The organism is Cohnella baijiui (assembly GCF_020731285.1).
Lineage (GTDB): Bacteria > Bacillota > Bacilli > Paenibacillales > Paenibacillaceae > Cohnella.
The window spans coordinates 1-57,671 of the sequence record NZ_JAJFOW010000016.1 but is presented as its reverse complement, the minus strand read 5'-3'; the positions used below and the strand labels follow the sequence as shown (position 1 = coordinate 57,671).

Annotated in this window: 51 protein-coding genes and 2 riboswitches (1 of these 53 running past the window's edge); of the genes, 40 read left to right on the top strand and 11 right to left on the bottom strand. The window is 61.9% G+C overall.

Going from position 1 to position 57,671, the window contains the following annotated elements:
- Positions 1–4,861 carry the 5' portion of a DUF5057 domain-containing protein gene (locus LKX83_RS16190; protein ID WP_227883326.1) on the bottom strand. It extends 119 nt beyond the left edge of the window, so only the first 4,861 of its 4,980 coding nucleotides appear in the window; its start codon is at positions 4,859–4,861; its stop codon lies beyond the left edge, outside the window.
- A gap of 313 nt (positions 4,862–5,174) precedes the next feature.
- Here LKX83_RS16190 and LKX83_RS16185 point away from each other — a divergent pair, with 313 nt between their 5' ends.
- From LKX83_RS16185 to LKX83_RS16150, 8 genes are all read left to right on the top strand, one after another.
- Positions 5,175–6,839 (top strand): GspE/PulE family protein, encoded by a 1,665-nt coding sequence (locus LKX83_RS16185; protein ID WP_227883325.1) that lies wholly within the window; start codon positions 5,175–5,177, stop codon positions 6,837–6,839.
- A 15-nt stretch (positions 6,840–6,854) separates the two neighbouring features.
- Complete coding sequence (locus LKX83_RS16180; RefSeq protein WP_227883324.1) at positions 6,855–7,904, top strand: type IV pilus twitching motility protein PilT; 1,050 nt, start codon at positions 6,855–6,857, stop codon at positions 7,902–7,904.
- Positions 7,904–9,112, top strand: a complete 1,209-nt coding sequence (locus tag LKX83_RS16175; RefSeq protein WP_227883323.1) for a type II secretion system F family protein — start codon at positions 7,904–7,906, stop codon at positions 9,110–9,112. The genes LKX83_RS16180 and LKX83_RS16175 overlap by 1 nt, the downstream gene beginning before the upstream one ends.
- Positions 9,113–9,296: 184 nt before the next feature.
- Entirely contained in the window at positions 9,297–9,761 is a 465-nt protein-coding gene (locus LKX83_RS16170) for a prepilin-type N-terminal cleavage/methylation domain-containing protein (protein WP_227883322.1), read from the top strand.
- Positions 9,762–9,854: 93 nt separating this feature from the next.
- Positions 9,855–10,610 carry a prepilin peptidase gene (locus LKX83_RS16165; protein WP_227883321.1) on the top strand — a complete coding sequence of 252 codons (756 nt, stop codon included), beginning with the start codon at positions 9,855–9,857 and terminating at the stop codon, positions 10,608–10,610.
- An 18-nt stretch (positions 10,611–10,628) separates the two neighbouring features.
- A complete protein-coding gene (pilM, locus tag LKX83_RS16160) occupies positions 10,629–12,152 on the top strand; it encodes a pilus assembly protein PilM (RefSeq protein WP_227883320.1) in 1,524 nt (507 codons plus the stop codon).
- Positions 12,124–12,750 carry a type 4a pilus biogenesis protein PilO gene (pilO, locus tag LKX83_RS16155; protein WP_227883319.1) on the top strand — a complete coding sequence of 209 codons (627 nt, stop codon included), beginning with the start codon at positions 12,124–12,126 and terminating at the stop codon, positions 12,748–12,750. The genes pilM and pilO overlap by 29 nt, the downstream gene beginning before the upstream one ends.
- Before the next feature lie 312 nt (positions 12,751–13,062).
- A complete protein-coding gene (locus tag LKX83_RS16150; RefSeq protein WP_227883318.1) occupies positions 13,063–13,614 on the top strand; it encodes a sensor histidine kinase in 552 nt (183 codons plus the stop codon).
- A 21-nt stretch (positions 13,615–13,635) separates the two neighbouring features.
- On the opposite strand, the gene LKX83_RS16145 is transcribed toward LKX83_RS16150, so the two are convergent.
- Entirely contained in the window at positions 13,636–14,124 is a 489-nt protein-coding gene (locus LKX83_RS16145) for a GAF domain-containing protein (RefSeq protein ID WP_227883317.1), read from the bottom strand.
- Between the two features lie 222 nt (positions 14,125–14,346).
- Here LKX83_RS16145 and LKX83_RS16140 point away from each other — a divergent pair, with 222 nt between their 5' ends.
- The 6 genes from LKX83_RS16140 (at position 14,347) to LKX83_RS16115 (ending at position 20,404) form a co-directional block, all read left to right on the top strand.
- A complete protein-coding gene (locus tag LKX83_RS16140) occupies positions 14,347–15,864 on the top strand; it encodes a DnaD domain protein (RefSeq protein ID WP_227883316.1) in 1,518 nt (505 codons plus the stop codon).
- 42 nt (positions 15,865–15,906) lie between these two features.
- The gene (locus LKX83_RS16135) at positions 15,907–16,857 is read left to right on the top strand and encodes an ATP-binding protein (protein ID WP_227883315.1); all 951 of its coding nucleotides are present in this window, start codon (positions 15,907–15,909) and stop codon (positions 16,855–16,857) included.
- 476 nt (positions 16,858–17,333) lie between these two features.
- Entirely contained in the window at positions 17,334–18,419 is a 1,086-nt protein-coding gene (locus LKX83_RS16130) for a sulfate ABC transporter substrate-binding protein (protein ID WP_227883314.1), read from the top strand.
- A gap of 27 nt (positions 18,420–18,446) precedes the next feature.
- Positions 18,447–19,283 (top strand): sulfate ABC transporter permease subunit CysT, encoded by an 837-nt coding sequence (gene cysT / locus LKX83_RS16125; RefSeq protein ID WP_227883313.1) that lies wholly within the window; start codon positions 18,447–18,449, stop codon positions 19,281–19,283.
- 13 nt (positions 19,284–19,296) lie between these two features.
- Positions 19,297–20,172: a sulfate ABC transporter permease subunit CysW gene (cysW, locus tag LKX83_RS16120; protein ID WP_227883312.1), complete on the top strand. Its 876-nt coding sequence runs from the start codon at positions 19,297–19,299 to the stop codon at positions 20,170–20,172.
- 28 nt (positions 20,173–20,200) lie between these two features.
- Positions 20,201–20,404: a YezD family protein gene (locus LKX83_RS16115; protein ID WP_227883311.1), complete on the top strand. Its 204-nt coding sequence runs from the start codon at positions 20,201–20,203 to the stop codon at positions 20,402–20,404.
- 133 nt (positions 20,405–20,537) lie between these two features.
- On the opposite strand, the gene LKX83_RS16110 is transcribed toward LKX83_RS16115, so the two are convergent.
- Positions 20,538–20,684: a YqzM family protein gene (locus tag LKX83_RS16110; RefSeq protein WP_227883310.1), complete on the bottom strand. Its 147-nt coding sequence runs from the start codon at positions 20,682–20,684 to the stop codon at positions 20,538–20,540.
- Positions 20,685–20,841: 157 nt separating this feature from the next.
- On the opposite strand from LKX83_RS16110, the gene uvrC reads away from it, so the two are divergent.
- Positions 20,842–22,995: an excinuclease ABC subunit UvrC gene (uvrC, locus tag LKX83_RS16105; protein WP_227883309.1), complete on the top strand. Its 2,154-nt coding sequence runs from the start codon at positions 20,842–20,844 to the stop codon at positions 22,993–22,995.
- Between the two features lie 396 nt (positions 22,996–23,391).
- Here uvrC and LKX83_RS16100 read toward each other — a convergent pair whose 3' ends face one another.
- Positions 23,392–25,092: a CPBP family intramembrane glutamic endopeptidase gene (locus LKX83_RS16100; RefSeq protein WP_227883308.1), complete on the bottom strand. Its 1,701-nt coding sequence runs from the start codon at positions 25,090–25,092 to the stop codon at positions 23,392–23,394.
- A gap of 260 nt (positions 25,093–25,352) precedes the next feature.
- A riboswitch (cyclic di-AMP (ydaO/yuaA leader) is annotated at positions 25,353–25,558 on the top strand.
- Positions 25,559–25,743: 185 nt separating this feature from the next.
- Between LKX83_RS16100 and LKX83_RS16095 the strand changes: the two genes are divergently transcribed.
- The 5 genes from LKX83_RS16095 to LKX83_RS16075 all read left to right on the top strand — a co-directional run bounded on the left by LKX83_RS16095 (position 25,744) and on the right by LKX83_RS16075 (position 31,364).
- Positions 25,744–27,084 carry a TrkH family potassium uptake protein gene (locus LKX83_RS16095; RefSeq protein ID WP_227883384.1) on the top strand — a complete coding sequence of 447 codons (1,341 nt, stop codon included), beginning with the start codon at positions 25,744–25,746 and terminating at the stop codon, positions 27,082–27,084.
- A 40-nt stretch (positions 27,085–27,124) separates the two neighbouring features.
- A complete protein-coding gene (locus LKX83_RS16090; protein WP_227883383.1) occupies positions 27,125–28,441 on the top strand; it encodes a TrkH family potassium uptake protein in 1,317 nt (438 codons plus the stop codon).
- A gap of 19 nt (positions 28,442–28,460) precedes the next feature.
- A complete protein-coding gene (locus LKX83_RS16085; RefSeq protein WP_227883307.1) occupies positions 28,461–29,123 on the top strand; it encodes a potassium channel family protein in 663 nt (220 codons plus the stop codon).
- 16 nt (positions 29,124–29,139) lie between these two features.
- Positions 29,140–30,393 (top strand): cation:proton antiporter, encoded by a 1,254-nt coding sequence (locus LKX83_RS16080; RefSeq protein ID WP_227883306.1) that lies wholly within the window; start codon positions 29,140–29,142, stop codon positions 30,391–30,393.
- A 68-nt stretch (positions 30,394–30,461) separates the two neighbouring features.
- Positions 30,462–31,364 (top strand): polysaccharide deacetylase family protein, encoded by a 903-nt coding sequence (locus tag LKX83_RS16075; protein ID WP_227883305.1) that lies wholly within the window; start codon positions 30,462–30,464, stop codon positions 31,362–31,364.
- Positions 31,365–31,459: 95 nt separating this feature from the next.
- Here the strand turns inward: LKX83_RS16075 and LKX83_RS16070 are convergent, their stop codons facing one another.
- Together LKX83_RS16070 and LKX83_RS16065 are read right to left on the bottom strand one after the other, a co-directional pair.
- Positions 31,460–32,095, bottom strand: a complete 636-nt coding sequence (locus LKX83_RS16070; protein ID WP_227883304.1) for a 3D domain-containing protein — start codon at positions 32,093–32,095, stop codon at positions 31,460–31,462.
- 6 nt (positions 32,096–32,101) lie between these two features.
- Positions 32,102–32,304: riboswitch (cyclic di-AMP (ydaO/yuaA leader) on the bottom strand.
- A 74-nt stretch (positions 32,305–32,378) separates the two neighbouring features.
- Positions 32,379–33,299: a LysR family transcriptional regulator gene (locus LKX83_RS16065; protein ID WP_227883303.1), complete on the bottom strand. Its 921-nt coding sequence runs from the start codon at positions 33,297–33,299 to the stop codon at positions 32,379–32,381.
- Between the two features lie 145 nt (positions 33,300–33,444).
- Here LKX83_RS16065 and LKX83_RS16060 point away from each other — a divergent pair, with 145 nt between their 5' ends.
- The 6 genes from LKX83_RS16060 (at position 33,445) to LKX83_RS16035 (ending at position 42,621) form a co-directional block, all read left to right on the top strand.
- Positions 33,445–34,116 carry a succinate dehydrogenase cytochrome b558 subunit gene (locus tag LKX83_RS16060; RefSeq protein WP_227883302.1) on the top strand — a complete coding sequence of 224 codons (672 nt, stop codon included), beginning with the start codon at positions 33,445–33,447 and terminating at the stop codon, positions 34,114–34,116.
- An 18-nt stretch (positions 34,117–34,134) separates the two neighbouring features.
- Positions 34,135–35,892 carry a succinate dehydrogenase flavoprotein subunit gene (gene sdhA / locus LKX83_RS16055; RefSeq protein WP_227883301.1) on the top strand — a complete coding sequence of 586 codons (1,758 nt, stop codon included), beginning with the start codon at positions 34,135–34,137 and terminating at the stop codon, positions 35,890–35,892.
- Positions 35,893–35,895: 3 nt separating this feature from the next.
- On the top strand, positions 35,896–36,663 hold the full coding sequence (gene sdhB, locus LKX83_RS16050; RefSeq protein WP_227883300.1) for a succinate dehydrogenase iron-sulfur subunit: 768 nt from the start codon (positions 35,896–35,898) through the stop codon (positions 36,661–36,663).
- 287 nt (positions 36,664–36,950) lie between these two features.
- Entirely contained in the window at positions 36,951–39,824 is a 2,874-nt protein-coding gene (locus tag LKX83_RS16045) for a 2-oxoglutarate dehydrogenase E1 component (RefSeq protein WP_227883299.1), read from the top strand.
- A 5-nt stretch (positions 39,825–39,829) separates the two neighbouring features.
- Positions 39,830–41,077: a 2-oxoglutarate dehydrogenase complex dihydrolipoyllysine-residue succinyltransferase gene (gene odhB / locus LKX83_RS16040; protein ID WP_227883298.1), complete on the top strand. Its 1,248-nt coding sequence runs from the start codon at positions 39,830–39,832 to the stop codon at positions 41,075–41,077.
- Positions 41,078–42,084: 1,007 nt separating this feature from the next.
- Positions 42,085–42,621 carry a hypothetical protein gene (locus LKX83_RS16035; RefSeq protein WP_227883297.1) on the top strand — a complete coding sequence of 179 codons (537 nt, stop codon included), beginning with the start codon at positions 42,085–42,087 and terminating at the stop codon, positions 42,619–42,621.
- A gap of 100 nt (positions 42,622–42,721) precedes the next feature.
- Here the strand turns inward: LKX83_RS16035 and LKX83_RS16030 are convergent, their stop codons facing one another.
- Positions 42,722–43,018 (bottom strand): hypothetical protein, encoded by a 297-nt coding sequence (locus LKX83_RS16030; protein WP_227883296.1) that lies wholly within the window; start codon positions 43,016–43,018, stop codon positions 42,722–42,724.
- Positions 42,987–43,595: a DUF3990 domain-containing protein gene (locus LKX83_RS16025; RefSeq protein ID WP_227883295.1), complete on the bottom strand. Its 609-nt coding sequence runs from the start codon at positions 43,593–43,595 to the stop codon at positions 42,987–42,989. Before LKX83_RS16025 ends, LKX83_RS16030 begins: the two co-directional genes overlap by 32 nt.
- A gap of 151 nt (positions 43,596–43,746) precedes the next feature.
- Between LKX83_RS16025 and LKX83_RS16020 the strand changes: the two genes are divergently transcribed.
- The 3 genes from LKX83_RS16020 (at position 43,747) to LKX83_RS16010 (ending at position 46,516) form a co-directional block, all read left to right on the top strand.
- Positions 43,747–44,271, top strand: coding sequence for a sigma-70 family RNA polymerase sigma factor (locus LKX83_RS16020; protein WP_227883294.1), 525 nt, complete (start codon positions 43,747–43,749; stop codon positions 44,269–44,271).
- Complete coding sequence (locus tag LKX83_RS16015) at positions 44,264–45,667, top strand: DUF4179 domain-containing protein (protein WP_227883293.1); 1,404 nt, start codon at positions 44,264–44,266, stop codon at positions 45,665–45,667. The genes LKX83_RS16020 and LKX83_RS16015 overlap by 8 nt, the downstream gene beginning before the upstream one ends.
- A 129-nt stretch (positions 45,668–45,796) precedes the next feature.
- Positions 45,797–46,516 carry a GNAT family N-acetyltransferase gene (locus LKX83_RS16010; RefSeq protein WP_227883292.1) on the top strand — a complete coding sequence of 240 codons (720 nt, stop codon included), beginning with the start codon at positions 45,797–45,799 and terminating at the stop codon, positions 46,514–46,516.
- 541 nt (positions 46,517–47,057) lie between these two features.
- On the opposite strand, the gene LKX83_RS16005 is transcribed toward LKX83_RS16010, so the two are convergent.
- The gene (locus tag LKX83_RS16005; RefSeq protein ID WP_227883291.1) at positions 47,058–47,987 is read right to left on the bottom strand and encodes a D-alanyl-D-alanine carboxypeptidase family protein; all 930 of its coding nucleotides are present in this window, start codon (positions 47,985–47,987) and stop codon (positions 47,058–47,060) included.
- 298 nt (positions 47,988–48,285) lie between these two features.
- On the opposite strand from LKX83_RS16005, the gene LKX83_RS16000 reads away from it, so the two are divergent.
- The 9 genes from LKX83_RS16000 (at position 48,286) to LKX83_RS15960 (ending at position 53,950) form a co-directional block, all read left to right on the top strand.
- Positions 48,286–48,633: an RNA polymerase sigma factor gene (locus LKX83_RS16000; protein ID WP_227883290.1), complete on the top strand. Its 348-nt coding sequence runs from the start codon at positions 48,286–48,288 to the stop codon at positions 48,631–48,633.
- Complete coding sequence (locus LKX83_RS15995; RefSeq protein ID WP_227883289.1) at positions 48,618–48,884, top strand: helix-turn-helix domain-containing protein; 267 nt, start codon at positions 48,618–48,620, stop codon at positions 48,882–48,884. Before LKX83_RS16000 ends, LKX83_RS15995 begins: the two co-directional genes overlap by 16 nt.
- Before the next feature lie 20 nt (positions 48,885–48,904).
- Entirely contained in the window at positions 48,905–49,384 is a 480-nt protein-coding gene (locus LKX83_RS15990; protein WP_227883288.1) for a hypothetical protein, read from the top strand.
- Positions 49,381–51,225 (top strand): ATP-binding cassette domain-containing protein, encoded by a 1,845-nt coding sequence (locus tag LKX83_RS34420; RefSeq protein WP_227883287.1) that lies wholly within the window; start codon positions 49,381–49,383, stop codon positions 51,223–51,225. Before LKX83_RS15990 ends, LKX83_RS34420 begins: the two co-directional genes overlap by 4 nt.
- 16 nt (positions 51,226–51,241) lie before the next feature.
- Positions 51,242–51,742 (top strand): TlpA family protein disulfide reductase, encoded by a 501-nt coding sequence (locus LKX83_RS15980; protein ID WP_227883286.1) that lies wholly within the window; start codon positions 51,242–51,244, stop codon positions 51,740–51,742.
- Positions 51,708–51,908, top strand: a complete 201-nt coding sequence (locus LKX83_RS15975; RefSeq protein ID WP_227883285.1) for a hypothetical protein — start codon at positions 51,708–51,710, stop codon at positions 51,906–51,908. The genes LKX83_RS15980 and LKX83_RS15975 overlap by 35 nt, the downstream gene beginning before the upstream one ends.
- A 133-nt stretch (positions 51,909–52,041) precedes the next feature.
- Positions 52,042–52,584, top strand: a complete 543-nt coding sequence (locus LKX83_RS15970; RefSeq protein ID WP_227883284.1) for a MauE/DoxX family redox-associated membrane protein — start codon at positions 52,042–52,044, stop codon at positions 52,582–52,584.
- The gene (locus LKX83_RS15965) at positions 52,571–53,005 is read left to right on the top strand and encodes a hypothetical protein (protein ID WP_227883283.1); all 435 of its coding nucleotides are present in this window, start codon (positions 52,571–52,573) and stop codon (positions 53,003–53,005) included. Before LKX83_RS15970 ends, LKX83_RS15965 begins: the two co-directional genes overlap by 14 nt.
- Positions 53,006–53,158: 153 nt before the next feature.
- On the top strand, positions 53,159–53,950 hold the full coding sequence (locus LKX83_RS15960) for a sensor domain-containing protein (protein ID WP_227883282.1): 792 nt from the start codon (positions 53,159–53,161) through the stop codon (positions 53,948–53,950).
- An 85-nt stretch (positions 53,951–54,035) separates the two neighbouring features.
- Here the strand turns inward: LKX83_RS15960 and LKX83_RS15955 are convergent, their stop codons facing one another.
- Positions 54,036–54,344 (bottom strand): winged helix-turn-helix transcriptional regulator, encoded by a 309-nt coding sequence (locus LKX83_RS15955; protein ID WP_227883281.1) that lies wholly within the window; start codon positions 54,342–54,344, stop codon positions 54,036–54,038.
- A 165-nt stretch (positions 54,345–54,509) separates the two neighbouring features.
- Here LKX83_RS15955 and LKX83_RS15950 point away from each other — a divergent pair, with 165 nt between their 5' ends.
- On the top strand, positions 54,510–54,908 hold the full coding sequence (locus LKX83_RS15950) for a DoxX family protein (protein ID WP_255654609.1): 399 nt from the start codon (positions 54,510–54,512) through the stop codon (positions 54,906–54,908).
- Positions 54,909–55,134: 226 nt separating this feature from the next.
- Here the strand turns inward: LKX83_RS15950 and LKX83_RS15945 are convergent, their stop codons facing one another.
- On the bottom strand, positions 55,135–55,338 hold the full coding sequence (locus LKX83_RS15945) for a hypothetical protein (protein ID WP_227883280.1): 204 nt from the start codon (positions 55,336–55,338) through the stop codon (positions 55,135–55,137).
- Between the two features lie 174 nt (positions 55,339–55,512).
- On the opposite strand from LKX83_RS15945, the gene LKX83_RS15940 reads away from it, so the two are divergent.
- Positions 55,513–56,976 carry an aminotransferase-like domain-containing protein gene (locus tag LKX83_RS15940; protein ID WP_227883279.1) on the top strand — a complete coding sequence of 488 codons (1,464 nt, stop codon included), beginning with the start codon at positions 55,513–55,515 and terminating at the stop codon, positions 56,974–56,976.
- The last annotated feature ends 695 nt before the right edge of the window (positions 56,977–57,671 follow it).

Here is a 57,671-nt window from a genome sequence, read left to right as displayed (position 1 = left end):
CCTTCGTCCCCGCGGTGACGACGCCGCGCGCGTCGACGGAAGCGATCGATTGGCCGGGCTCGTCCGACCACCGGATCATGTCCAGCACCTCCTGCCGCACTTCGGCCGGCAGCGAAGCGGGCTGCAGGGAGAGCTTTCCTTTGTCCTTGGTTCCGTTCACCAGGTCGTACGATTCGCCGAACGACAGGTCGAGGCCGGTCGGCGGCCGTTCCAGGTAGACGATCCGGACGGTGAACGTCCGGGAGGCCAGCTCCGGTCCGGCAGGCGACTGCTTGAAGGCGACCTTGACCTTGGCAATGCCCAGGGCGGAGGCTTTCAGACGGCCGGCGCTCGAGATTTCCGACGCGTTGCCAGCGATGGACCAGACAAGCCCTTGCTTGACATATGCGGGCTGCTTGGCAAGCAGGTCGTCATACAGATCGTAGACGGATTGCAGCTTCAGCGTCAACGTCTGGTCGGGACCCAGATTCAGCTCCGTGACGGTGACGGCCACCGTCTTGCGGATCGCTTCGCCGTCCGCCGGCCAATAGGTGACGGTAACCTGCTCGGTTCCCGGCTTCAGACCGTTCAGGATGCCGCACTCCTCCGACCCGGGGGATTTGCAGGCGTCGGGGTTCGCGACGGCGACGAAGTCTTTGCCGGCTTCGTCCGACAGCGTGACCCGGCTCAAGATGTCCTGGCGGCGCTCCGCCGGCTCGATCTTCAAATCGCCGATCAGGTCGTAAGTCTGCCCCTGACCGATGGTCAGCTCGGCCGGCAGCGACAGCTTCACGACGCGGAGCGCCGTTTCGGCTTCCGCATCCGTCGTCCGGGTCAACGGATTCGTATAAAGCGCTTTGACATAGCCGGTGCCGGGCGCAAGTCCGTTCGCCGTGCCGGCGGCTTCGACTTTGGCTTTCGATCCGTCGGCCGACCAGCTCACCTGGCGTCCGATGGCGTCCTTCCAGTCGCCAGGCGCAATGCCGAGCTTCTCGAGGAGCTTCGCCTGCTTGCCGACCTCTACGGTGACGGAAGGCGGCAACGTGAGGCTAACCTTCGACACCTTGACGATCAGGCTGCCCTCGATGGCCGGGCTGCCGTCTGCGGGACGGTAGACGGCGACGATCCTCTCCTCGCCGGGCCGCACGCCGAAGGCGGTGCCGTCGGCCGCGAGCGAGACCGCGTCGTTGCCGGGTTCGTCGCGCCACGTCAAGTTCGTCTTCACTTCCTGGGCCAGCCAGCCCGGCGCGACGTTCAGCAGCGCCGGCAGCGGGAGGCTCAGCCCGGCCGGGATTTCCTTTGTCTCGGGCAGACCCAGGTCGACGACGTTGACGCGGATGTCTTTGGAGAGAATGACCGGACCGACATCCTGTTCCCGGTACGTCACGGAGATCGTCTCGGTGCCTGGCGTCAGCCCCGTCACGACGCCTGTCGCGTCCACCGAGACGAAAGTCTTGTCCGGCTCGCCGCTCCACGTCAACCGGTCCAGGATGCCGGCGCCCAGGTCGGCCGGCAGCGGAGCGATGCGCTCTTTCAAGTTGTATGTTTGGCCGCGCGTGATCGTGATCGAGGTTGGCACGTCGAGATCGACGACGACGAGCCGGGTCGAGGCAGCGACCGGGTCGGTGCGCGCGTTTTTCCGGTAGCTGGCCGCGATCGTGGCCGTTCCGGCCGCGACGCCGAATGCGACGCCATTGCGCTCGCCGATCTGGGCGACGCCGGCATCGCTCGTCGTCCAGCTTGTGAAGCTCTGGATGCCGTCTCGCGCGCTTTCGGGCGTCACGCCGAGCGTCGCGGCCCACAGGTCGCGCTTCCAGGCTTCCCCTTTGCCGATCCGGATCTCCGGCGGCAGCGTCAGGCGGATCGGCTGGCGGATGGCCACGCGGTACGTCTTGGCGTACACGTTCGGCTTGGTCGTGCGGACGGTAACCGTGACGTCGGCGTAGCCTTCGTTTACGCCCGTCAGCGTCGCGTGGAAGCTGCCGGGAGCGGCGTTTAGATCCGCGTTGCGTTCCTGTCCGAGGCCGAGCGACCAGGATACCGAAGCGACCTGCTCGTTGGCCGTGACCAGCACGGCGTTCAGATCGATCGTGTCGTCCACGTTCACCGTCGAAGGACCGACGATGTTGAGGCCCGGGATAACGACCGTCACGTTCGCGACCGCCGTCAATCCGCTGCCGTCCGTCGCGGAGGCGGTAATTTGGGCGTGGCCTTCGGCGATGCCCTTGATGACGCCCGAAGCGTCGACGGTCACGATGTCCGGCCGGTTCGAAACCCAGGTCAAATTTTTGTTGGTCGCGTCGGCCGGGGCGATCGTCGGAATCAGCTTGGACGATTCGTCCTTGGCGATGACCATGTCGGTCAGGCCGAGGCTTGTCATCCGGGTGACGCCTTCGATCGCGAGCGACGGGAATTGGAGCGTCCTTGCGATATCCTTGGTCACCGTTGCTCCTTCGACGTAGAAGTCGGTAAAGCTCAGGCTGGCGTCGTTCAGCAAGTAGTTGCCGTTCGCCTTGGGCGTCGTCTTCACCGTAAAGCTGACCGGATCGGCGACGAAGAAAGCACCTTCGCGGCGATACGGAATGTCGGCAAGCTTGCCCTGGAGGCGGTAGCCGTCGGCGAGCGTGCCCGTGATCGCGGCGTCCTGGAGGATCGGCGAAACGTCGGCGCGGACGAGCTCCAGATTCGAAGGGAGCTTCTCGTTCAGCCGGAAGCTGCGGATGACCAGGTCCTTGACGTCGATGCCGTCCCGGTAAGGGATCGCTTTCGGCGTCACCGTGTAGGTCATCGCGAACGGCGTGTTTTTCTCGATCTTGCCGTCCTTGACCGGCTCGCCCGCCGTCCGGGACAGGTCGACATTGGCCGTCACCTTGACGACCTTGGTCTGCACGCTCTTGATCGCCGAGGCGCCGCTCTTGTCCGTCGCCTTGACTTCGACGATCAGGTCGCCCCCGTCGGGCAGCGGATTCTCGTACGTCTCGTTGCGGATTTCGCCCGCGAGCGTCTCGGTCGGAGCTTTGACCTGCTTGGTCTGCCAAACCGAGGCGCCCGTCGCTTTGGATTTGAAGGTGACCTCGGTCTTGAGCTTCAGGTCGATCAGATCGTAGTCGTCGGCGATGTAGCTGACCAGCACGTCGTTGTAGGACGGGATGATCTTGTTCGTCGTCGCCGTATCCGTCGGCGCGGAGAGCGTCAGGATCGGTGCATGGTTCGAGCCGATGAACGCCCGGTACATCGTGTTGACGAACAGCTTTTGCTCCCAATCGGGGAAGTTGGTGTTCGTATGCCCGGTCCCCGAGTAGGTCACGTTGCCGTAGGAGTAAGTATAGTAATGGTTCCAGCTGTCGTCGGAGTCCCGCGTTCCGCCGGTGATGTTGTACCAGGGAATGAGGTTCTCGTCCTCCAGCTTCAAGCCGAAATATTGATCGTGCGTCGTGTTGACCTTGGTCGTCAGCTTGCTGATGTCGAAGGGGAAGCGGGTGAGCAAGCCTTCGTTCACCTTTTTGGTCGTCGTCGAAGGCTCTTTGGCGTTCAGTCCCATGTTGGTCTTGGGGTCCACCTGGCCGGTGGCCTGCTGGAAATAGCCGATCCAGTTGGAGTCGCCCTGATAGACGGTGTCGTGGGTGAACATGACGCTCTGCCCGGTTTTGATGAAGGCGTTGACGGCGGCCGCCGCGGTCGCGTTGATCGGCGCCAGTCTGTTGTATTCGTCGACGAAGCCGAAGATCAGCATGTCGTATTTGCCGTTCAGCTCGCGATAGCCCGTGCTGTTGAACGCGTCGATCCCCATCGTCGTAATGGAAATCTGGTAGTCGGCGCTGGACAGATAGCTCTGGTTCATGTTGCCCGACTTTTTCAAGCTGCTGGCGTCGCCGTTGTTCGGCAGCACCTGCAGGACGCTGATCTTCGTCACCTGGTCGCGGAAGAGAAGCACCCCGGTATCGATATCGCGCAGCGTGCTGTTTTGGTCGACCAGCTCCAACTTCCAGTAGTGGACGCCCGAGTACCCTTTTGGCAGGCGGAAGGTGAGCGTGTTGCCGGTCGGGGAGGCGACGGGCTGCGTTACGACGAGCTGGTCCGCGCCGAACTTCAGCACCGCGTCGATGCCCATATACAGATTGGCAACCAGCCGGCGTTGGCTCCAATCGGCTACGTTGGCCACGTCGAACCGGTAAGTCAGCGTATCCCCGGCGACAAACCATTTGCCGGGATCGTTCGTATAGTCGGTCGGTTCGGAGGTGACGACGAGACGCGGCCGCTGGGTCGCGCGCGCCTGGAGTTTGGTCTTGTCGAGGAACTTCTGGGCGGTGGTCAATTCGTCATCCCCGACGAAAATAACGTTCTCCTTGTTCGACGTAGGCACGTTGCCGCTAGACGAGGCCACGTACGGCGAGAAGAAGGATTGCAAGATGCCGGCCTTCGTCTGGGAGAGCGGGCCGGCCGCTCCTTTTTGCGCGTACGCGATGACCGGCAGGCCGCGATCGATGTAGCCTTCCTTGATCTGCTTCGCCTTGAGCGCGGTGATGTCGTTCATCAGGTCGGTCGTATTGTGGTTCTGGTTCGTGCCGACAAGCGTCGCGTTGTATTTCCCTTTGCCGATGTAAATCGCGTCGTACTTGCCGTCCAGCTCGTCCCGCAAGGCGACGAATTGCTTCATCCGGACCGTGTCGACGCGGATGGCGGGGCTGCCGTATCCCGCCAGCTTGCCCAGATCCGAGGCTCCGCTGTCCGTCACCTCCAGCAGCCGAATCTCCGGCGCGTTCGCCGTCGCAGCCGCGGCAAGTTCGTTCGCATGCGCCGGTCCGGGCTGCGCGATTACCGCCGACAGCGCCAGCACGATGGCCATCGCCAGGCCGACGATTTTTTTACCCATTCCGATCATTCCGCTTCCTCCCTCGTCAATGACGCCGTGAATCTATCGAAAGGTTTGTGTGGGATAAAAGACCTATAAATCCTCGCCCCTATTCTATCACATTTTGATTCGCGTGCATGGAAAATTTACCGATCCGAAAGGACTATGAATCTCGTGAAATTCGGTTGTTGTCATCCTGATAGGCGAAAGTATATAATCACTTTGAGTTAAATCATGGTACAAACGGCTCATGACCAAGGTCTTAATGAGCGGATGACCCTCGTGACAGGCCGGCGTTGTTGAATGGGTACATAGAACTACTTGCTGGAATTGGCGGTGCGCGATGGCGATCGTAAAAAAGAGACTCGGAGATTTGCTCGTCGAGAGCGGCCTCATCTCGGAGGAACAGCTGCAAGAGGCGCTCCAGGAGCAGCGGAAGACAAAGCAAAAGCTGGGCGATCTGCTCATCACCCACGGCTATATCAACGAGCAGCAGCTGATCGAGGTGCTGGAGTTTCAGCTCGGCATCCCGCACGTCAGCCTGTTCAAGTATCAGATCGATCCTTCGATCATCCAGATCATCCCGGAGAATTTAGCGAGACGCTACCAAGCGATCCCGATTCAAAAGGACGGCGGCAAGCTGCTCGTCGCGATGGCCGATCCGCTCGACTACTTCGCGATCGAGGAGCTGCGGATGAGCACCGGCTTTCGCATCGAGCCGGCGATCACGAGCCGCGACGAGCTGATGCGGGCGATCGCGCGCCATTACGGGCTTCAGGACTCGATGAGCCAGCTGATGGTCGAGCTGCCGACGCAGGAAGAGATCCGGGAGACCGAGATTACGAACGAAGACTCGCCCATCGTGCGGCTGGTGAACCAGATGATCCAGCAGGCGATGCAGCTCAAAGTATCCGACATTCACGTCGATCCCGGCGAGCATCACGTCTCGATCCGCTACCGCCTGGACGGCGTGCTGCGTACGGAGCGGACGATCCCCAAGCAGATGCAAGGCTTCATTACCGCCCGGCTCAAGATCATGGCCCGGCTCAACATCGCCGAACGGCGGCTGCCGCAGGACGGGCGCATGAAGATGCAGTTCGACATGCGGACGATCGACATCCGCGTCTCGTCGCTGCCGACGATCCACGGGGAGAAGATCGTGCTCCGGCTGCTCGATCTGAGCACGGGCGTCAAATCGCTCGACCTGCTCGGCTTTCATCCCCATAACTACAAGCTGTTCCGTGAGATGATCGAGCGTCCCTACGGCATTCTTCTCATCACGGGTCCGACCGGCAGCGGCAAGACGACCTCGCTGTATTCGGCGCTGAACCACCTGAATCAGGAGCATACGAACATCATCACCGTCGAAGATCCGGTGGAGTACCAACTCGAGGGGATCAACCAGGTGCACGTCAACCCCTCGATCGGCCTGACCTTCGCGGCCGGGCTGCGCTCGATCCTCCGCCAGGATCCGAACATCGTCATGGTCGGCGAGATCCGGGACGCGGAGACGGCGGAGATCGCCATTCGCGCCTCGCTCACCGGCCACCTCGTGCTCTCCACGCTGCATACGAACGACGCGATCAGCACCGTGACCCGGCTGCGGGACATGGGCATCGAGCCGTATCTCGTCGCCTCCTCCCTGATCGGCGTGGTGGCGCAGCGTCTCGTCCGGCGGATCTGCCCGGAGTGCAAGACGGCGTACGAGCCTTCGCAGCAGGAAGTTCATCTGCTCGAAGGCAGGGGTCTCCGCGTCCGGCATCTCTACCGGGGCGCGGGCTGCGGCAACTGCAACAAAACCGGCTACCGCGGACGCGTCGCGATTCATGAGGCGCTCTCCCTGAACGACCGGCTGCGCAAGCTGATCTCGGAGGGCGTGACGGTGGAAGAGATGCGGGGGGCCGCTGTGGAGCAGGGGATGATCGGACTGCTGGACGACGGGCTGAACAAGGTCGTCGACGGAACCACGACGCTCCAGGAGGTCATCCGCGAGACGGTCGCGTATTAGCGAGGAGGCGAGAGGATGGATACACCGCATAGCCGCATGCTGTCGCTGCTGCGCGAAGCGCACGAACGCGGGGCGTCCGACCTGCATCTGTCGGCCGCCGCCCCGCCGATGCTCCGCGTGAACGGCGTCCTCGAGCCGGCCGCCGCCGAGCCGATCGCTGCCGCCGACGTCTACGCGATGGCGCTGTCGCTGATCGGCGAGGCGCAGGCGGAGCGCTTCGAGCGGGCGGGAGAGCTGGACTTTTCCTACGAGCTGGACGGCGTCTCGCGGTTCCGGATCAACGCCTACCGGCAGCGCGGCAAGGCGAGCGTCGCGATCCGCGCGATCCCGGCGGCGGTCCCGACGCTCGAGCAGCTGCGGTTGCCGCCGGTGCTCGGGACGTTTGCCGCCAAGCCGCAGGGGCTCGTGCTCGTGACAGGCCCGACCGGCAGCGGCAAGTCGTCGACGCTTGCCGCAATGATTCATCGGATCAACACGACGGAGTGCAAGCACATCGTGACGCTCGAAGACCCGATCGAATACGTGCACGGACACGGCACGTGCATCATCGACCAGCGCGAGGTCGGCAGCGATACGCAGAGCTTCGCGAGCGGGCTGCGCGCCGCGCTGCGGCAGGATCCCGACGTCATCCTGGTCGGCGAGATGCGCGACCCGGAGACGATCTCCGCCGCGGTCACCGCCGCGGAGACCGGGCATCTGGTGTTCGCGACGCTGCATACGACGGACGCCCCGCAGACGATCGATCGGATCATCGACGCGTATCCGGGCCATCAGCAAGGGCAGATCCGCGCGCAGCTCGCCGCGGTGCTCGTCGCCGTCGTTTCGCAGCGGCTGCTGCCGGGTCCGCAGGGACGCGGCCGGGCGTGCGCCACCGAGATTCTCGTCCATACGCCGGCGGTCGCCAACCTGATCCGCACGGAAAAGACGTACCAGATCAAGAGCCTCATGCAGACCGGCCGCCAATTCGGGATGCACACGCTCGAGACGTCGATCAAGGAGTTGCTCGTCGCCGGCCTCGTCGATGCCGGATCCGCGCGCGCGTATTTGGCGGAAGGAGGCGTCTGATGGCCGACTTCATCTACCAGGTCAAAAGCCCGTCCGGCCGTCAGATCCGCGGCAAGCTCTCCGCGTCCAACAAGTCGGCGGCGATGGAGGAGCTGCGCAAGCGCAACCTCGTCGTGCTGTCGCTGAACGAGCAGCGCAGCTCGATCCTGTCGACCGAAATTTACATCGGCCATCCGGTCAAGCACGAGCACTTCATTATGTACTGCCGCCAGTTCGCGACGCTCATGCGCGCCGGGGTGACGATCGTCGACGCGACGTCGATCCTGGCCGAGCAGACGGAGAGCAAGGCGCTGAAAAAAGCGCTGATCGACGTCCATTCGAGCCTGCTGCGGGGCATTCCGTTCTCGCGGGCGGCGGCGGATTTCAAGCGGATCTTCCCCGCTATCTTCGTGAACATGGTGCACGCCGGGGAGGAAACGGGCGATATCGAAGGCACGCTGGAAAGGCTGGCGAGATATTTCGAGAAGCAGCATGTCACGCGCGAGAAGATCAAGTCCGCGATGACGTATCCGCTCGCCGTCGGGATCCTTGCCATTCTGGCGGTCGTCTACCTGCTGAAGTCGGTTGTGCCGCAGTTCGTCTCGATGTTCGCCTCCATGAACGCGGAGCTGCCGCTCATCACCCGCGTCGTCATGTCGCTCAGCGAGAGCATCCAGCACGAGTGGTACGTCTGGCTGCTTGCCATTGTGGCGGCGGTTGCGGCTTACCAGATCGCCAAGCGGACCGACAAGGGCGCTTACTACATCGACTACGCCAAGCTGAAGATCCCGATCTTCGGCAAGCTCCGGCAAAAAGGCGCCATCGCCCAGATTACGCGGACGCTCTCCTCGCTATATGCGAGCGCGGTGCCGGTGCTCCAGTCGCTCGGCATCGTCGAGGAGCTGGTCGGCAACAAAATTTTCGCCGCCTGCCTGCGGAGCTCGGCCGACTCGCTTCGGCAGGGCAACCCGCTTTCCGAGCCGCTGAAGCGGGCATGGGTTTTCCCGCCGATGGTCACGCAGATGATCGCGATCGGGGAGGAGACGGGGGCGCTGGACCAGATGCTGGAGAAGATCGCCGACTTTTACGAGATGGATGTCGAGAACACCGTCGACCGCCTCAAGTCGCTGCTGGAGCCGCTCCTCATCGTGTTCCTGGCGGCGCTCGTCGGGACGATCGTCGCGGCGATCATGCTGCCGATGTTCTCGCTGTACGGGCAAATGGAGTAGCGGGGGCGGCGCTCGTGCGGTTTTGGGGGGGCTGTAACGAAAGTTTCTTTCGTTGCAGCGGCACTTTGGACCCCGCACGCAGAAAAGTTGCATAGCGTCCTTGCGGACCGCTTGGCACATAGGGCGTCCAGTCAGTCATGCCGTTCATGCGAACGAACCATTGGATCTTATAGGAGGAATAAGGATGCAAGCAGCGATTTTAAAGCGTCTGAACAAGGAAGAGAAAGGCTTCACCCTGATCGAGCTTTTGGCGGTTATCGTCATTCTGGCGGTTATCGCGGCGATCGCGATTCCACTCATCGGGAACATCATTAACAAGTCGAAAAGCGATTCGGACGTGGCTACGGCAAGGCAGATTTATGATGCATCTCGTATGTACGTAACAAGTGAATTGAACAATGTTTACCCAGAAAGCAAAAGCATTACCCTAGGAGAAATTCAGGGGAAAGGGTATTTGGACAAAGAGTTATTGCTGCCTAGTACAAAAAATAAATTAGATGGAACAAAAACGGTAATAACCTATAGCGATACAGTAGGGACATTGACATCTGTAACTTTGAAAGACTCGACGGACAAGGGAGACACTTATCTAGCTTCTGAAGTATTAAAAGGCAAAAAAGAATCCCCAACTCCAACGCCTGGCTCCTAACCACCCAGCCACAACGAACCAACCCCCAAAAAAAAGGAACCGTTCCAACAGGTTCCTTTTTTCCAATAAACGTGAAAGCGAACATCGCCCGACATGGACATCCTTCTTTCCTTCTATTTATTCGTCCTCGGCGCCGTGCTGGGCTCGTTCTTTAACGTGGTGGCACTCCGCGTCCCGCTGCGCGAGTCGATCGTCAGGCCGCCGTCCCGGTGCCCGGCATGCGGTGCCCGGCTGAAGGGCCGCGACTTGATCCCGATCGCGAGCTGGCTGGCGAGCCGGGGAACATGCCGCCATTGCGGCACGCGCGTCTCGCCGCTCTATCCGCTGGGAGAAGCCGCGACCGGCCTGCTCTTCGCATGGGCGTACGCGACCTACGGCTGGCGCCCGGAGACGCTGATCGGCTGCCTGCTCGTCAGCCTGTGCGTGATCGTGACCGTCTCGGACATCCGCTACATGCTTATCCCGAACCGCGTGCTGCTCGTCTTCGCGCCGATCCTCGCCATCGCCCGCCTGTGGGCGCCGCACGGACCGATCTGGAGCCATCTGCTCGGCGCGGTCGTAGGCGGCGGCTTGCTGCTGCTCGTCGCGCTGCTGTCCAAGGGCGGAATGGGCCTCGGCGACGTTAAGCTGTTCGCGCTGCTCGGCGGCATCATCGGCTTGCCGCAAATTCCGGTAGCGCTCGTGGCGGCTTGCCTGGCCGGGACGATTGTCGGCCTCCTGCTGCTGGCGACGGGGCGCGTAAAGCGCAAGCAGCCGATTCCGTTCGGCCCTTTTTTGGCCTTCGGCGCGCTGCTCGCTTATGGCTACGGCACCCAATGGATCGCCGCCTATGTTTCCATCTTGTCCTAATCGGGAGGTGAACGATTGATGCTCGGAAGACGCCCCAGGACGATCGGTCTCACCTTGGACCGGACAGGGATACGATTCGTCCGCTTGAAAAAGAAAAAAGGATGGGAGATCGACGCCGTCCACGCGCTGCCGCTCCTGCCGGAGCTGTTCGCCGACGATCAGCCCGCGGATCCCGAGCAGCTGCGAGAACGACTGTCGCGCTGGGTCCAGGAGGAGCGCCTGAAGGGGGCTTCCGTGACCCTGGCCATCCCCGCCTCCCAGGTCATCATCCGCCGGCTGCGCATACAGACGACGAATGCGAAGGCACTGTCCGGCCTGGTGGCGCTCGAGGTGGAGACGACGCTGCATCTCCCCTTCGAGGACCCTGTCCACGACTACGTCAAGCTCGGCGAAGACGAGGAAAGCACGCAGGTGCTTGTGTTCGCCGTCTCCCGGCTGGCGGTCCGTCAGTACGTGGACTTGATCGAAAGCGCCGGCCTTCGGGTGAACGCCGTCGAGCTGTCCGCGACAGCGCTCGCGCGTGCAATCCGCGAGCAGTCGGACGAGGCGTTCAGCGAGACGATGCTCATCAATCTGGACGACAGCGCGCTCGAGATCTACATGTTCCATGACGGATATCCCGTCTTCTCCCGCACGATTGTCCGGTACGGCCCGCAGACGGAGCAGGACGAGCCGCTGCCGGCGAGCCAATTGGCCGAAGTGACGTCCGAGATCGCCCGGATGCTGAATTTCTACCAGTTCAGCATCCACGAAGGGCAGACGCGCATCACCGAAGCGATCCTCGTCGGCGCCGACGCCGGGCGGGAGCAGCTGCTCGCGGAGCTGCGTCAGACGCAGCCGGAGATGAACATCAAGTCGGTCTCCTTCGACGCCTATGCGCCGAGGCTTGGCGACGCGGACGGAGACGCGAACCGCGTGGCGATCGGGCTGGCCTTGTGGCCGACCGCCAAGCAGCGCATCGATCTGCTGCCGAAGGTCGACCGCGAGGCCAAGCTGCTCCCCGCCTTGCTGTCCGGGGCGCTGCTGCTTTGGCTTCTGGCGCTGGCCGGCGTCGTTTACTTCTACGTCGACGGACGCTCGACCCTGGCGATGGACCGGCAGACCGTGAGCCAGCTTCAGGACCAGATCACCTTGCTGCAAAACAATCTGAGCGCCCGCTCCGCGCAGGCGGGACAGCTTAATCCCGTCGAAGCGATCGATGGCATCCGTGCGCACCGCCGGGACGCCGTGGCGGCCATGGACGAGCTGAAGGCGAAGCTGCCGCAGGGCGCGATCCTGCAGTCGGTGAGCTACAGCAGCGGCAGCCAGATGGGGATCACCGTCCGCTTCCGCGAGCTGGATCAAGCGTCGCGCTACCTGTTCGATCTGCGCCGCATGACCTTTGCCGCCGGCGCGCAGCTTCAGTCGATCGTTCAAAACGGGGCTTCGGGCTCGGACGAAACAGCGGCGGACAAGACGAAGACGGCGACGTACACGATTCGCTTCAAAGGCGCGGAAGGAGGGGAGTCCGGCGATGGGAACGATGGAGGCGCTGACCGATAAACGCAAGCTGATCTTCATCGCCGTGGTGCTGCTATTTCTGCTGCTGCTTGGCGGGTATTTGACCTTCCTGCAGCCGCTGAACGCTTCCCTCTCCGATCAGAAGGACGAGATCGACCGCCTGAACGGGCAGATTCGGATTCTGACGGACAAGGCGGCCGAGAAAAACCGCGAAGCCGGGAGCTTTTCGCAGGCGGATGTGCAAGCGGCTCTCCCGCTGTCCGACAACACCGAGCAATTGCTGCTCGATCTGCAAACCATCGGGCGCGGCGCGGACGTGGAGCTGCTCGGCTCGACCTTTTCGACGGCGGAGACGAACCAGCTCCAGACGATGTTCGGGATGAAGACGTCGCCCTATCCGAGCGTGAAGGAGCTGAAAGCTTCCGTCGTCCTCCAGGGCAAGTACGAGCAGCTCCTCGACTGGATCGACCGGCTGCAGCGGCTTCCGCGGCTCGTCTCGGTCGACGCCTTCAGCCTGGCCAAGCCGTCGAGCGAGGCCGACGCGCAGAAGCCGATCACGCTGAATTTGAATTTCACCGTCTACTACGACCCGTCCTACCGCAACTTGACGGACGGCGAACGGCTGCCCTACCAGCCTTAGAGGCTCAAGCTTCCCGTACGAACCCGAAATAAAAGACTGCTTCCGACGACGAATCGGAAAGCGGTCTTTTTTCATGCCCGGTTCCCCCCCTCTCCGGCGAACCAGACAAATAATCAAAATAAAAGCAAAGAATCTGATGATTTTTTATCGCGGCTCCGTGGACGCGAGCAGCATCGTCAAAGCGACCGCGATCGTGGTGCTGGTCTGGCTGTTCTCGCACACGCTGATCAAGCCGATCTATCATCTGAACAAAAAAATGAGAGAGGTGGAGCGGGGGCAACTCCAAGTGGACGTGGGACATCGTACAACACGATGTCCATCATCAACTGGAAGGCGCTTCAGGTGGATGCCGAGGATATCAGCGATCTGGTTACGACGCTATCGCGGTTTTATCGCACCGCCTTGAACAAGGGCAACAATCTTATCTCGGTACGGGACGAAATCGACAACGTCCAGAGCTATATCAAAATCCAGCTCATCATGCACGACGGGAGCTTCGACGTCGAGTACGACCTGGAGGAGGCCATCTACGCGTATGACATGATCAATCTGGCGCTGCAGCCGATCGTCGAGAACGCCATCGAGCACGGGATCGATTGCAAAATGGAGGGGCGCGGCCTGCTTCGCCTGGTCGGGCGAACGGTCGGGGAGAACGTGGCGTTCACTGTGGAGGACAACGGTCCCGGCCTCGATCCCGAGCTGCAGCGGACGAGTCTGACCCAGCAAACGTCGGGTTACGGGCTCAAAAACGTGCAGGAGCGCATCCGCCTGCTGTTCGGCGAAGCGTACGGGGTGTCGGTGGCGTCGGAGCCGGGGCGGGGAACGCGGATGACGATTACGTTCCCCCAGTATCGGAGATCTTGAAGCCTCGCGGATTCCGGAAGCTCAGAGCCCCATGCCCAGCGTCAGCGCGAACCGCTCGAGGAACCGCTGATCGTCCTCGTCGAAGCGCGCCTTGACCGGGCTGTCGATGTCGAGCACGCCAAGCAGCTCGCCGTCCGCCGACCGCAGCGGGACGACGATCTCGGATTGGGACGCGGCGTCGCAGGCGATATGGCCCGGGAACTGGTGCACGTCCGGCACCCGGATCGTCTCGCCCCGGGCGGCCGACGTGCCGCATACGCCCCGTCCGAGCGGGATTCGCACGCAGGCGGGCAAGCCTTGGAAAGGGCCGAGCACGAGTTCGCCGCCTTCGAGCAGGTAAAAGCCGACCCAGTTGATCTCGGTCAAATACGTCCGGAGCAGCGCCGACGCGTTGGCGAGATTGGCGATCCGGTTCGGCTCGCCGTCGATCAGGTGGCGCAGCTGCTCGAGGAGCAGCTTTTCGTTCGCGGCGCGGTCGGCGCCGTAGGACTGAGGTTGAAAGGTGGACATGGGATAGGTAAGCCTCCATTCGATCGAAGCTGTTGCGTTGATCCTAGCAAGCCGGACGCCGATCGTCAATAGTAATGCCGAGCGGGTAATGCCGAGCGGGATGGTCGGCAATATCTTTCCAGCATCCAACGGCGCGCCCCTGTCGAATTCTCATCCAGCGGGCGCGCCGTTTATGATACAATAGGAAGACTACTCTATGAAAAGAAGGTTGTCGAGTCCGCCATGCGAGTGTCGAACAAACTCGAATTCACGGAGAATCACCGCTACACCGCATGGCGCGACTTTGCGCTCAGCGGACTGGAGCGGAAGGTACTGGCCCAACTCTATCAACCGATGGTCGGCGCGTTCGCCGTCGGTTTGTATTTGCTGCTCTATCATCATTTGGGAGACGACCGGACGGGCTATGCGCCCGCCGATTCGCAGCGCAAGCTGTTCCTCGGCCTCGGGCTCGAGCTGAACGCGGCGGGCCGCCAGTCGCTCATCGAGCATGCCTCCAGGCTGGAGGCGGTCGGCCTGCTGCAGGTGTACCGCCAGCACGATCCGGCGACCGAGGAGACGTTGTACGAGTACGTGCTGCTCCGCCCGCTGTCCCCGCCCGAATTTTTCGCCAATCTGCATTTGTCGCTCCTGCTGCGGGACAAGATCGGCAAGCCCGCGCTCCTCGAGCTGCGCGAGTCGCTAGTCGCGGACCAGCCGGCGGGTCTCGCCCGGTTCCTGAACCGCGAGGAAGTGACGGTGCCTTTTTACGAGCTGTTCACGATCAACGCGGCGACGGTCGACCCCGAGCTGGAGGCGGCGCTTGCCGAGAGCGCGCCCGCCGGCGAAGCGGCCCGGCCGCCGGGGCTGCCGGAGCGCATCCGGCACAGCGACATGCTGCTGCGGTTCCCGCGCGGCTCCGCCAACCGAAGCTTCGTCGAACGGCTCGGGCACGCGCCCCAATCGATGGCCCAGATCAACTATCTGGCCTACAAATACGACATCGACATCCCGGAGATCAGCCGCCTGCTCGACGAGGACGGCATCTTCCGCGCCGATGGCACGCTTCGCTGGGACGAGCTGCAGGCCCGGGCCAATCTCATCTACCGCCAGGACCGCAAGCGCGGCGAGGAACGAGAGCGCTACCTCGCACGAAGCGAAGGGGCGTCCCGCGCGGAATCCCCTTCGGACGAGGGCGGAGCGGCCGAAGCGCCGCCGTCCGCGCTTCCGCCGCTAACGGTGCCGGAGCGCTTCGGTCTCTCGGTGACGGTCGAGCTGTACCATCAGATGCTCCGCAAAGAGCCCTATACGCGTTTTCTCGAACGGTTTTTCCCCGGCGCGGTACCCGATCCGTTCGTTCGCATCTTCGAGCGCATCGACCTGAACTACAAGCTGCCGGAACCCGTCATTAATATTCTCATCCACTATGTGCTCGGCATGAACCATTCGCAGCGTCTGACCAAAAGCTTCATCGAATCGATCGCCACCAATATGCTGGCGAAAGGGATCGATACGTTCGACAAAGCTGTGCTGTACATACGGGAGCAGGAGAAGCTGAACCAGACGCTCGAGCGCAGGCGGCGCGGCGAAGAGGAGGCGGGGCCGGCGTCGGCCAAGGGCGGGCAAGGGCGCGCCCGCGGCGGTCAACCGCGGCGCAAGCCGGCGATGCCGGTCGTCGAGGACCACGGCGCCGAGCCCGATATGTCCGAAGAAGAACTGAGCAACATGCGGGAACTGGCCCGCAAGCTCAAAAATCGCACCTAGACGTATTGAATTCGATCGACCCTAAGGAAAGGAGCGAAGCGGATGGAATCCATGGCAGAAGCGCTGCAACGCTGGAGGGGCGCCTCCGCTGCGATGCAGGACGCGGAGCGGACGGCGGAGCGCGTGTTGCGCGATCCGCTCGTGGCCAAGCTGCGGGAACGGTATCCCGGCTTGGACGACGCCGCCCTGCGGGCCAACCTGAACCGTCTCCACCAATGCTCGACCGAGTATCGCAACTGCCGCGAATGCCCGGGACTGGAGCGATGCCCGAACGATATGCAGGGGCATTTTACCCGGATCACCTGCGCGGAAGTGAACGGACGCTGGCAGGTGTACGACCATAAGACCGCCTGCGGCAAATGGACCGCGTACGAGCAGGAGCGCCAGCTGCGCAAGCGGGTGACGAGCTTTTATTTGGACGTCGACTTTTTCGAGGACGGCTACGATCCGCTCGAAATGGTCGAGCTGGATCCCGAGCGCCGCCGCGCGGTCAATCAGCTGCACCAATACGTTTACGATACGCAGACGAACGGCCTCCAGAAAAAAGGGCTGTACCTGATGGGGAGCTTCGGCACGGGCAAAACGTATATGGCGGCTTTCCTGCTGCACGAGCTGGCCAAGGAAGGGCTGTCCGGCGTCATCGTCTACATGCCGGAATTCGTCGAGGACGCCAAGGCGCTCATGATGGAGCCGCAGAAGCTGAAGGAGACGCTCGCGCTCATGAAGGAGGCAGACCTGCTCGTCTTCGACGACATCGGGGCGGAGAACCTCAGCCCCTGGGTCCGCGATCATGTGCTCGGCGCCATCCTGAACGCCCGGATGAACCGCAAGCCGACCTTCTACACGTCGAATCACGACTTGGAGGCGCTGGAGCGCCACTTCAGCTTCACGCACAAGGAAGGCGAAGAGATGCACAAGGGCCAGCGGCTCATGGATCGCATCCGGCCGTTCGTGGACGTCGTGCACGTGCGGGGCCGCAACCAGCGGGGCTAGGCGCCGAGCGGCGAGGACCGGCGTACGGGGGGAGAGACAACCGGTGAAGGCGGTTATCTTGGTGTGCGTGGGCGCGAGCCCACGGGAGATAAGCGAAAAAAGCGGTTAACTCGGCGTGTACAGGTGCGATTCGGGGGAGATACCCACAGAATGCGGTTAACGCAGCGTGAGCAGGCCCGATCCGGCAGGAGATACCAGCAAAATTCGATTATCTCAGTGTGAATGAGCTTGATTCAGGATACAAAGCAACGCCGCTTTTAGCATAACTTCATAAATTATACTGCAGCGTTATGCCCTTTCCGGGGTATAGCGCTTTTTTATTTGGAGTGCCCAATTATCAATTTTTTTTATATATTGTTGAAGAGGAACTTATTGACACTAAACCTACCCGACTGCTATGATTCCATCAATACCAACTAAACGGGTAGGAATAATCTAAAACTTACTACCGGAACACCGGAGAAGGAGCGTACCCCATGCGTAATCTGAAGTCCATTCGCTTGCTCGTCGTCGTGGCCTTGATCGTGTCCGTTTTGTCCGCTTGCGGCGGTGGCAAAAACAACGAAGGAAGCGCCAGCCCGAGCGGCAGTCAGGGAGCGAGCCCGAGCGCGGGCGGCAAAGTGCCGAAGTCGGTGGAACTGCTTAACGTGTCCTACGATCCGACGCGCGAGCTGTACGCCGCCTTCAACAAGAGCTTCGCCGAGCATTGGAAGCAGGAGACCGGCCAGACGGTCAAGATCAACCAGTCCCACGGCGGTTCCGGCGCACAGAGCCGGCAAGTCCTCGACGGACTCGATGCCGACGTCGTCACGCTGGCGCTTGCTTACGACATCGACGCGCTCGCCGACAAAGGCCTGCTGAAGTCCGACTGGCAAAACGCATTCGAATCCAACAGCTCGCCGTACACATCGACGATCGTATTCCTCGTTCGCAAAGGCAATCCGAAAGGCATCAAGGACTGGGACGATCTGATCAAGAAGGGCGTACAGGTCATCACGCCGAACCCGAAGACGTCGGGCGGCGCACGCTGGAACTATTTGGCGGCCTGGGGCTACGCGCTAAAGCAGAACAACGGCGACGAAGCCAAGGTCAAGGAATTCATGAAGCAGCTGTTCGACAACGTCCCGGTGCTCGATACCGGCGCCCGCGGTGCCACGACCACGTTCGTCGAGCGCAAGATCGGCGACGTGCTGCTTGCTTGGGAGAATGAAGCCTATCTCGCCAAGAAGGAGTACGGCGACGCGTTCGAGATCGTCACCCCTTCGCTCAGCATCCTGGCCGAGCCGCCGGTCGCCGTCGTCGACAAGGTTGTCGACAAGAAGGGCACCCGCGAAGTAGCCGAAGCGTATCTGAAGTACCTGTACACGCCGGAAGGCCAAGAAATCGCGGCGCAGAACTTTTACCGTCCCCGCCTGCAGGAAGTGGCCGACAAGTACAAGGATCAGTTCCCCGAGCTGAACCTGCTGACGATCGACGCGGACTTCGGCGGCTGGAAGGTCGCGCAGGCGAAGCATTTCGCGGACGGCGGCACGTTCGATCAGATCTACACCAAAGGCTCTTAATCGGACGACGGGGGACGGGCGACTATCATGGCTACTATCCGCAATCGCAGACAAGTGCTGCCGGGATTTCGGTTCACGCTGGGTTTTACCGTGCTGTACCTGAGTTTGATCGTGCTCATCCCGCTGGCGGGGCTCGTCGTCAAGACGGCGGGCTTGACGCTGCCGCAGTTCTGGGACACGGTGACGAGCGCACGCGTGCTCGCCTCCTACAGAGTGAGCCTGCTCACCGCGTTTTTCGCCGCCTTGGTCAACGTCGTGTTCGGCCTCTTGGTCGCCTGGGTGCTTGTGCGGTACCGGTTCCCCGGCAAAAAGATCGTCGACGGCCTGATCGATCTGCCGTTCGCCCTGCCGACGGCGGTCGCCGGCATCGCGCTGACGGCGATCTATGCGCCGAACGGCTGGATCGGCTCGCTGCTCGAGCCGCTCGGCATCAAGGTCGCGTACACGCCGCTCGGCATTTCGGTGGCGCTCGTGTTCATCGGCCTGCCGTTTGTCGTGCGGACGGTGCAGCCGGTGCTCCAGGAGCTGGAGAAGGACACGGAGGAGGCGGCCGTCCTGCTGGGCGCCTACCGCTGGCGGACGTTCCGCAAGGTGCTGCTGCCCGAGCTCGTTCCGCCGCTGCTCACGGGATTCGCGCTCGCGTTCTCCCGCGGGATCGGGGAGTACGGGTCCGTCGTCTTCATCTCCGGCAACATGCCGATGAAGACCGAGATTACGCCGCTGCTCATCATTACGAAGCTCGAACAATACGAATACAGCCAAGCGACCGCGATCGCGCTTGTCCTGCTGCTCATCTCGTTCGCGCTGCTGCTGCTCATCAACTCGCTGCAACGGTGGACCAACCGCCGTCTGCGGTCGGCCTAAAGGAGGGATCGCGATGGCTGGAGCCGTTACGACCGTCACCGAGCTGTCCGCAGAGCAGCGCCCGAAGCATTTGAACGAATCGCGGGCCGTCCGCATCACCTTAATCACGATCGCGCTGCTGTTCGTGGGACTCGTCGTCGTGCTGCCGATGATCACGGTCATCGCGCAGGCGTTCCGCAAAGGGTGGGAAGCTTACGTTTCCGCCATCTCCGAGCCGGATGCGCTGTCCGCACTAAGGCTGACGCTCCTCACCGCGCTCATCGCCGTTCCGCTCAACACGCTGTTCGGCGCCGCTGCCGCCTGGGCGATCACCAAATTCCGTTTTCGCGGCAAAAACTTGCTCATCACGCTGATCGACCTGCCGTTCGCGGTGTCGCCGGTTATCTCCGGCCTGGTCTACATTCTGCTGTTCGGCGCCCAAGGGCTGCTCGGGCCTTGGCTCATCGACCACGGCTACAAGATCGTGTTCGCGACGCCGGGCATCATCCTCGCCACCATGTTTGTCACATTCCCGTTCGTCGCCCGCGAGCTCATCCCGCTCATGGAGACGCAGGGGACGCAGGACGAGGAAGCGGCGGTGAGCCTCGGAGCCAAAGGCTGGCGGATCTTCTTCAAGGTCACGCTCCCGAACATCAAGTGGGGCCTGCTCTACGGCATCATTCTCTGCAACGCCAGGGCCATGGGCGAGTTCGGCGCCGTATCGGTCGTCTCCGGGCATATCCGGGGCGAGACGAATACGCTTCCGCTTCATATCGAGATTTTGTACAACGAGTACCAGTACACCGCCTCGTTCGCCGTCGCATCGCTGCTCATGCTGCTTGCCATCGTCACGCTCGTCGTCAAAGGACTCATCGAGGGCCGTTTGGTCCGGAGCCGTCACAAGGAATAGGAACCCTACGAAAAAGGAGTGGTTGGCCATGGCGAAGCCGTTGGAATTGAACGAGAGCTGGATCGAACGCATCACCGATGCGGTGACCGGCCTGCAGTACGGCAATGTCCAGATCGTGGTGCACGACGGACGCATCGTGCAGATCGAACGCACGGAGCGCCGCCGCTTCGACGAAGTGGCGGAACGCCGCGCCGCGCGCGACGCCTCCCAAGGCGGAACCGCATCGAAATAACCGTATCGTCTTCGTTGTCTCCATAAGCGAGAAGGCCCGTTCGCAGCGCGAACGGGCCTTTTGCGGCATAAAAAAACATCCCTCAGCCGCCGGCAAGGCGATGGGGATGCTCCTGAACCTCAGGCGAGCGATTTTAGGTAATCACGTACTTCACGATCACCGCGATGAGGAACACGATGAACATGAAGCCTAACATGCCGCCGAAACCGACGACAAGGTCGTGAAGATCGTCGCGCGGCTCTTCGTTGATATGCTGCCGTGGATCTTGAACGTTTTCCATGGGGGGCCTCCTGACACGATCGTTAATCCTAGTATACCCAACATCCCAATTTGTTGTAAAGGCATCCAGGTGACAAGTTTGCGACAAGCTCCGCCCGCCGCGGTGTGGTACAATGAAGGGTGCGGGATTCACCGATCCAAGCGGGAGGCATGTTATTATGGATACCCTTCAAACCGAATCGCAGGCGGATCGCGATCGCGCCAGCGAGCGCATCCGCAACAAGCTGGCGCTGCTGCCCGACCGGCCGGGCTGCTACCTGATGAAGAATGGCGAAGGCACGATCATCTACGTGGGCAAGGCCAAAGTGCTGAAAAACCGCGTTCGCTCGTACTTTATCGGCAGCCACAACGTCAAGACGCAGCGTCTCGTCTCGGAAATCCGGGATTTCGAATATATCGTAACGGCTAGCAACATGGAGGCGCTGATCCTCGAGTGCAATCTGATCAAGCAGCACCTCCCCCGTTATAATGTCCTGCTGAAGGACGATAAGTCGTTTCCCTACTTAAAAATTACGAACGAAAAGCATCCGAAGCTCGAGGTGACCCGGCGCGTCCTCAAGGACAAGGCGAAGTACTTCGGTCCATACCCGAACGCCTATGCCGCCCAAGAGACGAAGAAGCTGCTCGACCGGCTGTATCCGCTGCGCAAATGCAACACGCTGCCGGATAAGGTGTGCCTCTACTACCATCTGGGACAATGCGTCGCGCCTTGCGAGTACCCCGTCGAGCCGTCCGAGTACGAGCGGATGGTCGGCGAGATGACGCGTTTTCTGAACGGGGGGCACGGGGAAATCAAGCGCGAGCTTCAGCGCAAAATGGAGGTGGCGGCCGAGGAACTGGCGTTCGAGCGGGCGCGCGAGTACCGGGACCAGATCGTCGCGATCGAATCGCTCATGGAAAAGCAGACGATCACGATGACGGACGCGATGGACCGCGACGTGTTCGGCTACGCCGTCGACAAAGGTTGGATGTGCGTGCAGATTCTTTATATGCGGCAGGGGAAAATGATCCAGCGCCACGTTTCCGTTTTTCCGTATTACGGGGAGGCGTACGAGGACTTCATGACTTACGTGACGCAATATTATAGCGAAAATCCGGCGCTGCCCCGCGAAATGCTGCTGCCGCCCGCCCCGGAGCACGCTGCTCCGGAAAGCGCGGCACCGGCCGCAGGGACGTCTTCGGGCGAGCATGGAAAAACTGCCGCGACGGTGGTCTCGGGGGCGGCAGCTGCAGGCGATGCCGCGGAGGCCATCGCCGATGCGGACGGCACGGCAACGCCGGAGCGCGTCGAGGCGATCCTCGCCAGCTTGTCCGAGTCGGCGGACGAGGAGGCTGGCGGCGAGGAGGCCGCGAGCGAAGAGGGCGGCGACATCGGCGAGTCGCTGCGCAGCTGGCTGCGCATCAAGGTCGCGGTGCCCAAACGCGGGTCCAAGCGCCAGCTCGTGAACATGGCCTGCGGCAACGCCCGCGTCGCGCTGGAGGAGAAATTCCGGCTCATCGCCCGGGACGAGGAGCGCAGCGTAAAGGCGGCGGCGGGCCTTGCCGAGTGGATCGGAATCCCGTCGGCGCACCGCATCGAGGCGTTCGACAACTCCAACATCCAAGGCGCCTCGCCGGTGTCGGCGATGGTCGTCTTCACGGACGGCAAGCCGGATCGCAAGGAGTATCGCAAGTACAACGTGCGGACGGTGCAGGGGCCGGACGATTACGAGACGATGCGGGAGGTCATCCGCCGGCGGTACGAGCGCGTCCTGAAAGAAGGATTGGCGCTGCCGGACCTGATCGTCATCGACGGAGGCAAAGGGCAGATCGCGTCGGCCGTCGACGTGCTCGTCAACGAGCTCGGGCTCGACGTACCGGTCTGCGGGCTCGCCAAGGACGACAAGCACCGCACCGCGCAGCTGCTCGTCGGCGATCCGCCGGAGGTGGTGCCGCTGCCGCGCGACAGCCAGGAATTTTATCTTCTCCAGCGCATCCAGGACGAGGTGCACCGCTTCGCCATCACGTTCCACCGCGAAAAGCGGGCCAAGTCGATGATTGCCTCGCGTCTCGACGCAATCCCGGGCATCGGGGAGAAGCGGCGGAAGCAGCTGCTCAAGCACTTTGGCTCGCTCAAGGCGATCCGCGAGGCGTCCGTCGCCGACTTCAAGCCGCTATCCATCGGCGAGTCGCTTGCCAAGCGGATTCTCGAGGCGTTGAACGACGAGGAAGGCGGGGCTAAGGGCGCCGCTGCCGCAGCCGAGCCCGAGGGGCTCGGGGCCGAGACGGAAGGGCTCGGGGCCGAGGCGGAGGTTCAAGGCACCGAAATGTAAGGCTCAAAAAGGGAGCGCGAAGCGAAAGCTTCGGCTCCCTTTTTTGATTGGGCAAACATGGGGAGCCGCAGACGGGAACGGGGAGGAGATGTGCGAAAAAACCGATTAACTCGGGCGTAAGTGGGGTGAAAGGCGAGGAGATGTGCAGAAAAACCGACTAACTCGGGCGTACGTAGGGTGGAAGGCGAGTAGATGTACGGAAAAACCGAATAACTCGGGCGAAAGTGAGGTGGAGGGTGAGGAGTTGTGCGGAAATACCGAATATCTCGGGCGTAAGTGGGGTGAAAGGCGAGGAGATGTGCAGAAAAACCGATTAACTCGGGCACGAGAGAAATTGGCGGCACGGGGGGAGATGCATAAATCATCCGCATCTCTCCCCGCCGCAGACAGCCGCCTTTACAGCGGCCTCGCCACGCTGCGTCCCGGGAAGCGGCTGCGCAGCCACCAGACGGCGATGCCGACGACAGCCGGCAGAAGGAAGCTGACGATGCCGCCCCCGTTGTCCGCGGGCAGGCCGTCGGTCAACATCTGCACGCCCATGAGCGTGGAGTCCAGCACGACGTGCGCGAAGACGACGGTCAGCAGGCCGAAGCGCAGCATGAACCAGCCGAAGAGCAGCCCCATGAGCGTTAGCTCGATGAGCCGCGTATGCACCGGGTACACGGCGTATCCGACGTGGCCGAACGCCCAGATCGCCGAAGCGGGGACCATCGCCGCCAGCGTGAGCGTGGCTGCGGTCCTGCGCGAAGGCTCTCGCCGCAGGAGGCGGGAAGCCCCGCCGACGAACCAGCGGCGGAACATGCCGATGCTGAAAAGCCGGCTCTGCAGCTCCTCCGAAATGCCGGCGCACCAGCCGAGCAGCGGCAGGAGCCACGGATAGGCCATGTTGTACATGGACTGCGAGGCGTCGGACGAGTAGAAGGAGCCTAACAGAGCTTGCAGGACGACAAGAATGACCGACTGGGCGCCGAGCAGGATCATCGCCAGCACGTACCCCTGCCCAACGCTGCGCAGCACGTGGCTGCCGTAGCCGGGGTCGCGCCATCGCGGCCAGAGCGTATAGCCCATCGACCGCCAGAGGCCGTCGCCGCCGACCGCGCTGAAGTACGTCAGCAGCGCCATGGCGGCATAGATGACCAGGTTGACGATTAAAAGTCCCATTACGCCGCCGTCGCCCGTCACCCCCGTCTCGGCGGCCACCTGCGCTCGGAACCCCGCCTTGAGGTTAAACGTAAAGCCCGCATACAGCAGGAAAAACGCGCTGGACAAGAAGATGCCGCGGCGGAACGAAGTCCAACCGCTGTAGGTGGCCGCGTAAATGACCGCCAGCACGAACAGCGTCAGCATCGGCAGCACGAATCCGAAAATGGACAGCTTCGCGGCGATTTTCTCCTGCCCGGCCATGTACGCGGTATAGGCGTCGGGCAGGACGTAGCGATACGTCAGCCGCTCCTCGGGCTTGACCAGCAGCTGCAGCCGGGCCTCGCCCAGCCCGGTCTTGCGGGATTGGAGCACGACGGCGCCGTCCGGCGCAGCGTCGCCCGTCGGCTCCCACTCGCTCTCGTCGTAGCGGAGCTGCCCGATCCAAGCGAGCGCGTCGGCCGTCTGCTCCCGGGTGGCCGGCTCCGCGGCCGAGGCTGCAGCCGACGAAGCGGCCGGCGCCGCCTGTCGGCCGATCAAGCCGGACGCGCCCGCACCGGTGCCGCCCCGCGTCCAGGCGACTAGCTCGCCGGTCTGCATGTGCAGCGCCAGCCGGAGCCGCTCGCCGCCGCCGGACGTCCGGATGTCAACCTCGTATACATCGGTCGGAAAGCGAGCGTCCCAGCTCTTGTCGTACGTCTGGACGAGCCGTTCCTTGGACAGGTAGCCGACCGTGCCGCTGTCGGACAAATGGGTGACCTCGACACGATCGGCCGCATCCGGACGGATGCCCCATTTTTCGGCAGCGTAGCTCAAGGCTTGAGCGCGGGTGCCTTCGCGATCCAGGACGCGGCCCGAGCCGGGCTCCGATAGCGAACCCGAATTCGGGAAAACCTGGAGAAAGAGGAAGAGCAGGAAGCCAATTCCGGAAATCGCGTACCAGCGAAAAGAAAGCAAATTAGACCCCTCCGATCGGTTCTTGGACCAAGAAAACGCATACACGGGGCCCATGGAAGCCGAATCCTCGTTTTTCCCCGCTTATCGGCCGGAATGGATGCCCGAGCGAGAGAAAGATGAAGAATCGTCGTAAAAATACGTTTCTATGGCCGCGAAAAGCTCGTATATCCGCTTTTACCGTATAATTTCGCGTTTTTTGCTGTTGTGCGTCCTTCATGGACGGACTATAATGCGGTGTAATGTTCTTTCCATAATTTCATCATACTATCCAGCCGAATTTCTGCAAGAAAACGGGGGAACCACATGTTTGACCGCCTTTGCGCTCGCTAACCGATCGATCGAGCCGAAGGCATGGGGTGAATTCCGGCATCCGCCGCGCGCCGCACGCGCGCTGCAAGCCGGTTAGGGCAGCCTGTTCAAGCCCGAACCCGACAGCTAACCTCGTAGGCTGCTTACGAACAGGACTCGCATGCGCGCAAAGGCATTGGAGCTCCAGTGTCTTTTTTTATGCGCTCGTACGAGGTTAGGGCGCCCGGACGGCCTATCGTCCGGGCTGCAAGATGCGCGCGTTCGAACGCGCTTGCCGGCGTTTGCCGGCATCCGCTGAGGCGTTGCGCGACGGAATGGTTATGCTACGAGGTGACTTGCTTGATTAAGAAATGGTTTCGATGGTTCTATGCTTCCCCGCCGCGCGTCATCGCCTCCGGCTTTGCCGCCATCATTTTCGCCGGCATGGTGCTGCTGCATTTGCCGTACGCCTCGGCGTCCGGCGAGCCGACGCCCTGGCTCGAGGCGTTTTTCGTTTCCGCTTCGGCGACTTGCGTGACGGGGCTGGCGCGCATCGATACCGGCCTGTATTTTTCCGCATTCGGCCATGGGGTCATCCTGCTCCTCGTGCAGCTCGGCGGACTCGGGTTCATGACGGCGGGCACGCTGTTCGCGCTTTTCGCCGGCCGGAAGGTGTCGCTCAAAGATAAGCTGATCCTGCAAGCATCGCTGAATCACGGATCGCTTGAGGGCATCGTCAGACTGGTGCGCCGGGTGCTCGTCTATGCTTTGTGCATCGAAGGCATCGGCGCAATCCTGTTCACGCTGCGATTCCTGGCGGACATGAGTCCTGGGCGCGCCCTGTATTACGGGGTGTTCCACAGCGTGTCGTTCTTCAACAACGCGGGCTTCGACCTGTTCGGCGAGTTTCGCAGTTTGAAGCCCTATGTAGGGGACGTCTACGTCAACCTGCTGTCGATCGTGCTCATCGTACTCGGCGGCGTCGGCTTCATCGTCTTGTCCGATCTGGCCGAGTACCGGACCCGGCGCCGGTTGTCGCTGCACTCGCGCATCGTGCTCTGGGTGTCCGCGTTTCTCATCGTGATCGGAACGGTGACGATCCTAATCTTCGAGTACACGAACGAAAATACGCTGGGCCCGCTTGGCTTCGGCGACAAGCTGCTCGCCGCGCTGCTGCAGTCGGTGACGACGCGCTCGGCGGGCGTGACGACGGTCGACGTTCCGTCGTTCCGCGACGCCACGCAGTTCGCCATGATCCTGCTCATGTTCGTCGGCGCTTCGCCGGGCTCGACCGGGGGCGGGATCAAGACGACGACGTTCGCCGTGCTGGCGAGCGCCGTGTGGGCGATGATCCGGGGCCGCGAAGACGTGGTGCTGTTTCGCGCCCGCATGGAACAGGCCAAAGTAAACAAGGCGATCACTGTCACGGTGCTGTCGCTGGTTATCGTTATCGGATCGGTGATGATCCTGTCGATTACGGAGAACCAGTCGTTCCTGATCATTCTATTCGAAGTCATGTCCGCTTACGCCACCGTCGGGCTGTCGGCCGGGATGACCGGCGACCTGACGCCGTTTGGCCAAATCCTCCTTACGATTCTCATGTTCGTCGGCCGACTGGGCCCGCTGACCTTCACTTACGCGCTGGGCAGCCGATCCGGCCGGACGCTCTATCGCAACGCGGAAGGCCGTATCATTATTGGGTAAGGGAGCGTTCGACGTGCTAACGAAATTTTTGAGATGGCTCATGGCCTCTCCTCCGCGGCTTCTCGTCCTGGGGTTCGCGATGATCATCCTGATCGGCGCGCAGATATTGGCTTTGCCCGTTTCGGCGGCATCGGGGGAGCGCACGCCGTTCATCGACGCCCTGTTCACGTCGACGTCGGCGACCTGCGTGACGGGGCTTGTGACGCTAGATACCGGAACGCACTACTCGACATTCGGCCAGGGCGTCATCCTGGTGCTGATCCAGATCGGCGGCCTCGGCTTCATGACGATGGCGACGCTGTTCGCCTTTTTCCTGAAGCGCAAAATCTCGCTCAAAGAGCGGCTCATCCTGCAGGAGGCGCTTAATCAATCCGATATGGAAGGCATCGTCCGGCTTGTGCGCAGGGTCGTCCTGTACGCGCTGACGATCGAAGCTTCCGGCGCGCTGCTGTTCTCCGTCCGCTTCCTGTTCGACATGCCGCCTGGCAAAGCGTTATACTACGGCGTTTTCCATGCCATCTCCTTTTTTAACAACGCCGGCTTCGACGTGATGGGGGAATTCCGCAGCCTGACGGACTACGTGGACGATCCGCTGGTCAATATCGTGACGATGCTGCTGATCATCCTGGGGGGCCTCGGTTTCGTCGTCCTCTCCGACTTGACGGACTGGCGCAATAAAAAGCGCCTTTCTCTGCATTCCAAGGTCGTGCTCAGCATGACCGGCTTTTTGATCCTGTTCGGCGCGGTCGTCATCTTCGCGTTCGAATATTCGAATCCGGGAACGATGAAGCCGCTGCCGCTCGGGTCGAAGATTCTGTCCGCCTTTATGCAGTCGGTCAGTCCGCGCACGGCCGGGGTCAATACGCTCGATCTGGCTGGACTCCGGCAGGCGACGCAGTTCTTTATCGTCATCCTGATGTTCATCGGGGCTTCTCCCGGCTCGACGGGGGGCGGGATCAAGACGACGACGTTCGCCGCGCTGCTCGGTGCCGTCTGGGCGATGATCCGCGGCAGGGAGGACGTCGTCATGTTCAAGTACCGTCTCGCGCAGGAGCGGGTGAACAAGGCGTTGACGCTGACGCTGCTCGCGGTGGCGCTCGTCATCGTGGCGACGATGATCTTGTCTACGACGGAGGACCATCATTTTCTCATGATTCTGTTCGAGGTGACGTCGGCGTTCGGCACGGTCGGGTTGTCGATGGGACTGACCACCCAATTGACCTTGACCGGCAAAGTCATCATTATTCTCATGATGTTCATCGGCCGGCTCGGCCCGCTGACGCTGGGCTACGCGCTGGCGCCGAAGCAGGAGCGCGCCTTGTACCGGCAGGCGGAAGGCAAAATCATCATCGGCTAAAAAAGAGAGGGCATCCATCATGAAATTCAATCAGTTCGTCATTATCGGCCTCGGCCGCTTCGGTTCCAGCATCGGTCAGGAGCTCATACAGCTCGGCTACGAGGTGCTCGGCGTGGACCGGGACGAAGAGAAGGTCGAGGAGATGAGCCGCGTGCTGACGCACGCCGTCGTCGCGGACGCGACCGAAGAAGGCGTGCTCCGTTCGATCGGCGCGCGGAACTTCGACTGCGGCGTCGTCGCGATCGGCGACGACATCCAGGCGAGCATCTTGGCGGCCATCCTGCTCAAGGAGCTCGGCGTGAAAAAGGTGGTGGCCAAAGCGGTCTCGGGGCTGCACGGGCGCGTGCTCGAACGGATCGGCGTGGACCGCGTCATCTACCCCGAGCGGGACATGGGCATCCGCCTCGCCCACCAGCTTGTGTCGCCGAACCTGCTCGATTATATCGAGCTGTCCAAGCAATATACGATCGCGGAGCTGAACGTGCCGGGCTGCCTCTCAGGCAAGACGCTCTCGGAGGTGAATCCCCGGGGCCGCTACGGTTGCAGCATCGTGGCGATCAACAAACCGAAAGGCATCATCATCGCGCCGACGGCCACGGACGTGCTTGCGGAACGAGACGTGATGGTCGTCATCGGCACGAATCAGCAGATCGAATCGTTCCAGCATTCAATCGGTCAATAAGGGGCGGATGTAAGGCGTGGACAATCCTACGATGGAGACGGTGCACCACCTCCTGATCTTGCTCTTGCTCGTCTTTGGCACTGGCATGATCGCGGGGCGTCTGGCCGCCTGGCTGCGCCTCCCGGACGTTGTGCTGTTCATCGCCGCCGGCATGCTGCTTGGCACCGGGCTGCACTGGATTTCGGAGGCGAGCGGCTCGCTTACGAACCAGCTCATCCTGGCGGTCGGCTCGGCGCTCATCCTGTTCGACGGCGGGCGGAATATCCGCCTCCGCGGCCTCCGCGAGGTGGCGATCACGGTGTCGCTGCTCAGCGTCGCCGGCGTCGTCGTGACGGCGGCCGTGTGCGGGGCGGCGGCGCATTACGCGCTCGGCCTCGATTGGACGACGTCGTTGTTGATCGGGGCGGTCATCTCGTCCACCGATCCGGCGACGATCATCCCGGTGTTCCGCCAGGTCAAGGTCAAGGCGCGCCTGCGGGAAACGGTGGAGAGCGAGTCGGCCTTCAACGACGCGACGGGCTCGATCCTCACGTTCGCGCTGCTCGCCGTCCTCACGGAAGGCAAGCCGCTCAGCGCCGGCGGAATCGCGCTGGACTTCGTCAAGACCGCCTTCGGCGGGCTGGCGGTCGGCCTTGTCTTTGCGCTGGCCGGTTCCTTTCTCGTCGCGCACGTCAAGTGGGGCGCGTTGAAGGAGTATGCGGCCATCGCGATGATTGCGTTGGCGATCGGCGCATACCTGCTCGGGGATTTGCTGCACGTTAGCGGGCTGATGGCGACGTTCGCCGCAGGTATCGTCTGGGGCAACTCCCATCTGTTCCGGCTGCCGATGGAGGACAAACAGGCGGAGCTCGGGCATGTCGCGGACAACGCGACGGTCATGCTGCGGATGTTCATCTTCGTGCTGCTCGGCAGCCAAGTGAAGTTCGCGCTCCTCGGCACTTATTTCTGGCCGGCGCTGGCGGTCGTGCTCGTTCTCGTGTTCGTCGCCCGCCCGCTCGCGGTGCTTGCCTCCGCGCTGCCGGACGTCAGGGCGCGCTGGACCCGCCCGGAGCTACTGTTCATGTGCTGGGTCCGGGAGACGGGTGTCATCCCGGCTGCGTTGGCCGGCATGATCGCGGCCCGGGGTATAGAGGGAGGAGACCGTCTCACGGCGGTCGTCTTCATGGCGATCGCCTTCACGATCCTCGTTCAGGCCAGTACGACCGCCTGGTGGGCCAAGCGGCTGGGACTGGCGATTCCGTCCGAGAAAGTTTCGTCCAATCTGCCCTGAAAAAGAATGAGATCGCCCCCAACCGTTCACGCTAAGGGAAGTGCCGGTAGGGGGAGTGGAAATGATTGATGAAGAAACCTGCGAAGCTTAGACGGTGGATCGCCCTCGGGTGGTGCGCCGTCGTTCTGTTGTCGGCCGCCTCCGCCGCCTGGCCGAACCCGCGGGCGGATGCCGCGGAGCCCGGCCGGGAAACTGCAGCGAAGGTGTCTACGGATGCCGGGCTTGCCGGAAACGCGCCCGCCTCCGACCCCGCCATCGCGGGCGAGAAACGCAAGGCCCGCAAGCGGCCGCCGGGCGGAAATTGGACGGAACTGCAGCGTAGATACCGGGGCGTCTTCGTGCTTTCGGCTTCCCGCCAGTCGATGCGGATTGCCCTCACCTTTGACGACGTACCCGACCCCCGGTACACGCCGCTCGTCCTCGACATCCTGAAACGCAAAAAAGCGCCTGCCACCTTTTTCATCGTCGGGAGCCGGGCCAAGAAGCATCCGGCGCTCGTGCGGCGAATCGTCGCGGAAGGCCATGCGATCGGGAATCACTCCTACGATCACCCCGGCTTTTCGCGGCTTCCGCTGTCCGCCGTGAAGCGGCAGATCGTCAAGACGGGAGATGAAATCCGGCGCATCGTCGGCTTTGCGCCCCGGTTCGTCCGCCCTCCGTACGGGGAGATCGAAGCCGTCCAGCTGGCCTGGGCAAAAGAAAACGGCTATACGGTCGTCAACTGGGACGTCGACTCGTCCGACTGGCGGCAGCTGCCCGCGAGCCGCGTGTTCGCCAATGTGACCCGCTCCGTGCGTCCCGGCTCCATCGTCCTTCTCCATGCAGGCGGAGGACAAGGGCAAAATCTGTACGGGACGGCGCGGGCGCTGCCGCAGATCATCGATTGGCTCCGGGCGAAAGGCTACGAACTGGTCACCGTGCCGGAGCTGCTGGGGCTGCCCGAGCGCCGGGATGCCGCGGCGCCGGACTGATTCCGGACCTTGGGAAACGCAAAGCCCGCCTCGTCCAAGCCGTTGGCAAAGGACGGGCGGGCTTGCGTATCGCTAACGCAAATTGAAAAAATGTTTTAGTCCAGGACGTACAGTTTAACGTATTGGTAACCGAACTTCGACACTTCGGCGCGCGAGCCGGGCACGAAGATGTCGATGCGGTCGCCTTTGATCGCGCTGCCGGCGTCCGTCGCCTTGGCGACCATGCCGCCGACGGGCAGGCCCGCAAAGTCGTATCCGGTGATGTAAACCTTGGTGCCGAGCGGAATCACTTTCGGGTCGACGGCGATCGTGCCGAGCTTCAGCGGGTTGCCGAAGTAGTCGACGGGTCCCCAGCCGTTTTCTTCGTTCGAAGCCGAATAAGCGGATGCCTTCATGGTTACTACTTTCGAATAGGAGAGCGTTTCGCCCTTCGGCGTGCTGACCGTCGCGGCTGTTGCCGTGAGCTTGGCGTTGGCTGCTGGAGCCGCCGCCGTCGTCGGCGCCGGAATCGTGAGCTTCAGGCCCTCGTAAATGTTCAGCGGGTCGATGTTTTCGTTGAAGCTCATGAGCTTGTCCAACGGAACGTTGAACTGCTTGGACAGCTTCCAGAACGTGTCGCCTTCCTTGGCCGAGTAGCTGGTGGCCGCGGAAGCGGTGAAGGCAGGCAGCAGCACAGCCGCGCCCAGCGCCAGCGAAGCGGCGCGCAGTCCGACTTTCTTGATGTTACGCATACGTGATGAAGTCCTCCTCTGTGCCGGCGAGGTTAGCTGTCGGGTTCGGGCCGGAGATCAACCCTACGTGGGCAGTCAACGCTATGTAAGCTTGCGCAGCATATTGCACGATTCACCCCAAGCGCGGCTCCGGCGGAACGGCGTTCCGGCGCGGTCTCGCGCATTCGTATCTGGTCCCCCGCACCTTGCGGTTTTGGCTGAATTGGTTAAGCCCGCCAGATTTCGGCGGATTTAACTCTTTTAGAGGATAACATGACCCGCAAAGCGGTTGGAACCGGAAACATTACCCACCCGGGCCGTTCTGACGGGCTCCCCGCGCGAAGAAGGCGATCGTCTCCTCGATGAGATAGCGGGTCGAAGGCGCCAGCCAGCCGAGTTCGCCGTAGATGAGGGAGGTCGTCCGTTTAATCAGCTCCAGCTCCTTGATGCGTACGACGTAAAGCTCGTTGTCCTCGAGCAATTGCGCCCGCAAATAGGACTTCGGAAGCAGCGTGCCGGCCCGGCTCGCCCCGAGCAGCCGAACGATCGCCTCGAAGGAGTCGATCTCCATTCGGACGTCCGGCTTGATGCCGTATTGGCGGAACAGCTCGTCGGTCAACGTGCGGTACCAGGTGCCCGGCGCGAACAGAATCATCGGCAGGGCGTTCAGATCGTTCATGGCGAGCTGCGTTCTTTCCAATATAAAATGCGTGCGCGGCAGGACGAGCATGAGCGTGTCGTCGAACAGCGGGACGCTCGTGATCGCCGAGTCGTCCTCGACGGCGGAGGCGACGATGCCGAAGTCGACCTTGCGCTCTTTAACGAATGTGGCGATCTCGTGCGATTTGCCGGTGATCGCTTTGATTTCGAGATTCGGATGCTTCTCGGTCATCGCCGTGATGAGCTCGGGGAGCGTCGTCTGGAGCGTCGTCAGACTGGCTCCGATCGTGGCGATCGGCGCCTCCTCGGATTTGAAAGCGTTCAAGCGCTGCAAATACTCGCCGTGAAACCGGCGCAATTCGAGGGCGAATTCGTAGGTTAGCTGGCCGGCCGCCGTCAGCTCGAGTCGCTTGCCGATCCGGCGGAACAGACTGACGCCGAGTTCGCGCTCCAGGCGGGCGATCCGGCGGGATAGCGCGGGCTGCGTCACGTTCAGCCGCTCCGCCGCGCGGTTGAGGCTCGTATGCTCTACGACCGTCGCGAACATCCTCATATCTTCGAGCATCGGAATCTTCCTCCTTGCATATGTCGTTTGGTTATAAGTTTTAATAATAAATAAGCAGTTCCATTATAAGCGAAAATGGAGTAACCTAAAAAGCGTGTAGAATTGGTGACAATTGCACGGATGCGAAAGGAGAACGCACATCGACATGAAAGGTAACTCGTATTTCGCCCGCAAGCTTCACTCGCTTCTGGGGGTCATTCCGCTCGGATTGTTTTTCGTTGAGCACGCCTTGACGAACTATTCCGCGTTCGAGCACGGCAAGGAGGGGTTCGTGAAGAGCGTCAACAACCTGCATGAGCTGCCGCTTATCTTCTTCCTCGAGCTCTTCATCATTTGGCTGCCGATCCTGTTCCACGGCATCTACGGTCTGTACTTGGCCTTCACGTCCAACTACAACACAGGCCGGTACCAGTACGGACGGAACTGGGCGTTCGCGCTGCAGCGGATTACCGGCGTCATTACGTTCGTCTTCGTGTTCTGGCACGTGTGGCAGACCCGCATTCAAGTGACGCTCGGCAATACGACATACGAAGAGCTCGGGGAGCACATGCACGGAATCGTGACCCAGCCGGGCTTTTTCATCATGTACTTCATCGCCGTGATCGCGGCCGTCTTCCATTTCTCCAACGGCCTGTGGGCGTTCCTGGTCAGCTGGGGAATCACGGTCGGCCCGCGCGCGCAGCGCGTGTCTTCGAACATCTGCATGGGGATTTTCGTCATCGTCACCGTGCTGTTCCTGCTGTCGTTGTTCGCGTTCCGCGGCGAAGAGTTCGCTTCTTCGGCGCCGGTTGCGGTCGCACTCGGAATGTTAGGTTGATCGGGAGGAGAATCAGCAATGGCTAATCAAAAAATTATCGTCGTCGGCGGCGGCCTCGCCGGCCTGATGGCGACCATCAAGGCGGCCGAGGCGGGCATGCGCGTCGATCTGTTCTCGCTCGTGCCGGTCAAGCGGTCCCACTCCGTCTGCGCACAGGGCGGCATCAACGGAGCGGTCAACACGAAAGGCGAAGGCGACTCCCCGTGGGAGCACTTTGACGATACCGTATACGGGGGCGACTTCCTGGCGAACCAGCCGCCCGTCAAAGCGATGTGCGAAGCGGCGCCGGGCATCATCCACCTGATGGACCGGATGGGCGTCATGTTCAGCCGGACGCCGGAAGGTCTGCTCGACTTCCGCCGGTTCGGCGGTACGCAGTACCACCGGACGGCGTTCGCGGGGGCGACGACCGGACAGCAGCTGCTGTACGCGCTGGACGAGCAAGTTCGCCGATGGGAAGTGGCCGGCCTCGTGCAGAAGTTCGAGCACTGGGAGTTCACCTCCGTCGTTCTCGACGACGAAGGCGTCTGCCGCGGCATCTCGGCGCAGGACCTGCGCACGATGGAGACGGTCACCTTCCGCGGCGACGCGGTCATCCTGGCGACCGGCGGCCCGGGCATCATCTTCGGCAAGACGACCAACTCCGTCATCAACACGGGGACCGCGGCCAGCGCCGTCTATCAGCAAGGCGTGCACTACGCGAACGGCGAGTTCATCCAGATTCACCCGACGGCCATCCCGGGCGACGACAAAAACCGTCTCATGAGCGAATCCGCGCGCGGAGAAGGCGGCCGGATCTGGACGTACAAGGACGGCAAGCCGTGGTACTTCCTCGAAGAGAAGTATCCGGCGTACGGCAACCTCGTGCCCCGCGATATCGCGACGCGCGAGATCTTCTCCGTCTGCGTCGACCAGAAGCTCGGCATCGACGGCGAGAACATGGTTTATCTCGACCTCTCGCACAAGGATCCGAAGGAACTGGACGTCAAGCTCGGCGGCATCATCGAGATCTATGAGAAATTCACGGGCGACGACCCGCGCAAGATTCCGATGAAGATCTTCCCGGCGGTCCACTACTCGATGGGCGGGCTCTGGGTCGACTACAACCAAATGACGAACATTCCGGGTCTGTTCGCCTGCGGCGAATGCGACTACCAATATCACGGCGCGAACCGCCTCGGCGCGAACTCGCTCCTGTCCGCCATCTTCGGCGGCATGGTCACGGGTCCGAAGGCGATGGAGTACGTCAAAGGCTTGAAAAAATCGGCCGACGACATCTCCGAGTCCGTGTTCGAGCGCGAGCGCTCGAAGCAAGCAGGCAAGTACGAATCCATCCTCAAGATGGACGGCACGGAAAACGCCTACGCCCTGCACAAGGAACTGGGAGAATGGATGACGAACAACATGACCGTCGTCCGCTTTAACGACCGGCTCCAGCAGACGGTCGACAAGATCAAGGAACTGAAGCAGCGCTACACGAAGATCAACATCAACGACACGGCCCGCTGGAACAACGCCGGCGTCGCGTTCACGCGCCAGCTGTGGAACATGCTGGAGCTGTCCGAAGCGATGACCGTGGGCGCGCTCCTGCGCAACGAAAGCCGCGGCGCGCACTACAAGCCGGAGTTCCCGGAACGCAATGACGAAGAGTTCCTGAAGACGACCAAGGCGGCTTGGACGGCAGAAGGCCCGCAAATTTCGTACGAGGACGTCGATACGTCCCTCATCAAGCCGCGGGTTCGCGACTATTCGTCCAACAAGAAGAAGGAGGGCTAAGCGATGGCTGAAACGGCTACCGCCAAACGCACCGTCAAGTTTATCATCACGCGCCGGGATCAACCGGACGCGGCCTCCTATACCGAGGAATTCGAAGTCCCTTATCGCCCGAACATGAACGTCATCAGCGCGCTGATGGAAATTCAGCGGAATCCGGTCAAGGCCGACGGCTCGAAGACGGCTCCGGTCTGCTGGGAGTCCAACTGCCTCGAGGAAGTGTGCGGCGCTTGCTCCATGGTCATCAACGGCAAGCCGCGCCAGGCTTGCTCCGCGCTGATCGACAAGCTGGAGCAGCCGATCCGCCTCGAGCCGATGTCGACGTTCCCGGTCGTCCGGGACCTCGTCATCAACCGCGAACGGATGTTTGGCGCGCTGAAGAAGGTCAAGGCGTGGATCCCGATCGACGGGACGTACGATCTCGGTGCGGGTCCGCGGATGGCCGAGTCCAAGCGCCAATGGGCTTATGAGCTGTCCAAATGCATGACGTGCGGCGTTTGCCTCGAAGCGTGCCCGAACGTCAACGACCGCTCGAGCTTCATCGGCCCGGCGCCGATCTCGCAGGTTCGTCTGTTCAACGCCCACCCGACGGGCGAGATGAACGCGCACGAGCGCCTCGAAGCCCTCATGGAGGACGAGAGCGGCATCGAAGGCTGCGGCAACTCGCAAAACTGCGTGCGCTCCTGCCCGAAGGGCATCCCGCTCACGACGTCGATCGCGGCGATCAACCGCGACACGACGAAGCATATGTTCAAGCAATGGCTGGGCCTCTAAGCGCCGAGCATACGACGGGTCTTCCCGGCAGCGATGGTTTTTTCCGCCGCTGCCGGGGTATTTTTTTTGTTAAAGGGCGGCAACGCGAGGCGCGATGGACATAAAATGCCGTATTTTGGCGCATAATCATGGCATGCGCGCGTTTCTTGCAATATTCATCTCGATTTGAGATGATAATGATAGGAAATGATTATTTTTATCGCAAGATCAATTGATTTATAATCAACAGGGATAAGCAATCAGTCGTCTGAAATACCAACATTTATAGAAGACCGAGGGATCACACAATGGCTAATGATGCGCACGACCATCAGAACCCGTGGGAGAAGTACTACGGCCCGAACCTAGGGTACATCCAAGAACAGTATGATGTGTACCTGCGCGACCCTGAAGCGGTCGAGCAGGAGTACCGCGACCTGTTCAAGCTGTGGGGCGAACCGCCGCGCACGGCTATCCAGCAAGCCGCCCCGGCGACGACGGGAGCGGCTGTCAGCGTGGATGCACGCCAGATCCGCAACGCGGTCGTGGCCGGCAAACTGGTCTGGAACATCCGCGCTTACGGCCATCTGGCCGCCGATATCGACCCTCTCGACATCGGACCTAGATCCAGCGCCAAAGTGCTGGAGCCCGACACGTTCGGCCTCACCCCCGCCGACCTCGCCGCGATGCCGGCCGAGATGGTATGGGAGGGCGGACCTGCCGGACTCTCGAACGGTTGGGAAGCGATTCAGAAGCTGAAAGAAGCATATACCGGCACGATCGCGTACGAGTTCAGTCACGTTCACGACGAATCCGAGCGCAAATGGCTGACCGAATACGCGGAGAAAGTCGTACCCGCGCAGACGCTCGACGACCAGGAGCGCCGCAAGCTGCTGACCCGTCTGCTCGAAGCCGAGCAGTTCGAGGACTTTCTGCAGCGGACGTTCGTCGGCGCCAAGCGCTTCTCCGTCGAAGGCAACGACGTGCTCGTCGCGTGTGTGGACCAAATCGTCCACGAGCTGACGAACGACGGCGTGCGCCACATCTCGATGGGGATGGCCCACCGCGGCCGCCTGAACGTCCTCGCGCACGTGCTGAACAAGCCGTACACGAAGATTTTCTCCGAGTTCCATCATTCGCCCAACAAGAACGTCATTCCGTCCGAGGGATCGATCGGCATCAATTACGGCTGGTCCGGCGACGTGAAATATCACCTGGGCGCGAACCGTTCGATCAAGACGGGCGAGTCGGTGGAGACGCGAATCGTGCTCGCGAACAACCCGAGCCATCTCGAGTACGTCAATCCGGTCGTGCAGGGCTTCGCGCGCGCCGCGCAAGAAGACCGCAGCCGGCCGGGCTACCCGGAGCAGGACGTGAACGCCGCGGCGTCTATCGTCATGCACGGCGACGCCGCCTTCCCGGGTGAAGGCATCGTCACCGAGACGCTGAACCTGAGCCAGCTGAACGGCTATCAGATCGGCGGCACGATCCATATCATCGTCAACAACAAGATCGGCTTCACGACCGAGAGCTTCGACTCCCGCTCGACGCATTATTCGAGCGACCCGGCCAAAGGCTACGAAATCCCGATCGTACATGTCAATGCGGACGATCCTGAAGCCGTCATCGCGGTGGCCCGCATGGCGAGCGAATATCGCAATCTGTTCAAGAAGGACTTCTTGATCGACCTGATCGGCTACCGCCGCTACGGGCACAACGAGACGGACGATCCCGAATCGACCCAGCCGCTGATCTACAAGAAGGTCAAGGCGCGTCCGACCGTCAGCCAGCTTTATCTGAACAAGATGGCCGCCGAAGGCAAGCTGTCCGAAGCGCTCTACGAGCAAGTCAAGAGCGAGGTCGTCGGCCGCCTGAAGGAAGCGTACGACGAGCTCAAGAAGCAGGATAACCAAGAGGCGGTGCACCAAGTGCCTCCGGCTACCAGCGACGAAGAAGCCGAGTCGGCGCCGACGGCGGTGCCGCTGGAGGAGCTGCGCAAGATCAACGGCGAGCTGCTGAACTGGCCGGAAGGCTTCACGGTGTATCCGAAGCTGCAGAAGATTCTCGAGCGCCGCGCCGACGCCCTGAACGACGAAGGCAAGGTCGACTGGGGTCACGCGGAAACGCTGGCGTTCGCCTCGATTCTCGCGGACGGCCGTCCGATCCGGATTACCGGCCAAGACGCCGAGCGCGCGACCTTCGCGCACCGGAACATCGTTCTGCACGACCCGAACACGGGCGCCACGTATTCGCCGCTCCACAAGCTGCCGCAGGCCAAAGCTTCGTTCGCGGTCCACAACAGCCCGCTGTCCGAATCGGCCGTGCTCGGCTTCGAATACGGGTACAACGTCTACGCACCGGAAACGCTTGTGATCTGGGAAGCGCAGTACGGCGACTTCGCGAACGTCGCGCAGGTGCTGATCGACCAGTTCATCTCTTCCGGCCGTTCCAAGTGGTCCGAGAAGTCGAGCCTCGTCATGCTGCTGCCGCACGGCTACGAAGGCGCGGGCCCGGAGCATTCCAGCGCCCGCCTCGAACGGTTCCTGCAGCTGTCCGCCGAAGAGAACTGGACGGTTGCGAACCTGTCCAGCGCGGCGCAGTACTTCCACCTGCTCCGCCGGCAGGCGTCGCTTACGGGCACCGATGCGGCCAAGCCGCTCGTCGTGATGGCGCCGAAGAGCCTTATCCGCAACCCGCGCGCGGCTTCGCCGGCGGCGGCCTTCGCGGAAGGCGGGTTCCAGCCGATCGTGGAGCAGCCTGGCCTGGGCGGCCATCCGGAGCGGGTCGAGCGTCTCGTGCTCGCGACGGGCAAGGTGGCCATCGACCTGGAGGACGGCCTGGAAAAGGACGGCTCCGAGTCGAACGACTGGCTGCACATCGTCCGCGTCGAGCAGCTGTACCCGTTCCCGGCCAACGAGATCGCGGCCGTCATCGCGCGGTTCCCGAACTTGAAGGAGATCGTCTGGGTGCAGGAAGAGCCGCGCAACATGGGTTCCTGGAGCTACATGGAGCCTCGCATCCGCGACATCGCGCCGGAGAGCGTCGCTCTTCGCTACATCGGTCGTCCGGAGCGTTCGAGCCCGGCCAGCGGATTCCAGCAAGTGCACGCCCTCGAACAACAGTACATCATTTCGCAATCGTTGAAGCCGAGTCCGACGTTGGCTCATAACTTGGGGAGGTAGCAGCTGTGCAAGATATCTTAGTACCGGCAATGGGCGAATCGATTACGGAAGGCTCCATCTCCCGCTGGGCGGTCAATGTAGGAGACCATGTCAATCAAGGCGATCTGCTGCTCGAGCTCGAGACGGACAAAGTCAATCTCGAGATTAGCGCGGAGCAAGAAGGCGTCATCGCCGAAATTCTGTATAAAGAAGGCGACACCGTGCAGATCGGCCAAGTCATCGGCCGCATCAGCGAAGGCGGCGGCGCCGGCGCACCCGCGCCGGCCGCCCAGCCAGCTAGCGTGCCTGCGGCTGCGCCGGCTCCCGCGCCTGCAGCGCCCGCCGTTGCCGCTCCGGCTCCTGCCAGCATGCCGGCTGCATCCGGCAGCCAGCCTGCGGCTACGCCGGCCGCGCGCCGTTTGGCTCGCGAGCAAGGCATCGACCTGAGCCAGACGCCGGCTCGCGATCCGCTCGGTCGCATTCACGCGGACGACGTGCGCAGCGCCGGCAGCCGTCCGGCGGCTCCCGCACCTGCAGCGCCTGCGGCCCCGGCCGCGGCGGTTAATCCGGCCAAGCCGGCCGAGCGCAAGAAGATGTCTCGCCGCCGTCTGACGATCGCGAATCGTCTGGTTGAGGCGCAGCACAACGCAGCCATGCTGACGACGTTCAACGAAGTCGACATGACCGCGATCCTCGACGTCCGCAAGCGCCGCAAGGACGCCTTCAAGGAGAAGAACGAAGTGAACCTCGGCTTCATGTCGTTCTTCACCAAAGCGGTCGTCGGAGCCCTGAAGAAATTCCCGCTGCTGAACGCGGAAATCGACGGCGAAGACATCATTACGAAGAAGTACTACGACATCGGCATCGCCGTAGCGGCCAAGGAAGGCCTGGTCGTGCCGGTCGTTCGCGACGCGGACCGTCTCGGCTTCGCCGAAATCGAACGCACGATCGCCGATCTGGCGGGCAAGGCCCGCAATAACGCGCTTGGCCTGTCCGACCTGCAAGGCGGCACCTTCACGATCACGAACGGCGGCGTCTTCGGTTCGCTGCTGTCCACGCCGATCCTGAACGCGCCGCAAGTCGGCATCCTCGGCATGCACAAGATCCAACACCGTCCGATCGCGATCGATCCGCAGACGATGGAGATCCGTCCGATGATGTACATCGCGCTCTCCTACGACCACCGAATCGTCGACGGCGCGGAAGCCGTAAGCTTCCTTGTAAAGGTGAAGGAGCTGCTCGAAGATCCGGAAACGCTGCTGCTCGAAGGCTAATTAAGATCCGCGGCGGCATGCCGCGCTATGCAAAAGAGGGAGTCCTGCGGACTCCCTCTTTTGCATTACTGCGCATCGTAGGGCCCAAGAAGGAGTCGTGGACTCCTTCTTTCTCGTTTCCGCGCGCCGCAGGACCAAAAGGCTGTCTCATAAGGTTGTAATAGGGCCCGAGAGTCAGCAGCGCGGTTTTCAATGCGGATGAATGGGCATCCATTGACGATCTTTCCATTCATGGCGGCTGCCTCTAACGCGTGGCAATCTGCGAGGCTGGTTTCGAACGAATCAGTTGGGTCTTCGTGAAAATTCGTCGGATTCCGGCCGATGGTTCGCCACTAGTGTAAGCCAATTGGTTCCTTGTTTGCGCTCGTTTCGGGTCACTCAGTCAATTAGTTGCATTCGTACATCTATTTAGGGCCATTCGGGAGGGTGGAGCGGTTTACTTGTAAAAGTACATCTAATTTAGCGTAAATCCGTCCTGTACGCAGAAAACGGATAATTTAGTTGTACGATTGCAACTAAATGATCGTTAAGCAGGCAATATAGCTAAATTAGATGTACATTTGCATCTAATCGTTGGATGCGGGGTAGGCGACATTGAAAGCGGATTCCGGCGTTTTCTGCTTCGCGTCTTGCCGAAGGCAAGCTTGGAGGTCGGATGGCTTTTGCTTGCCCATCATTTGTTGAAGGCAGCGGATCGAAAGCGAGAAATGGCGGTGCAGGGATCGTCCCCCCAAACACCGCCATTCCTTCGTTTTCATACGTTTAGCTGTCTGTCCCATGAACAGACTTACATTTGAGACACCCTCTTCTCGTTTCCGTGCGCCGCAAGGCCCAAGAAGGAGTCGTGCACTCCTTCTTTCTCGTTTCCGTACGCGGTCTGCCTTTTCCACATCGTTCTCGTTTCCGTACGCGGTTTGCCTATTCCACATGAATGTCGGGCACGACGGGTTCCGCTCAAATGTTATAATGAGCCATGAAGAGTTGCGATAAGGAGGCGATCGCGAAGGATGTCGGGGTTCCGTCCGATCTTTTGGGGGATGCTGTTCCTGTTCGGTGGACGGATCGGCGGTTGGGATCTTCTGCCCGACGCGATCGGTTACGGGTTGATTTACATCGGGTTCAGCAGATTAAGCAGGCAGGGCGGACCGTTCGCCTCCGGCCGTCCGCTTCCTTTGATCTTGCTAGTCATGTCGCTTCCGACCCTGCATCTATCCTGGCTACCCGGCAGCTGGCTCGGCGTCGTGTATCCGATCGGGTTGGCGGCGCTTCAATTGTCGATGGTCTATTCGTTGATCAAAGGCATTCAACAGCTGGCGATGGCGCAAAACCGGCTGGATTTGTATGACATGGCGCGAAACTGCTGGCGACTATATGCGATCGGATGCTGCCTCTCGATCGCAATATCGGGACTGCTCCGAATCTCTCTGCTGCTTGTCCTCGCCGGGCTCTTCATGCTTCTCGTACGCGTTTTGATGCTCGTGCTGTTGTCCAGATGCGGCAGGACGTTCATGGAACGAGAGGGATCCCCTCCTGTCGGCGTTTGACGATCCCCCGCATTCTTGCAGGGAACGCACGTTTTCCGCCCGGCGGCACAAAAAAATCCGCCTCCCAAGGGAAGACGGACCGTGCTTGGAATCGCCAAAGTTATCTGCCGTAAGCGAAGGAGGCGCTGCGTTCGGCCGGCAGCACGCCGCCGCGTAGCAGATCCTTCTCGCCCTGAAGCAGTCTCTCAAGCCAAGCCTCGGGCGCGTATGCGCTCCGATGGGCCTCGGCGAGTCGTTCCGCGTGATCGCGGGGAGGATCGTAGGCGCCGAGCTTGCGGACGACCTGGATGTAGCCGATGACGAGCGCCCGGGCTTCCCCGGCGGCGTACCCGTGCTCGGCGGTCAGGGCTTCGACGATGCTCCGCTCATATCGATTCAATCTGACTTGACCGGTCATGGTAGATCCACCTTCCTTCCGCATGGACGTAATACCCGATGAACCGCAAATGCGCTTCCCAGCGTTCGGAGGAGAAGACGACCTGATTCCCAAGCCGGAGAGCATCGAGGCGCCTGCCACCTGCGGTGCGGGTAATTTGATCGTAAAACCATTCGACATCTTTCCCTAATTGTATCGCATCTACCATCAGTTTTCCAGTATCGTTGTCCGCCATCGGGCCGATGACGATGTCGGGATGCCGGCCGCACGGGTCCCGGCCTTTGTCCGCGACCAAACGATGGCTGAAAATAAAATCCGCCCAGGCGAGCGATTCCGACAAAAACACGCACGGAGACAGGCGGCGGGGCAGCGAGGCCATCTCGACGACGAGCACGCAGGGGCGGGTCGGCTGCACGGAGCCGCCGGCGGCCTTGTGCGCCCATTTGCGGGCTTGCGCGGGAGAGATGGTCGTGTAGAAGCCTTCTCCGAAGTCGCGGCCGGGGCGCCAGTAAGCCCGGTTCAGCAGCCGCTGGCCGAAGCTGGCGACGGCACGTTCGGTGGTGCCGTGATAGAGCACCTGAGGCGTGATAATATCCATCATACCCTCCTTTGCGTCGTTTGGTTCATTGTATGTTCGCCATGCCCCCAAAAAATTCCTTGTTTCCGCGAAAAACAGGCGATGTCCCCAAAAATAACGAAAACCGTTTGGCCCCTTGGACGGTCTAATGGTCGTAAAAGGAGGAGAGACGGTGACGATCATCGAGCAGGTGCTGGCCGCGCAGGCGGGAGACGACGAGGCATTCTACGCCCTGGTCAGCAGCCGAAAGGACAAATTGTACGCCATCGCCTACGCTTACTTGAAGAGCGAAGCCGACGCTCTGGACGCCATCCAGGAGGCGACTTGCCGGGCTTACGTCAAGCTGAGGGCGCTCAAGGAGCCGAGCTTTTTCCATACGTGGTTCGTGCGGATTCTGATTCATCACTGTATCGACGAACAGAAGCGGCGGCGCAGGACGATGCCGTTTTATCTGATTCCGGAGTCGCTCGTCGAGGAGCTGAATCTGGAGGATCGCATCGTGCTGCGCGTCGCGATCGACCGGCTGCCGCCGAATTACCGGCACGTCATCATTTTGAAGTACGACCAGGACATGACGCTGACCGAAATCGCGCGGCTGCTGGAAAAGCCCGAGGGGACGGTCAAAACGTGGCTGCACAAGGCGTTGAAGGAGCTCCGTGCGACGCTCGGCGGAAAAGGGGGGTATGACCATGCATGAGCAGGATTCGGCGGAAAACCGGATGGACGGGGCGCTGAGCGCCCGCATCGACGACGCGATCCGGGCGGGCATCCGGCAGGGACAGCTGACGAAAGCCCATGACAAAAGACGCAGGATCCGAAGCTGGAGCGCGGCCGCGGCGGTCGTCCTCCTCGCGGTATCCTGCCTCGTGAGCATCCGCGTCTCGCCGGCGTTCGCGGCGATGCTGCGGGAGGTGCCGGGGCTCGCGGCGTTCATCGACCGGGTGCAGCAATCGGGCGACCGCAGCCTGTCCCTGGCCGCTGACAACGACTATGCGCAGCCTGTCGGGCTCTCCGACGCCCACGACGGGATGCGGCTTACGGTGGAGGGCATCCTGGCGGACGACGGCCGTCTCGTCGTGTACTTTGACGTACGGGCGGAGAACAAGGACGATGCGATCCGCATCGGCTGGCCGACGGTTACGGACGCGGCAGGCCAGACGCTGGAGGCGGGCATCCAGTCCGGCACGCCGGGCGAGTACGAGCAAAACGGCCGCAAGACGGGCATCTACCAGGGCATGGTGGATGTGCAGATGGGCAATGGCATACCGCTGCCGGACGAAGCGGTGCTGAAGCTCCATCTGGGCCGGGTACCGGGCGCCAAGGGCAATCGCGACGGCAGACGGCTTCCGCCGATCGCGCTCGATACGGATCCGGCGTTCGAGGTGCGCTTCCCCATCGATCACAGCCGGTTCGAAGGGTTGAAGCAGGAGATCGCGCTGGACCGGACGATCTCGGTCGAAGGGCAGCGGGTGACGTTCGAGAAGGCGGAGATTTCCCCGCTGCGCATCGCCCTTTACCTCGACTACGCGGAAGACAACGACAAGCAGATTTTCAACGCGGGCGACATGCGTCTTGTGGACGATCAGGGCACGGTGTGGAAATGGACGGGCGGCACGCTGGAGCGCAACCGTCCGGTGCTGTACTTCGAGAGCAGCTACTTCCGGCAGCCCCGCGAACTGTACGCCGAAGGCAGCTGGTTCTCGGCGATCGATCGGAACGACTGCAAAGTCGTCATCGACACGAAGGCGCAGCGGATGGTGCGGGCGCCCGACGAGAAGCTTACGCTTACGAACGTGATGAAGGGATCGTCGGACACGACGCTCGTCATCGGCATCGCCGGCACGCGTCCGGACGACAACCGGGGGTACGCTCTGTTCGGCTGGGACGGCTTCACCGACGGCGCCGGCGCGTTTCACAAGTTCGCCGACGCCAAGTCCCGGACGGTCGGCACCTGGCGTTCGGGCGACGACGGCATTCCGCATCAAGAGGTGTACTACTATCTGGAGAACGAGGACTACCCGCAGCCGCTCACGTTCGATGTCAACGAATACCCGGCATACATCGTCGAGCCGTATCGCGTCCGCATCCGATAGAGGCACGATCGGGGACGGGATCGTTATAATCATTTTTTCCCGCCCGGAAGCGGAGAAGATCGGTTACGATGGTCATGACGGGCGGACGTTTGGCGACCGCCGAACATGACCGTAAAGGAGGGGAGCTGCATGTTTTCGCGGGATTTGGTCGAAGGCGATCCTTCCGTATATATGGAGCTGCATGCGGAATCGATGTTTACGTACGACCCGGGCGGCCGGATGCGGGCGGCCAACGAGCCTTGGCCCGGCGAGGCGCCGGCGCCGCGGTTTTTCCTGGGACGGCCCGCAAGGGGGGCGGCGACCTGCCGCTATCGATACGACGTGCCGGAGGCGCTCGCCCGCCAGTTGGCGCGTTGGAGCGCCGACGAACCGGCCGCTGGGGACGGCGATGCGAAGCCCAAGCATCTGAATGCCTATTTGACGCTGCTGGAGAGCGAACGCTGGACGATGGGGCCCTGTTATGAGGTGCCGTCCGCGCTATCGCCGTCCTTGGAGACGGTCTCGCTCCGCCCGGACCAAGGAACCGAATGGCTGCAGGACGGCTTCGACTGGCTTGTCTCCGAGCTTGACTACGCGCAGCCCTGTGTCGCCCTGGTCCGCGACGGCATGGCCGTCTCTGTCTGCCGCAGCGTACGGATCGGCGAACGCGCCCACGAGGCGGGGCTCGAGACACTCGAAGCGTATCGCGGTCGAGGCTATGCGGCGGCCGTCGTGGCCCGATGGGCGAGCGAGGTGCGGGAGCGCGGAGCGATTCCGCTCTACAGCACCATGGAGGACAATTCCGCTTCCCGGCGGGTAGCGTCCAAGCTGGGGCTGCTCCGGTACGGCAGCCATTTGTCTGTGTACTGACAGAAATCTTGACCTCCCGTCCGGGCTCCTTGACGGTCGGAAGGCCCTATACTCCTCCAGATGGAGCGAAATGCTCCAACCAGGCACGGTCACGTACTCCGATACTCCACCATGCCTCTGCCGCTCCGCTGAAATAGGGAACAAAATGTTCCTTATTCCCGCGCCCCCGCCTTTTTCGCCGAAATAGGGAACAAAATGTACCCTATTTCCGCGCCCCCACCTTTTTCGCCGAAATAGGGAACAAAATGTACCCTATTTCCGCGCCCCCACCTTTTTCGCCGAAATAGGGAGCAAAATGTACCTTATTTCCGCGCCCCCGCCTTTTTCGCCGAAATAGGGAACAAAATGTACCTTATTTCCGCGCGCCTCCGCCATTCCACCGAAATATGGAACATAGTAGTACCAAAAGGGCGAAAAAGAAGGACCCCGTTTTCCGCAGCGCGCGGAAACGAGGTCCTTTTGGGTATGAGGATGTGTCGGCGAAAAAAGGGACACGCTATTCCTTATTGGCCCGCGGTACGATTGCTTGCCATCTAGCGGTTTACGCCTTCGTCGAATTGTATTGCTCGAGGTATTCCTCCAGCGTGATCTTTTGTTTCATGATTTCCTTGGCCGCTTCTTTGCCGACATAACGGATGTGCCACGGCTCGTAGGAATAACCCGTGATGTCTTCCTTGCCCTTCAGGAACCGGATGATGAAGCCGTACTCGGCGCAGTTCGCGGCGAGCCATTTCCCTTCCTTGGTGCTCGCGAATTTCTCCTCGAGCTCGTAGTTGGCGCTGGCGCTGGACACGTCCATCGCGAGACCGGTCTGATGCTCGCTCTGGCCGGGAACCGCGCTCGTCTTGTTGGCGACTTCGGCGCCCTTCAGGCTGGCGTTGCGGTCGAAGATCGACTTTTGCGTCGCGTACGAGCGGTAACCGGAGACGGCCTTCAGGGTGATGCCGTCCTCGCTCGCGGCCGCGAACAGCTTCTCGAGGGCGCGAGCGGCCGGCCGCTGCAGCTGCTTTTTGGGCGAGTCGCCCGCAAACGAAAATGCCACGTCCGGCACGACGAGATCGGCCGGCTTATAGGTCGAAGGCAGGTTGCGCTTCTTGTTCACGAGGACGTACATGCTCGACGTATTCGTCACGACGGCCAGGCCGTCCTTGTTGGTCTTGATGGTTTTGTTCGGCGCGTTTTCCGTCAGAATCGCCGCCAGGCTGCTTGTGCCCGTATCCGGCGCCTGCGTCTGAGCCGGCTTGGGCGTTTTGGTCGGTTTCTTGTCGGGCTTGGCGGTCGGCGTCGCCGCCGCTTCGTCCTGCACGGGCTGATCGCTCTCCGCCGGATCCGCCGAAGGCTTGTCCGTCGCGGAAGCCGGCGGCTGCGACAGCGAGACGCTGCCCCAAACGTCGGACTTGGTCACTTCGATCGTTCCCCACACAAGCAGGGCGGCTACGCCTGTAACGAGCAGTAATCTACCTTTTCTCAAACGAATCCCCTCCATCGTACTTAATAGACGTAGATTCATAGGAAAAGGTTTCGACAGCCCCCGAGAAAATCCGCGATTTCTTTCGCATTTTCGGCGCGTCCGTTCGCGCATCATCGCCCTGGTTCGCGGTCAACGCCGATCCGCGCGATTCCCGCGTCCCGTCTGGCGCCGTGCGCCGTTTCCTGTCATTTCCGGTCTTTGTTCCCAAAAAAATAAGAACAAATGTTCCCTTTTTGGTTGTAGAATGAAGTCGAGAGACTCCTTTTTAGATAGAAAGACCTGCACAGGAGGAACGCCGATGGAGGAACAAGCGTTGATCGCGGAGCTGCGGACGCAGCTCCAGCGGGCGGCCTGGCGCATCCAGTACCGAAGCCGGTTCCTGCTGAAAAGAGAGCTGCCGCTTACGTTCGAGCATGCCGCCGAACAGGGGGAGGAGGCATTGATCTCCAGCCTGTTCGTGCAGCAGGCGCTCATGGCGATTCCCCCGTCCAAAGGGCGGACCGTCATGCGGATGCTGATCGTGGACGGGAAGTCGGAGCGCGAAGTGGCGGGCGAACTAAGAATGAGCCAGCAGGCGGTGAACAAATGGAAACGAAAAGCGGTCGATCTGTTGCGGAGCCGGCTGGACGAATGCTTGCGTGGGTAGAGGCGTCCGCGGAGGGAGACAAAGAAGCGACGCAGCGCATTCTCGATTATTTCCGGGACGATATCGAGCGGCTGTCGGGGTTTTTGCGGATGCCCCGCGAGGAAGCCGTACAGACGCTTACGCTGGAGCTGATCGAGCTGGTGCGGACGGTGCGCACGCGGCGATCGCCTGCGGCGGCCGGCTGCGCGGAGGAGAAGGCGGCCTACGCGGCCGAAGACGCGGCGCCGAAGCCGAAGACGAAAAGCGGTTAGCGAAAGGAGACGATCGAGAGATGAAACATCATCCATTTTTACGAAACGGCGTCATGGCATACCCGGCGGACACGCTGTTCCCGGAGGCGCTCGAGCTGCGGCCGGACGAGGGTCCGACGGATTTGACCTGGATCCGCGAAACGGAGCGGGGAGCGGTGGTGTTCGTCGCCAGCGCCGGCTGCGAGGCTTGCCGGCTGGAGCCGGCGATCGAAGTGATGCGGGACGATCCGGAGCTGGCGTATGCCGTGTTCTACGAAGGGGACGAGGAGGCGCTGGAGCGTCTGCGGAGGGAGGTAGCCGATCTGCCATGCCGGGTGTACCGGTGCGACATCTTCAGACTGGCGCAGCAGACGCCGATCCGCGTGGTCCCGTACATGCTGGCGGTTCGCCCGGACGGACATGCGGCGGCATCGGGCCTTTTCAATACGTACGGCCACGCGGCGCGAATCGCCGGCGTCCTTGGCGTCAAGCGTTCCGCCGCCGCGCCTTCCGCCCCGTGAAGGCGGCCGCTGCGGTCGCCCGGTCCGCGACGCGCGCGTTCGTCGAAGTATACCGCTTCGATTCGGCGGCTGTTCTGCTCGCGACGGGAATGCTCGTCTACAATGCCTTGCAATCCTATGCGCAGCTCTACTTGTCCAAAGGGGTGCTGGACGCCGTCTTCGCACCCGACGAAGCGGCCTACGTCCTGCCGCTCGCAGCGCTCGTCGCCGCCCAGTTGACGGGCTCCGCCCTGAGCGCCTGGTCCGCCGACAAGGGGCAAAGGCTCGGCACGGCGTTCGGCAACGCCCGCGACGCCGAGCTCATCGAGCGGACGGCCGCACTGCCGCTTCTGTCCAAAGAGCATCCACGCTACGCGGGAGACCTGAGCTACGCGCGGTACGCCGGCGGCAAGCGCTATGAGCTCTACGCTCAGTCGACACAACTGTTCGCGAGGCTCCTCACCGCGGCTCTCGGCTTCCATTATATGCTGGGCGCTTATGCTGGCATTGGCTTGCTCGCCGTCGCGGTAGGCGGCGCCAGAGGCTGCCTGCACCTGCGGACGGTGAGCCCCCGCGTCGTACTCGGCCGCGAAATCCAGCGCGGGTCGATCCGGCATCTGTACTATTTCGATCTGCTGACCGGCCCCTCCGCGCAAAAGGAGATCGTCCTTTACGGGACGGGCGGCTATTTCAAGCGCCAATGGCAGACGCACAAAGACCGGATCGACGCGCTCCAGCTCCGGCTGGAGCGGCTGCAGACGCGCAGCTACGCGCTCGGAGAGGGACTCTCCATCGTAATCTCCGGCGTCGTCGCGCTGGCGGCGGCCTGGCTCATCCGCCATCGAGGTTGGACCGCGGGCGACTATGTCGCCATCACGATGGCCTTCAGCCTGACGGTGACGAATGTCTCGTCCATCGTGCAAGGCTGCGCCAAGCTTTGGGAGTTTCATGTGCATCTCGAAGGCGGGCTCCGCTTCGGCGAAGCCGGTCCGGAGCAGGCGTCGCGGGCGTCGGCGGCCGCGGCGGAGATTCCTACTTCCGTTCCGGCGACCGCGACCGCAGCTGCGTGGGAAGAGGCGACCACGCCAGCGGACGAGCCGCTTCCGTTCGCCTACCGTGACGTGCTGACGGTCGAAGGCTTGACCTTCACCTATCCGAACCGCAAGTCGCCGGCGCTCCGCGATGTCAGCCTGACGATCCCGAAAGGGGAGACCGTCGCGATCCTCGGCGAAAACGGATCGGGCAAGTCGACGCTCGTGAAGGCGATCCTCGGCTTGTACGAAACGGAGCGGGGTTGCGTCCGCTATGACGGGGTCCCGGTCGGACGTACCGATCACCGGCAGCGCGGCGAGCGGCTGCACGCCTTGTTTCAGGACTTCGTGCGCTACCAGACGACGGTCCGGGACAACGTCGCGGTCGGCCGGATTGCATCGGCGGACGACGACCGGGCGCTGGAGGACTGGCTATGGCGGGCCGGCTTCCGGGCCGCGCCCGCGGGCCTCGACACGCCGCTCGGCGGCCTGCGGGATGACGCGATCAACCTGTCCGGCGGCGAGTGGCAGCGGCTCGCGCTGGCCCGGCTGTACGCCAAGGAGGACGTCGACCTCGTCGTGCTGGACGAGCCGACGTCGGCGCTCGACCCGTTGAGCGAGCTGGAGGTCATGCGAGAAATCGCGGACCGCTACCGCGAGCAGACGGTGCTCCTCATTTCGCACCGGATCGGCATCGCCCGCCGGGCGGACCGGATCGTCGTGATGAACGAAGGAACGGTCGCCGAGGTCGGCCGCCATGAGGAGCTGCTGGCCCGGGAAGGGATCTATCGCCGGATGTGGACGGAGCAGCGGACCTGGTACGAAACGTAAGAAAGGAGATGGAAACATGTCGCAGCCAAACATGGCCGCAAAAGACGGAATGGCTGGCTTCGCATCGATCGGGCTGAAGCCCGGCGACCTTCTTCCCCCCATGCCGGGCGCGGAGATCCCGACGGCTTCCGCCGCCGGAGACGGCCGAACGGCGCTCGTGTTCGCCTCGCTGCACTGTCTGGATTGCATCGACTTGCTGCCCCATTTGGCTGCGGCTGCGCGGGGGATGCCTGAATATACGCTCGCGCTGTTCACCACGGGGGACGAGACCGACAACCGCGAGATGCAGCGGTACTTTGGCTGGGCCTTCCCGGTCTATTCCATGGCGCAGGGAGAAATGGGACGGCGGTATGCGATCTCGGCGCTTCCTTGCGCGATCTTGACGGACGAACGCGGCCGCCTCGCGGCGTCCGGCGCCGTCCATGATGCGGCGGAGCTGCTTGCGCTGCGGGCATCCGTCCGCCTGAAAGGAGGTGATAGCGATGGCATGCGTATGTCCGACGGGGACGTTTTTTGACGGAGAATTCGTAGATTACTACTACTGCCAAGCCGGCGCCTGTACGGCGAACGGCACCTCTTATTCCAAGCAATACTGGGCGAACAAGACGATCATCTGCACCAACCTGGATACCGGGAAGGGGCAGTACATCGACTGCGACCAGCTCCAAGGCTGCTGCGTCTAAGCGGCGATCGCAAAGGGGAGGACGACGGCGTCCTTCCCTTTTTCCGCCATCGGGCAATTCACCTTTCGGATCAGGCGGGTGAGCTGCCGGGAGGCGGCCGTTCCAATCGTGTTTATGCAAAGGAGAGATTCGTTTGAGTTGGATTCCGCATATCGCGGCCTTCGCCGCCGCCGTCACGTTTCTCGCGTCCGGTTTTGCCAAAACGAAGGGACTCGCCGATTTCCGGCTGGAGATCGAGGCGCATCGCCTGCTGCCAGCCCGTTCGTCAAGCTTGACGGCATACGCCGTACTCGCGCTGGAGCTCGGGTTGGGAGCTTCCTTCGGCGCGGGGGGCGTCCTGCCGTGGGGAGCGGGGGAAGGCGCGGCTTGCGCGCTGCTGCTTGCGTTTTCCGCCCTTACCTGGCGCCGCAGGCGCTCCGTCCGGCTGCGGGACGAGGCGGAGCAAGGTCCGGCCTGCGCCTGCTTCGGCGCGAACCATCCGCTCGGCCGGTTCCCTCTGCGGCGGAACGCCGCGCTGATCGCCCTGCTCGCCGTCGGCTCGTGCATGCGCCGCGAGGAGATGACGATGCCGGCCAGGGCCGCGTTCGCGGTCGCGATCTTGTGCGCGGTGCTCGCGCTGGAAAGCCTGAAGCTCGCTAACGAGACGAGGAGGGGGAGAAGTCGTGTCCCCGCTTGAGAGCGCCGGGCTCGTTGTCGTCTGCGGGCTTTTTCTGTTCTTCCTTGGGGTCTATCTCCGCTATGCGCGGCGAAAGAAGCGGGTGCTCGATCGGCTGTTCGACCGCGTCCGCCTGCAGGACGGGCGAATGCCGGGCGCGATCTTGTTCCTGCATCCCGGCCGCGGGGAGACGGATGCATTGGAGCCGCTGGTGCCCGTGCTGCCGGCCGACTGGGTCGTGATCTATGACGGCCCGCCGTGGCTGACGGAGATGAAGGGACGCCGCTGGGGCCGGGAGATCCGCTCCCGCTCCGTATGCCTGCCGGAGCCGCTGACGCTGTGGGAGGACACGATGCTTATCCGTCGAGGCAGGTGGGGCGGATACGCATTTTTTTATGAGGTCCAAGCCCTCGCCGAACGGATCGCCGCCGTGTCCCGCTGACGTTTGCGGGCAAGCGAAGGGTATGGCGGGAGAAGGAGACGGACCTAGCCGAAGGTCGGGGTCGCATCCCGTACCGCAGCCGCTGACGCGCCGCCGCCGGCGCTTGGTACAATCGGAGCATAGAGAAGGCAATTGAAAGGAAGCGAATTCCCTATGCGTAAACGAAGCGCCTTAACGGCTTGGAAGCTGCTCCTGCTCGCGCTGCCGCGCGGCATCGCCATGTTCGTCGTGGCGGTGGCGGGCATTTGCGCCGGGCTGCCTCTTGCGATCGTCGGCGTCGGCATCCCGATTTTGGCCGGCACGTTGTCATGGCTGTCGAAAATGAAGCGGGAAGACGAACGGAGATGGGAGGCTTGGCATCGCGGCGGGAAGGAAACGCCCGCAGCGAACCGCGCGTCTGCCGCCGCCGCAGACGGAGATGGCTCCGCATGGCGCAAATGGTTCGGCACGATCCTTCGCCCGGAGAGCCTCCGCGCGGCCGGCTATGCGATCCTCCAGTTTCCGGTCAGCATCGCGATGTTCGTGGTAGCGGTGGCGATCCCCGCCACGATCCTCGCGCTCGTCGTCTCTCCGGCCGCTTACAAGGTTTCGATGTTCTTGTACCAGTTCGAATTGTTTAACGACGCGGAAGTCATGCAGATGCTGCTGCCGCCGCTGTCCCCGTTCGAACGTTCCCTGGTCGTGGCCGGCATCGGATTTTTCCTGCTGCTGTTCGTGCCGGCGCTGCTCCGTATGCTCGGCAGCCTGTACGACGGCGTCGTCGATATTTTCGCCGAGCCCGAGCGCCCCGAACAACCGCAAGCGGAATACGCCGAGACCCAATACGATTACGCAGATCAGCCGGCGCAGATCGATTCCGCGACGCTCCTTGCGCGCGCGGAAGCGGCCATCAGCCGCTACGATGAAAGCCGTCCGCCCGCACCGCCGTCCTCCCCGACGCATTAATGCTCCTTCAGACGACAAGAGGCCGCCCGCATCCCGATGATCTCGGCGATGCGGGCGGCCTCTTTGGCTATGTCGGCCGCCGGCGCTACATCCAATGTTCGGCCCAATCCTGGATCGAATGAATGACGTCCTTCAAGTCGCGGCCCTTGTCCGTTAACTCATATTCAATACGCACAGGCATTTCCGGATATACGGTTCGCTTCACGACGCCGAGCGATTCCAGCTCCTTCATGCGGTCGGTCAGCATTTTATCGCTCATGTCGGGGATTTGTTCCTTGATGTCCTTAAACCGTTTGGGACCGCCGAGCAAAACGCGGATGATCAGTCCCGTCCACTTTTTGCCGAGCAGCTCGGCGGCGGACTCGAATTTAGGGCACATTTTGGAGTAGTCCATCCGGCTCACCCCTTTCATTTACTTATTGTAGCACAAGCCATTTTGAAAAGGTAGAACGAAACGATAGAAAAGTTTTATGCTTGATAAAAGTAAGTAAATTAACATAATATATCTTTGCCGGCAATTTCGAAATCAAACTAAACATTTGCATAGGGAGTGGCCATAATGGATTGGGGATTGTTGATCATTCGCGTGGTCATCGGATTGTTGTTTGCTGCGCACGGCATGCAGAAGCTCGCGGGGTGGTTCGGCGGGCACGGCTTGCAGGGAACGGGAGGATTTTTCGAGTCGATCGGCATCAAGCCGGGCGTTGCGATGGCCTTGCTGGCGGGGCTGGCGGAGCTGGTTGGCGGGCTGCTGTTCGCTTTGGGACTGCTAACTTGGGTCGGCGCCGTCCTGATCATCGCCACGATGCTCATCGCCGTCTTTAAGGTGCACGGCCGCAACGGCATCTGGGCGACGTCCAACGGCTATGAGTATAACTTGGCGCTGCTCGTCACGGCTTTGGGCGTGCTGTTGATCGGACCCGGCGCGTACGCGCTGGACGCGCTTTGGTTGAAATAAATATCGCCTACACCTCGTCAAAAAAGGGATATCCCGCATCTGCCGGGACATCCCTTTTCCGCTTCCTGCGGCCGAATGGCTGCCCTACGCGTCATTCCGCGCTTTCCTCGGCGTCAATGATGTGCTTGCCGCCCGCGATGACGGCCGCCACGCCAAAGAACATGCAGAAGGCCAGGATCACAATGTATAGCATACGAGTTACCCCCTTTGAAGAATCATGCGCTAGCTAGCGGTTAAACAAATAAATCGCCGCGACCGCCACGACGCAGAGCACGTAAATGGAGCCGAGCCGCAGCCACTTTTTGCCCGTGCCGCTGCTGTAAGCCGACGATTCGCGATTGTTGCTCCCCGAGAAGCCGACCAGCAGCGTGGCGACCAGGGCGAGCAGCATGACGACGAACACCGCGCCGATAAGGAGAGGAATTTGCAATCCGGTTCACCTGCCTTGGCTAAAAAAAGAGGATATGGATAAGCATAGTAGGCGGGAGCTTTCGCTTCACCATCCAATGGACCGGAGAATTGCCCATCCAATTTGGCCATCCAATTGTCGCTTGTTCTCCCGCGAACGCATGCCCATAATGGAGAGGCATGGAGGTGAACCGGCATGTGGCAACCGGACCGGTATTCCAAAAAACCGATCTACCTGCAAATCGCGGAGCATCTGCAGCGGCGAATCCGCCAAGGCGAGTATCCGCCCGGAAGCCTGCTGCCGTCCGAGCGGAAGCTGGCGGCGCTCCTGCAGGTGAATCGCAGCACGGTCATTCAGGCGTACGAGGATCTTCGGGCGCAGGGGCTGGTGTCGCGCGCGGTCGGCAGCGGCACCCGCGTGTCGCAGCCCGAACCGGGCGAGGCGGCGCCGGCGCCGAATTGGCGCCCCTATTTGGCCGGCGGCGCGATGCAGCCGAATTTGGCCGCGATGCGGCGCATCCGGGAGGCGCTGCGCGGCGAGCGGGCACCGATCGACATGGCAAGCGGGGAGCTGTCTGACGACTTGTTCCCGCATGAGCTCGTCCGTCGGCTGCTGCGCGAGCGCTCGTACGTCGGTCATCTCGGCTACGATGACCCGCAGGGCTATTTGCCGCTGCGCGAGTCGATCGCGGCGTTCCTGCGGCGCTATCACGGCATCGATGCGTCGGCCTCATCACTTCTTGTCACGTCGGGCTCGCAGCAGTCGCTTTTTCTGATCAGCCAATGCCTTCTCAGCCCCGGCGACGCCGTCGCGGTCGAGGATCCGTCCTACAGCCACTCGCTCTCGATGTTCCGTTCGGCGGGGCTGCGCGTGTTCGGCTTGCCCGTGGGCGAGGAGGGGATCGACCCCGACGACGTCGCGGCGCTGCACCGGCAGCACCGGCTGCGCATGATCTTCCTTAATCCGAACTTTCAAAATCCGACCGGCACCGTACTGTCCGACGAGCGGCGGGATCGGCTGCTGCGTTTGACCGCCGAGCGGGGCATCCCGATCGTGGAGGACGATCCGTTCAGCCTGACCGCCTTCGACGGCGTTCCGCCTCGCCCGCTTCGCGCGTTGAAGCAGGCCGGCGGACAGATCTTGTACGTGGGTTCGCTATCCAAAATCGCGGCCTCCGGCCTACGTATCGGCTGGCTGCTCGGTCCGCAATCCGTCATCGCGAGACTGGCCGACGCCAGACAGCAGATGGACTTCGGCATGAGCGTCCTGCCCCAGTGGGTCGCTTCGGAGCTGCTGGACGCGAGTCACTTCGACGGGCATCTTGCCCGCTTGCGTCGGAAGCTGGCGTACAAAATGGATTCGATGCGCGCGGCCCTCGATACGGTGCTCCCCGGGCGGATCTCGTACCGCGTGCCGAACGGCGGCTTGAACCTGTGGGTGCAATGGCACGGCGCGGGCGATCCCGACGAACCCCGATTGCTGGAGCGCGCGCTCCGGGAGGGCGTGGCCTACGTGCCCGGGGCGGTCCTGGGATCGCGCCCCGGCTGCTTCCGCCTCAGCTTCGCCAAGCCCCCGATCGAACAGATCGAGGAGGGGATCTTGCGGCTTCGGCGCGCTTGGACGGAGGGGCGGGACGAAGAGCGTCCATTCCCTTCATAGCGGCGGAAATTGAAAGGAAAGGACCCCGTATTCTGCTGTGAAGCGGAATACGGGGTCTTTTGCTCGTTTGGGAGGCTTTATCCCGTCGTCCGCCGGAGAGCGGAGCGTTTGAAGCACGGAGGGGACGAAAAAGAGGGAGCCGGCCTCGTCGATCAAATAGGGAACAAATTGTTCCCTAATGTCGTGTTAGGCATCTCGTGTGCGGAAATAGGGAACAACTTGTTCCATAATGGGGTGCCAAGTGGCTCGTGAGCGAGAATAGGTAACAAATTGTTCCTTAATGGGGTGCCAGGCATCTCGTGTGCGGGAATAGGTAACAAATTGTTCCTTAATGGGGTGCCAAGTGACTCGTGTGCGAGAATAGGTAACAAATTGTTCCTTAATGGGGTGCCAGGCATCTCGTGTGCGGGAATAGGTAACAAATTGATCCTTAATGGCGTGTATTGCATGCCAAGCATCTCATGTGTGGAAAGGTCAGTTGGAGCAAAATGCTCCAACCACGCCGTCGAAGCCGCGTACTCCGCGCCAGTTGGAGCAAAATGCTCCAACCAATGCGCTGCAGCCGCGCGTCCCTCGCTCTTCGCTGCCGTCGCGGCGTTACAGCCGCACGAGGATGAGTCCGAGCAGCAGGAACAGCAGGGTGCAGATAGACTAGAAAGTGGACACACCGTAGTAGCGACCTGTTACAATAAATT

Coding starts and splice junctions, on each gene's coding strand:
- LKX83_RS16170 (WP_227883322.1), top strand. CDS start 9,297: ATGCAAGCAGCGATTTTAAAGCGTCTGAACAAGGAAGAGAAAGGCTTC.
- pilM (WP_227883320.1), top strand. CDS start 10,629: ATGCTCGGAAGACGCCCCAGGACGATCGGTCTCACCTTGGACCGGACA.
- LKX83_RS16060 (WP_227883302.1), top strand. CDS start 33,445: ATGAAAGGTAACTCGTATTTCGCCCGCAAGCTTCACTCGCTTCTGGGG.
- LKX83_RS15950 (WP_255654609.1), top strand. CDS start 54,510: ATGGATTGGGGATTGTTGATCATTCGCGTGGTCATCGGATTGTTGTTT.
- cysW (WP_227883312.1), top strand. CDS start 19,297: ATGGCTGGAGCCGTTACGACCGTCACCGAGCTGTCCGCAGAGCAGCGC.
- LKX83_RS16185 (WP_227883325.1), top strand. CDS start 5,175: ATGGCGATCGTAAAAAAGAGACTCGGAGATTTGCTCGTCGAGAGCGGC.
- cysT (WP_227883313.1), top strand. CDS start 18,447: ATGGCTACTATCCGCAATCGCAGACAAGTGCTGCCGGGATTTCGGTTC.
- LKX83_RS16090 (WP_227883383.1), top strand. CDS start 27,125: ATGGCCTCTCCTCCGCGGCTTCTCGTCCTGGGGTTCGCGATGATCATC.
- LKX83_RS15995 (WP_227883289.1), top strand. CDS start 48,618: ATGCTTGCGTGGGTAGAGGCGTCCGCGGAGGGAGACAAAGAAGCGACG.
- LKX83_RS16130 (WP_227883314.1), top strand. CDS start 17,334: ATGCGTAATCTGAAGTCCATTCGCTTGCTCGTCGTCGTGGCCTTGATC.
- LKX83_RS16165 (WP_227883321.1), top strand. CDS start 9,855: ATGGACATCCTTCTTTCCTTCTATTTATTCGTCCTCGGCGCCGTGCTG.
- sdhA (WP_227883301.1), top strand. CDS start 34,135: ATGGCTAATCAAAAAATTATCGTCGTCGGCGGCGGCCTCGCCGGCCTG.
- LKX83_RS16000 (WP_227883290.1), top strand. CDS start 48,286: ATGGAGGAACAAGCGTTGATCGCGGAGCTGCGGACGCAGCTCCAGCGG.
- LKX83_RS16075 (WP_227883305.1), top strand. CDS start 30,462: ATGAAGAAACCTGCGAAGCTTAGACGGTGGATCGCCCTCGGGTGGTGC.
- LKX83_RS16150 (WP_227883318.1), top strand. CDS start 13,063: ATGTCCATCATCAACTGGAAGGCGCTTCAGGTGGATGCCGAGGATATC.
- sdhB (WP_227883300.1), top strand. CDS start 35,896: ATGGCTGAAACGGCTACCGCCAAACGCACCGTCAAGTTTATCATCACG.
- LKX83_RS16135 (WP_227883315.1), top strand. CDS start 15,907: ATGGAATCCATGGCAGAAGCGCTGCAACGCTGGAGGGGCGCCTCCGCT.
- pilO (WP_227883319.1), top strand. CDS start 12,124: ATGGGAACGATGGAGGCGCTGACCGATAAACGCAAGCTGATCTTCATC.
- LKX83_RS16065 (WP_227883303.1), bottom strand. CDS start 33,299: ATGCTCGAAGATATGAGGATGTTCGCGACGGTCGTAGAGCATACGAGC.
- LKX83_RS15960 (WP_227883282.1), top strand. CDS start 53,159: ATGCGTAAACGAAGCGCCTTAACGGCTTGGAAGCTGCTCCTGCTCGCG.
- LKX83_RS16180 (WP_227883324.1), top strand. CDS start 6,855: ATGGATACACCGCATAGCCGCATGCTGTCGCTGCTGCGCGAAGCGCAC.
- LKX83_RS15990 (WP_227883288.1), top strand. CDS start 48,905: ATGAAACATCATCCATTTTTACGAAACGGCGTCATGGCATACCCGGCG.
- LKX83_RS16015 (WP_227883293.1), top strand. CDS start 44,264: ATGCATGAGCAGGATTCGGCGGAAAACCGGATGGACGGGGCGCTGAGC.
- LKX83_RS16110 (WP_227883310.1), bottom strand. CDS start 20,684: ATGGAAAACGTTCAAGATCCACGGCAGCATATCAACGAAGAGCCGCGC.
- LKX83_RS16030 (WP_227883296.1), bottom strand. CDS start 43,018: ATGACCGGTCAAGTCAGATTGAATCGATATGAGCGGAGCATCGTCGAA.
- LKX83_RS15940 (WP_227883279.1), top strand. CDS start 55,513: ATGTGGCAACCGGACCGGTATTCCAAAAAACCGATCTACCTGCAAATC.
- uvrC (WP_227883309.1), top strand. CDS start 20,842: ATGGATACCCTTCAAACCGAATCGCAGGCGGATCGCGATCGCGCCAGC.
- LKX83_RS16070 (WP_227883304.1), bottom strand. CDS start 32,095: ATGCGTAACATCAAGAAAGTCGGACTGCGCGCCGCTTCGCTGGCGCTG.
- LKX83_RS16035 (WP_227883297.1), top strand. CDS start 42,085: ATGTCGGGGTTCCGTCCGATCTTTTGGGGGATGCTGTTCCTGTTCGGT.
- LKX83_RS15980 (WP_227883286.1), top strand. CDS start 51,242: ATGTCGCAGCCAAACATGGCCGCAAAAGACGGAATGGCTGGCTTCGCA.
- LKX83_RS15955 (WP_227883281.1), bottom strand. CDS start 54,344: ATGGACTACTCCAAAATGTGCCCTAAATTCGAGTCCGCCGCCGAGCTG.
- LKX83_RS16175 (WP_227883323.1), top strand. CDS start 7,904: ATGGCCGACTTCATCTACCAGGTCAAAAGCCCGTCCGGCCGTCAGATC.
- LKX83_RS16145 (WP_227883317.1), bottom strand. CDS start 14,124: ATGTCCACCTTTCAACCTCAGTCCTACGGCGCCGACCGCGCCGCGAAC.
- LKX83_RS16010 (WP_227883292.1), top strand. CDS start 45,797: ATGTTTTCGCGGGATTTGGTCGAAGGCGATCCTTCCGTATATATGGAG.
- LKX83_RS16115 (WP_227883311.1), top strand. CDS start 20,201: ATGGCGAAGCCGTTGGAATTGAACGAGAGCTGGATCGAACGCATCACC.
- LKX83_RS16025 (WP_227883295.1), bottom strand. CDS start 43,595: ATGGATATTATCACGCCTCAGGTGCTCTATCACGGCACCACCGAACGT.
- LKX83_RS15975 (WP_227883285.1), top strand. CDS start 51,708: ATGGCATGCGTATGTCCGACGGGGACGTTTTTTGACGGAGAATTCGTA.
- LKX83_RS16085 (WP_227883307.1), top strand. CDS start 28,461: ATGAAATTCAATCAGTTCGTCATTATCGGCCTCGGCCGCTTCGGTTCC.
- LKX83_RS16140 (WP_227883316.1), top strand. CDS start 14,347: ATGCGAGTGTCGAACAAACTCGAATTCACGGAGAATCACCGCTACACC.
- LKX83_RS16045 (WP_227883299.1), top strand. CDS start 36,951: ATGGCTAATGATGCGCACGACCATCAGAACCCGTGGGAGAAGTACTAC.